47 protein-coding genes (2 of these 47 cut by a window edge) are annotated in these 56,757 nt (G+C 71.6%); 28 read left to right on the top strand and 19 right to left on the bottom strand.

Annotation, left to right across the window (positions count from 1 at the left end):
* From ABFY20_RS11870 to ABFY20_RS11845, 6 genes are all read left to right on the top strand, one after another.
* Window positions 1-14, top strand: the final stretch of a protein-coding gene (locus ABFY20_RS11870) for an ABC transporter substrate-binding protein (RefSeq protein ID WP_368496455.1). The gene continues 1,330 nt to the left of window position 1, outside the view; the window shows 14 of its 1,344 coding nt (coding positions 1,331-1,344); the start codon falls outside the window, past its left edge; it ends in the stop codon at window positions 12-14.
* Between the two features lie 51 nt (window positions 15-65).
* Window positions 66-1,019, top strand: a complete 954-nt coding sequence (locus tag ABFY20_RS11865) for a carbohydrate ABC transporter permease (protein ID WP_368496454.1) — start codon at window positions 66-68, stop codon at window positions 1,017-1,019.
* A complete protein-coding gene (locus ABFY20_RS11860) occupies window positions 1,019-1,918 on the top strand; it encodes a carbohydrate ABC transporter permease (protein WP_368496453.1) in 900 nt (299 codons plus the stop codon). Before ABFY20_RS11865 ends, ABFY20_RS11860 begins: the two co-directional genes overlap by 1 nt.
* A gap of 15 nt (window positions 1,919-1,933) precedes the next feature.
* The gene (locus ABFY20_RS11855) at window positions 1,934-3,160 is read left to right on the top strand and encodes a family 1 glycosylhydrolase (RefSeq protein WP_368496452.1); all 1,227 of its coding nucleotides are present in this window, start codon (window positions 1,934-1,936) and stop codon (window positions 3,158-3,160) included.
* A 114-nt stretch (window positions 3,161-3,274) separates the two neighbouring features.
* The gene (locus ABFY20_RS11850; protein WP_368496451.1) at window positions 3,275-3,553 is read left to right on the top strand and encodes a hypothetical protein; all 279 of its coding nucleotides are present in this window, start codon (window positions 3,275-3,277) and stop codon (window positions 3,551-3,553) included.
* A 13-nt stretch (window positions 3,554-3,566) separates the two neighbouring features.
* A complete protein-coding gene (locus ABFY20_RS11845) occupies window positions 3,567-4,475 on the top strand; it encodes an FHA domain-containing protein (RefSeq protein WP_368496450.1) in 909 nt (302 codons plus the stop codon).
* On the opposite strand, the gene ABFY20_RS11840 is transcribed toward ABFY20_RS11845, so the two are convergent.
* From ABFY20_RS11840 to ABFY20_RS11815, 6 genes are all read right to left on the bottom strand, one after another.
* Window positions 4,472-4,801 carry a hypothetical protein gene (locus tag ABFY20_RS11840; protein WP_368496449.1) on the bottom strand — a complete coding sequence of 110 codons (330 nt, stop codon included), beginning with the start codon at window positions 4,799-4,801 and terminating at the stop codon, window positions 4,472-4,474. The genes ABFY20_RS11845 and ABFY20_RS11840 overlap by 4 nt on opposite strands.
* 1,957 nt (window positions 4,802-6,758) lie before the next feature.
* Window positions 6,759-7,796, bottom strand: a complete 1,038-nt coding sequence (locus ABFY20_RS11835; RefSeq protein WP_368496448.1) for a zinc-binding alcohol dehydrogenase family protein — start codon at window positions 7,794-7,796, stop codon at window positions 6,759-6,761.
* A complete protein-coding gene (locus ABFY20_RS11830; RefSeq protein WP_368496447.1) occupies window positions 7,793-8,230 on the bottom strand; it encodes a YdeI/OmpD-associated family protein in 438 nt (145 codons plus the stop codon). Before ABFY20_RS11830 ends, ABFY20_RS11835 begins: the two co-directional genes overlap by 4 nt.
* A 43-nt stretch (window positions 8,231-8,273) precedes the next feature.
* Entirely contained in the window at window positions 8,274-9,068 is a 795-nt protein-coding gene (locus ABFY20_RS11825) for a ferritin-like domain-containing protein (protein ID WP_368496446.1), read from the bottom strand.
* 14 nt (window positions 9,069-9,082) lie between these two features.
* The gene (locus ABFY20_RS11820; RefSeq protein ID WP_368496445.1) at window positions 9,083-11,452 is read right to left on the bottom strand and encodes an SDR family oxidoreductase; all 2,370 of its coding nucleotides are present in this window, start codon (window positions 11,450-11,452) and stop codon (window positions 9,083-9,085) included.
* Window positions 11,449-12,393 (bottom strand): hypothetical protein, encoded by a 945-nt coding sequence (locus ABFY20_RS11815; RefSeq protein WP_368496444.1) that lies wholly within the window; start codon window positions 12,391-12,393, stop codon window positions 11,449-11,451. Before ABFY20_RS11815 ends, ABFY20_RS11820 begins: the two co-directional genes overlap by 4 nt.
* A gap of 107 nt (window positions 12,394-12,500) precedes the next feature.
* Here ABFY20_RS11815 and ABFY20_RS11810 point away from each other — a divergent pair, with 107 nt between their 5' ends.
* The 3 genes from ABFY20_RS11810 to ABFY20_RS11800 are packed head-to-tail and all read left to right on the top strand — an operon-like array spanning window position 12,501 to window position 15,876.
* Window positions 12,501-13,343 carry an SDR family NAD(P)-dependent oxidoreductase gene (locus ABFY20_RS11810; protein WP_368496443.1) on the top strand — a complete coding sequence of 281 codons (843 nt, stop codon included), beginning with the start codon at window positions 12,501-12,503 and terminating at the stop codon, window positions 13,341-13,343.
* Window positions 13,340-14,134: a lysophospholipid acyltransferase family protein gene (locus ABFY20_RS11805; protein ID WP_368496442.1), complete on the top strand. Its 795-nt coding sequence runs from the start codon at window positions 13,340-13,342 to the stop codon at window positions 14,132-14,134. The genes ABFY20_RS11810 and ABFY20_RS11805 overlap by 4 nt, the downstream gene beginning before the upstream one ends.
* Window positions 14,131-15,876, top strand: coding sequence for an FAD-binding oxidoreductase (locus ABFY20_RS11800; RefSeq protein WP_368496441.1), 1,746 nt, complete (start codon window positions 14,131-14,133; stop codon window positions 15,874-15,876). Before ABFY20_RS11805 ends, ABFY20_RS11800 begins: the two co-directional genes overlap by 4 nt.
* Window positions 15,877-15,975: 99 nt before the next feature.
* Here the strand turns inward: ABFY20_RS11800 and ABFY20_RS11795 are convergent, their stop codons facing one another.
* The 4 genes from ABFY20_RS11795 to ABFY20_RS11780 form a co-directional block, all read right to left on the bottom strand.
* Window positions 15,976-16,584, bottom strand: a complete 609-nt coding sequence (locus ABFY20_RS11795; RefSeq protein WP_368496440.1) for a TetR/AcrR family transcriptional regulator — start codon at window positions 16,582-16,584, stop codon at window positions 15,976-15,978.
* A gap of 26 nt (window positions 16,585-16,610) precedes the next feature.
* On the bottom strand, window positions 16,611-17,252 hold the full coding sequence (locus tag ABFY20_RS11790; protein ID WP_368496439.1) for a TetR/AcrR family transcriptional regulator: 642 nt from the start codon (window positions 17,250-17,252) through the stop codon (window positions 16,611-16,613).
* Between the two features lie 168 nt (window positions 17,253-17,420).
* Complete coding sequence (locus ABFY20_RS11785) at window positions 17,421-19,595, bottom strand: hypothetical protein (protein ID WP_368496438.1); 2,175 nt, start codon at window positions 19,593-19,595, stop codon at window positions 17,421-17,423.
* A 123-nt stretch (window positions 19,596-19,718) separates the two neighbouring features.
* Entirely contained in the window at window positions 19,719-20,138 is a 420-nt protein-coding gene (locus ABFY20_RS11780) for an RNA-binding S4 domain-containing protein (RefSeq protein WP_368496437.1), read from the bottom strand.
* A gap of 99 nt (window positions 20,139-20,237) precedes the next feature.
* Between ABFY20_RS11780 and ABFY20_RS11775 the strand changes: the two genes are divergently transcribed.
* Window positions 20,238-22,742: a DEAD/DEAH box helicase gene (locus tag ABFY20_RS11775; RefSeq protein WP_368499776.1), complete on the top strand. Its 2,505-nt coding sequence runs from the start codon at window positions 20,238-20,240 to the stop codon at window positions 22,740-22,742.
* A 67-nt stretch (window positions 22,743-22,809) separates the two neighbouring features.
* Here ABFY20_RS11775 and ABFY20_RS11770 read toward each other — a convergent pair whose 3' ends face one another.
* The 3 genes from ABFY20_RS11770 to folP are packed head-to-tail and all read right to left on the bottom strand — an operon-like array spanning window position 22,810 to window position 25,279.
* Window positions 22,810-23,472, bottom strand: coding sequence for a trimeric intracellular cation channel family protein (locus ABFY20_RS11770; protein ID WP_368496436.1), 663 nt, complete (start codon window positions 23,470-23,472; stop codon window positions 22,810-22,812).
* Window positions 23,469-24,398, bottom strand: coding sequence for a pyrimidine reductase family protein (locus ABFY20_RS11765; RefSeq protein WP_368496435.1), 930 nt, complete (start codon window positions 24,396-24,398; stop codon window positions 23,469-23,471). The genes ABFY20_RS11770 and ABFY20_RS11765 overlap by 4 nt, the downstream gene beginning before the upstream one ends.
* A complete protein-coding gene (gene folP / locus ABFY20_RS11760) occupies window positions 24,395-25,279 on the bottom strand; it encodes a dihydropteroate synthase (protein WP_368496434.1) in 885 nt (294 codons plus the stop codon). The genes ABFY20_RS11765 and folP overlap by 4 nt, the downstream gene beginning before the upstream one ends.
* Window positions 25,280-25,337: 58 nt before the next feature.
* Between folP and ABFY20_RS11755 the strand changes: the two genes are divergently transcribed.
* On the top strand, window positions 25,338-26,309 hold the full coding sequence (locus tag ABFY20_RS11755; protein ID WP_368496433.1) for an NUDIX domain-containing protein: 972 nt from the start codon (window positions 25,338-25,340) through the stop codon (window positions 26,307-26,309).
* A complete protein-coding gene (locus ABFY20_RS11750) occupies window positions 26,306-27,256 on the top strand; it encodes a DNA-3-methyladenine glycosylase (RefSeq protein WP_368496432.1) in 951 nt (316 codons plus the stop codon). The genes ABFY20_RS11755 and ABFY20_RS11750 overlap by 4 nt, the downstream gene beginning before the upstream one ends.
* Before the next feature lie 49 nt (window positions 27,257-27,305).
* Here the strand turns inward: ABFY20_RS11750 and ABFY20_RS11745 are convergent, their stop codons facing one another.
* Entirely contained in the window at window positions 27,306-28,469 is a 1,164-nt protein-coding gene (locus ABFY20_RS11745; protein WP_368496431.1) for a coiled-coil domain-containing protein, read from the bottom strand.
* Between the two features lie 90 nt (window positions 28,470-28,559).
* On the opposite strand from ABFY20_RS11745, the gene ABFY20_RS11740 reads away from it, so the two are divergent.
* The 3 genes from ABFY20_RS11740 (at window position 28,560) to ABFY20_RS11730 (ending at window position 30,992) form a co-directional block, all read left to right on the top strand.
* Entirely contained in the window at window positions 28,560-29,057 is a 498-nt protein-coding gene (locus ABFY20_RS11740) for a hypothetical protein (protein ID WP_368496430.1), read from the top strand.
* 108 nt (window positions 29,058-29,165) lie between these two features.
* Window positions 29,166-29,720 carry a YceI family protein gene (locus tag ABFY20_RS11735; protein ID WP_368496429.1) on the top strand — a complete coding sequence of 185 codons (555 nt, stop codon included), beginning with the start codon at window positions 29,166-29,168 and terminating at the stop codon, window positions 29,718-29,720.
* 174 nt (window positions 29,721-29,894) lie between these two features.
* Window positions 29,895-30,992 carry a DUF4192 family protein gene (locus tag ABFY20_RS11730; protein ID WP_368496428.1) on the top strand — a complete coding sequence of 366 codons (1,098 nt, stop codon included), beginning with the start codon at window positions 29,895-29,897 and terminating at the stop codon, window positions 30,990-30,992.
* A 53-nt stretch (window positions 30,993-31,045) separates the two neighbouring features.
* Here the strand turns inward: ABFY20_RS11730 and ABFY20_RS11725 are convergent, their stop codons facing one another.
* The 3 genes from ABFY20_RS11725 to ABFY20_RS11715 all read right to left on the bottom strand — a co-directional run bounded on the left by ABFY20_RS11725 (window position 31,046) and on the right by ABFY20_RS11715 (window position 34,349).
* The gene (locus ABFY20_RS11725; protein ID WP_368496427.1) at window positions 31,046-32,347 is read right to left on the bottom strand and encodes an NAD(P)/FAD-dependent oxidoreductase; all 1,302 of its coding nucleotides are present in this window, start codon (window positions 32,345-32,347) and stop codon (window positions 31,046-31,048) included.
* Window positions 32,348-32,463: 116 nt separating this feature from the next.
* Complete coding sequence (locus tag ABFY20_RS11720; RefSeq protein WP_368496426.1) at window positions 32,464-33,885, bottom strand: aspartate aminotransferase family protein; 1,422 nt, start codon at window positions 33,883-33,885, stop codon at window positions 32,464-32,466.
* The gene (locus ABFY20_RS11715; RefSeq protein WP_368496425.1) at window positions 33,882-34,349 is read right to left on the bottom strand and encodes an Lrp/AsnC family transcriptional regulator; all 468 of its coding nucleotides are present in this window, start codon (window positions 34,347-34,349) and stop codon (window positions 33,882-33,884) included. The genes ABFY20_RS11720 and ABFY20_RS11715 overlap by 4 nt, the downstream gene beginning before the upstream one ends.
* Window positions 34,350-34,478: 129 nt before the next feature.
* Between ABFY20_RS11715 and ABFY20_RS11710 the strand changes: the two genes are divergently transcribed.
* From ABFY20_RS11710 to ABFY20_RS11650, 13 genes are all read left to right on the top strand, one after another.
* Window positions 34,479-35,522, top strand: a complete 1,044-nt coding sequence (locus tag ABFY20_RS11710; RefSeq protein ID WP_368496424.1) for an FHA domain-containing protein — start codon at window positions 34,479-34,481, stop codon at window positions 35,520-35,522.
* A gap of 28 nt (window positions 35,523-35,550) precedes the next feature.
* Complete coding sequence (locus tag ABFY20_RS11705; RefSeq protein ID WP_368496423.1) at window positions 35,551-36,378, top strand: PP2C family serine/threonine-protein phosphatase; 828 nt, start codon at window positions 35,551-35,553, stop codon at window positions 36,376-36,378.
* Window positions 36,379-36,385: 7 nt separating this feature from the next.
* Entirely contained in the window at window positions 36,386-37,909 is a 1,524-nt protein-coding gene (locus ABFY20_RS11700) for a serine/threonine-protein kinase (protein WP_368496422.1), read from the top strand.
* A complete protein-coding gene (locus ABFY20_RS11695; RefSeq protein WP_368496421.1) occupies window positions 37,906-43,950 on the top strand; it encodes an Ig-like domain-containing protein in 6,045 nt (2,014 codons plus the stop codon). Before ABFY20_RS11700 ends, ABFY20_RS11695 begins: the two co-directional genes overlap by 4 nt.
* A gap of 36 nt (window positions 43,951-43,986) precedes the next feature.
* On the top strand, window positions 43,987-44,958 hold the full coding sequence (locus ABFY20_RS11690) for an AAA family ATPase (protein WP_368496420.1): 972 nt from the start codon (window positions 43,987-43,989) through the stop codon (window positions 44,956-44,958).
* Window positions 44,955-46,340, top strand: a complete 1,386-nt coding sequence (locus ABFY20_RS11685; RefSeq protein ID WP_368496419.1) for a DUF58 domain-containing protein — start codon at window positions 44,955-44,957, stop codon at window positions 46,338-46,340. Before ABFY20_RS11690 ends, ABFY20_RS11685 begins: the two co-directional genes overlap by 4 nt.
* Entirely contained in the window at window positions 46,340-48,757 is a 2,418-nt protein-coding gene (locus ABFY20_RS11680; RefSeq protein WP_368496418.1) for a transglutaminaseTgpA domain-containing protein, read from the top strand. Before ABFY20_RS11685 ends, ABFY20_RS11680 begins: the two co-directional genes overlap by 1 nt.
* On the top strand, window positions 48,754-49,386 hold the full coding sequence (locus ABFY20_RS11675) for an FHA domain-containing protein (protein ID WP_368496417.1): 633 nt from the start codon (window positions 48,754-48,756) through the stop codon (window positions 49,384-49,386). Before ABFY20_RS11680 ends, ABFY20_RS11675 begins: the two co-directional genes overlap by 4 nt.
* 202 nt (window positions 49,387-49,588) lie before the next feature.
* Window positions 49,589-50,815 carry a PotD/PotF family extracellular solute-binding protein gene (locus ABFY20_RS11670; RefSeq protein ID WP_368496416.1) on the top strand — a complete coding sequence of 409 codons (1,227 nt, stop codon included), beginning with the start codon at window positions 49,589-49,591 and terminating at the stop codon, window positions 50,813-50,815.
* A complete protein-coding gene (locus tag ABFY20_RS11665) occupies window positions 50,815-52,014 on the top strand; it encodes an ABC transporter ATP-binding protein (RefSeq protein WP_368496415.1) in 1,200 nt (399 codons plus the stop codon). The genes ABFY20_RS11670 and ABFY20_RS11665 overlap by 1 nt, the downstream gene beginning before the upstream one ends.
* A 9-nt stretch (window positions 52,015-52,023) precedes the next feature.
* Window positions 52,024-52,935, top strand: coding sequence for an ABC transporter permease (locus tag ABFY20_RS11660; RefSeq protein ID WP_368496414.1), 912 nt, complete (start codon window positions 52,024-52,026; stop codon window positions 52,933-52,935).
* Window positions 52,932-53,732, top strand: coding sequence for an ABC transporter permease (locus ABFY20_RS11655; protein WP_368496413.1), 801 nt, complete (start codon window positions 52,932-52,934; stop codon window positions 53,730-53,732). The genes ABFY20_RS11660 and ABFY20_RS11655 overlap by 4 nt, the downstream gene beginning before the upstream one ends.
* Before the next feature lie 93 nt (window positions 53,733-53,825).
* Window positions 53,826-54,785 (top strand): NAD-dependent epimerase/dehydratase family protein, encoded by a 960-nt coding sequence (locus ABFY20_RS11650; protein ID WP_368496412.1) that lies wholly within the window; start codon window positions 53,826-53,828, stop codon window positions 54,783-54,785.
* 42 nt (window positions 54,786-54,827) lie between these two features.
* On the opposite strand, the gene ABFY20_RS11645 is transcribed toward ABFY20_RS11650, so the two are convergent.
* Window positions 54,828-55,808, bottom strand: a complete 981-nt coding sequence (locus ABFY20_RS11645) for an asparaginase (RefSeq protein ID WP_368496411.1) — start codon at window positions 55,806-55,808, stop codon at window positions 54,828-54,830.
* A gap of 2 nt (window positions 55,809-55,810) precedes the next feature.
* Window positions 55,811-56,757, bottom strand: the 3' portion of a protein-coding gene (gene gabT / locus ABFY20_RS11640; RefSeq protein WP_368496410.1) for a 4-aminobutyrate--2-oxoglutarate transaminase. It continues 415 nt past the right edge of the window; the window shows 947 of its 1,362 coding nt (coding positions 416-1,362); its start codon lies beyond the right edge, outside the window; the stop codon is at window positions 55,811-55,813.

Raw genomic sequence — 56,757 nt, 5'->3', positions numbered from 1 at the left:
AACTCGACAAGTGATCCTCGGAGGGCGGGTGCCGACCGCATCCGCCCTCCGGAAAGGCTTCTCCCATGACGACGACGTCGACAGCAGAACCCCGCGTGCGCGCCGAGCGCCCCGACACCTCCCCGCCACGACGGCGACGGATGAGCGTCACGGGCCGGCGCTCCCTCACGGCGTGGCTGTTCCTCACCCCGACCCTGCTCATCCTCATCGCCTTCACCGTCTACCCGATGGTGCAGGCGGCGTACCTGTCGTTCACCGACTACAACCTCATTCGTGCGGCCCAATGGGTGGGGCTCGACAACTACGTCGAGCTGCTCTCCGACGACGCGTTCTGGAACGCCTTCGGCAACACGGTGCTCTACGCCGTCGTGGTCACCCCCGTCACCGTCGTGCTGGCGCTGGCCTTCGCACTCATGCTCAACCAGGCCTTCCTCGGCCGGGCCTTCGCGCGCACCGCGATCTTCCTGCCGTTCATCGTCTCGCTCGGCATCATCGCCATCGCCTGGGCGTTCCTGCTCGACCCGAACATCGGCCTGCTCTCGCACTGGCTGAGCCTCGTCGGCATCGTGCCCGAGCAGGGCTGGCTGAGCGACCCGCGCTACGCCATGGCGGCCGTGATGGTGGTGGGGGTGTGGAAGAACGTCGGCTTCTACATGGTCATCTACCTCGCCGGGCTGCAGTCGATCCCGGTCGACATGTACGAGGCCGCCCGTCTCGACGGCGCAGGTGTGTGGCAGCGCTTCCGCAACGTCACTCTGCCGCTGCTGTCGAACCAGACCCTGCTGGTGTCGGTGCTGGCGCTCATCGCCACCTTGCAGGCCTTCGACCAGATCTACGTCATGACCCGGGGCGGGCCCTTCTTCCGCACCGAGACGCTCGTGATGCTGGTCTACCGCCAGGGCTTCCAGGAGCTCCGCTTCGGCTACGCCTCCGCGATCTCGTTCGTGCTGGTGCTGTTCGTGTTCGTGCTGTCGATGGTGCAGTTCGGCTACCTCCGACGGAAGCAGGTGACCTACTGATGGCCACGACGATGCTCGACCCCGCTCCGCCGAGGCGCCCGAACCCCTCACGCCCCGCACCGGCCAGGAGCCGCGCCGCCACCTCCCGTCGCGCGGCGAGCTGGCTGCTCGCGATCACCTCGATCGCCATCGGCCTGCTCATGCTGCTCCCGATCATCTGGATGCTCTTCACGGCGTTCAAACCGGAGAGCGACATCGTGAGCGCCCCGCCCACGCTCTGGCCGCGCGAGCTCACGCTCGAGCACTTCTCCGAGGTGTGGGAGCGCATCCCGTTCGCCCGCCTCTACGTCAACACCATCGTCTTCGCCGGCAGCGTCACGATCATCTCGCTGCTGTTCGACTCGATGGCCGCCTATGCGCTCGCGCGCCTGCCGTTCAAGGGGCGTGCGGTGGTGATGGTGCTCATCCTGCTGCTGCTCATGCTGCCGTTCCAGGTGACGCTCATCCCGCTCTACGACATGCTGAACGGGCTCGGGCTCACGAACACGCTGCCGGGTCTCATCGTGCCGCGCATGACGAACGCGTTCGGAATCTTCTTCCTCACGCAGTTCTTCCTCTCGCTGCCGAAAGATCTCGAGGAGGCAGCGCGCGTCGACGGGGCGAGCGAGTGGCGCATCTACTGGGGCATCATCCTGCCGCTGTCGCGCCCAGCGCTCCTCACGCTCGGGCTCTTCCACTTCCAGTACAACTGGAACGATCTGCTCTGGCCGCTCGTCATGTCGTCGTCGGTCGAGACCTCGACGCTTCCCGCCGGCCTCGCCCTGTTCATGGGTCAGCACGTGGTGGAGTACGGCCTGCTCATGGCCGGTTCGCTCCTCGCGATGCTGCCCGTCATCCTGTTCTTCCTCCTCATCCAGCGCAGCTTCGTGGCGGGCATCGCCACCACGGGGCTCAAGTAGACGAAAGGATGCCGCGTGAGCGACACCCCCTGGTTCCGAGACGGCCGCCTGCACTACGGCGTCGGCATCGAAGACACCTTCATCCCGCAGGAGGCCCTCGGGCACCGCAAGCTCGACGAGTACGAGCTCACGCAGCACTACGCGCGCTGGGAGGGCGACCTCGAGCTCGTCGCCGAGAGCGGCGCCGAGTTCCTGCGCTGGGGGATCCCCTGGTACCTCGTCGAGCCGCGGCCGGGCGAGTTCGACTGGTCGTGGATCGACCAGGTCGCCCGGCGCATGCGCGAGCTCGGTCTGCGCTGCATCGTCGACCTCATGCACTACGGCACCCCGCTGTGGCTCGAGAACTCGTTCCTCAACTCCTCCTACCCCGAGCGGGTCGCCGCCTATGGTCGGGCGGTGGCGGAGCGCTACAGCGACGTGTTCACCGACTTCACCCCGCTCAACGAGCCGCTCGTCAACGCGGAGTGGTGCGGTGAGAACGCGAAGTGGCCGCCGTACCTCTCCGGGCACGACGGATTCGTCACGGTGACGATGCAGCTCGCTCGCGGCATGGTGCGCACCCAGCAGGAGATCGCCGCCGTGCATCCCGCCGCCGCCTTCGTCCACGTCGACGCCGGGTTCCTCTACCGCGGTGAGGGCGAGTCGCCGCTGATGTCGCGCGAGCTGCTGGAGGAGCGGCGCTTCGTTGCCCTCGACCTCATCACCGGGCGGTTCGACGAGAACTCGGCCCTGCATCCGTGGCTGACCTCCCACGGGGTCACCGAGGCCGAGCTGCAGTGGTTCCGCGACAACCCCGTCGTTCCCGACGTGATCGGCGTCAACTACTACCCCCACTTCACCACCGGCGAGTTCGTCGACGGGGTGCTGAAGCCGGTGCACAACGACGGCGGGGGACTGCGCACCCTCATCGAGCTGTACTCCGAGCGCTACGGCCTGCCGATCGCGGTCACCGAGACCTCGCTCGTCGGCAGCCCCGCCGAGAAGATCGCCTGGATGCGCGAATCGGCCGAGGTACTCGCCGAGCTGCGTCGAGACGGTCACGACATCGTCGGGTTCACCTGGTTCCCGTTCTTCTCCATGGTCGACTGGCTGTACCGATTCGACCAGCTGAAGCCCGACGACTGGATGCTGCACTTCGGCATCGTCGACCTCGTGCGCGGAGCCGACCTCGGCCTCGAGCGCGTGCGCAACGAGGCCTTCGAGGTGTACCGGGGGCTCGCGGAGCAGGCTCGCCGAGGGTGACGCGCGAGCGGCCGGCCACTGCGCTCCACGGATAGTCGGAGGTGTATCGCCCACTGTCGCTGGACTGGTGGTAGGTACAGAGGTACGATCCCGACACGAGAAAGGACGCACCCCATGTCCGACACCACGAACACCGGCTCAGACCCCTTTGCGAACGCCTCGGGGCCCGAGAGCCACTCCATCACCGACTGGACCGATCTCGGCCGCGAGATGTGGTCGTATCTCACCGGTCGCGGCGCCGCGGTCAACTACAGCTTCATCGACATGACGGTCGAGGTTCCGCGAGACATCGGTCCGGATGCGCCGCGAGCGACCTGGAAGCTGAACGGCACCCTGCGGGTCACCACGAGCGACGACCAGGCCGCCGGCTCCGACCCGCACCGCGGCAGCTGAGGGCGGTGCCGTCATGGTCCGGCTCGACATCGACCTGACGTTCTCCGAGACCGAGCGGGGCTCCGGCGACGACGCCGACCCCACGCCGTTCGAGGGCACCATCACCGCCTCGGGCACCGAGGTGCGCATCGTGGTCAGCGACCCCTCGAGGCTTCCCGGCAACGGCAGGCGCTCGCTCGCCGAGCTCACCGTCGTGGCGGAGGCGCTCGCAGCACGCGGCATCTCGGTGCGGCTCGACGGGCCCGACGGGCCCATCCTGCAGCTCGGTGAGGTGCGGAAGAGCCGCCTGCAACGGCTCGTCACGGGCTCGCCCCACATCAGGCTGGGCTCCCTCGCCGCCGTCGCACCGCTGCTCGTGCGGCGCAACACCGGTCGCGCGCTCACCTTCCCGGTGCCGCCCTCCACGCCGCTCCCGCTGGTGCCGACGGTGAACCGCTTCGTGCGCCGCAGGGTCACCACGACGCACTACCTGCCGGGCTCCGGGCGCCCGCGGCTCATCTTCGTGATCGGCTCGGAGAACTGGGACGGGCGGCCTCCGCGTGAGTTCGACCTCCTTCCCGACCGCACCGTGATCGGGTCGGCTGCCGACGCCGATCTGCGGCTCGACGGCCTCGCTCCGTACCACGCCGAGGTGCGCCACGAAGACGACGACGAGTACGTGCTCTACGACATCGAGCCGACGGGCGGCGGGCACGCGCGCGAAGACGGCCCGGTCGGCGGCAGGCCGCCGCGGGGACGCATCCTGCGCACGGGAGCGCGGATCGATCTGGGCGAGTGGAAGCTCGCCTACTTCCGCGAGGAGTTCGCCGACCACGGCCGGCCGTACGGCGGTCGTCTCGGCGGCGAGCTCTCCCGCCAGCGCAAGCAGCCGCCGCGTGGTGGCCCGTCGCCCCTCGGCGGCCGGGTCACCGACCCCGACTAGAACAGAGGCCGGCTCGCCCGCCCGACGCGATTGCCCACCGCAAGTGCGGTGCCGATCGCGCCGAGCGTGGCGAGCGTGAGCCCCGCCACCATCGGCGTCGTCGCGATGTACAGCACCCCGCCGATGGCGGGGGTGCCGAGCGGCACGAACGGCGGCTGCGACGAGACGAACGACCCTGACGAGTCAGCCGGCTGGTACGCCCCGCCCACCGTCGTGTAGCTGAAGGAGAAGCCCGACGACACGGCTGCCCACCAGGTGACGATGCCGGCCACCAGGAGCACCACCGAGACGATGCCCATCACGTCGAGCTTCGAGATGCGAGTCATGCGCTCATCCTAGACACCTGTCGAGCATGCGGTGATCAGGATGCGCGGCCCGGGCATTGCACCGAGGTTGCGTCGCGCAATCCACCCACCCCGAGGCGCCCCGCTTCGGCACACTGGAGTCGTGAGCGAGCATCCCACCCCAGCGGCGACACCGTCGGTGAGTGCGCGTCGCGTGCCCGGCTGGCTGATCGAGGTCGCGCGACGGCCGCTCCGCGTGCGCCCCGACCGCATCCCGAGGCCGCTCGGCGCGGTCGTCGTGGTGCTGTGGGCGGCCTGGATCGCGATCGCCCTCGCCCTCCTCGTCCCCGGCCTCATCGAGCCGTTCGGCGACGACCCCTTCGGCGCCGACTCCTTCCGTGCCGCCACGGCCGGGGTGGGGGAGAACGGTCGCTTCCTCGTGGTGTGGAGCGTGCTGCTCGGCACGAGCGCACTCGTCGGAGCCGCCGCGGTGGTGCTGCTGCTCCTGCGCGCGCGGCCGCGGGCCACGGTGGGCGCGGCGTTCGTGGCCTTCGTGTCGTCGCTCGCGCCCGTGTTCTTCCTCGTGACCGCCGGTGCGTTCGCGGGCCTCGCGGTCACCCTGCTGCTCGCGGTGGCGGCAACCGTCCTGGCGGCCGTCGCGGGCGGGCGCGCCACCGCGGCGATCGCGACCGAGCGCGCTGAGCACGCCGAGCGCGCTGAACTCGCCGAGCGCCCTGAACGAGCCGAGCGCGCTGAACTCTCCGAGCGCCCCGAACGAGCCGGGCGCCCCGAGCGCCCCGACGGCCACCCGAGCCCCCGCCCCCGCACCCTCTTCGTCGCCCTCGCCGGCCTCGCGACCGCGTCGACCTGGGTGCCGCTCGCTCTCGACGGCTACACCAGCGAGATCCCCCTCTCCCTCGTCTCCTCCTACACCGTGCTCGGGGTGACCGCGGTCGCCGTCACCGGCTTCGTCACCCTCTCCGGTGTCGCCGCCGCGGCGGAGTCGGCGAACTCGACGGCGGGCAGCCTCGACCGGCGTGCCCTCCCGCCGGTACTCACGGCGGCGGTGCTCGCCGCTGTCGCGGTGCTGCTTGTGCTGCGCTTCGGGCCGCTCAACGAGGTGTTCGGCGAGCTCGAGTCTGAGCTGTGGAGTCTCCGCACCTGGAGCTCCTGGCCCCACGCCCTGCTGCTCGCCCTGCTCATCGTCGGCTTCGCCCTGCGCTCGACCCGTCGCCCCTTCGCCGCGCGGGGCCAGCGCGCCGTCACGGTGATCGTCACCCTCGCCGCGGGTCTGTCGAACCTGGTGCTGGTCGGCGCCGCCGTCGTGCTCTTCGTCGTGCTGTTCGTCACCGGGTCGATCACCGACCCCTCGTCGCAGCTCGGCTGGATCCACCTCGCCGGCCTCGTCGTCGTGCTCGTGCTCCTGCCGCTCGCCGTGCTGTCGCGCTATCGCGGCACCACGGGGCGGGTCGGTGCCGTCGTCGGCCTGGTGTATCTCGTGCCGATGACCCTCAGCCTCACCCTCCAGCTGCGCGACACCGAGGTGCCGGCGTTCTGGGCGTCGCCCACCCAGGTGGTCGTGCTGCTCGTCGCCCTCGTCGTCGTCGCGTTCGTGGCGGGGGAGGTGCGCCGTGCGCGCGGCCTCCCGCCCCTCCTCGACCGCGGCATGCTCCTGCGCCTCGCTGTCATCCCGGTGGTGGCCATCCACGCCGGCGAGCTGCTGCCCGCCGTCTGGTCGGACGCGCTCGACCGACCGCTGGTCGTCGTGCTGTCGCTCGTCGCGTTCCTCTTCCTCAGCCCGGCCCCGGTGGCGGATGCGCGCACCACCGCCCGCAGGCTCGTCGCGGCCAGCGCGCTCCAGCTGGCTATCCTCGGCACCTTCGCCACGACGATCGTGCTCGACTACGACGCCGAGATGTTCACCGTGGTCGCCGTGATCTGGCTCGCCGTGCCGGTGAGCGCCGTGCTGGTCTGCCGGGTCGTGCCGACGGCTCCGCCCTCAGCTCCTGGAGAGCACGACCTTGCCGATGCTCCGCCCCGACTCGACGATGCCATGGGCCTCGGCGAGCCCCGCGGCGTCGATCGGCGTGATGACGCGGGTGACGGTGCTGCGCACGGCCCCGGAGTCGACGAGCTCGGCCACCGAGTCGAGTAGGCGGTGCTGTTCGATCCGATCGGCGGTGCCGAAGGTCGACCGGGCGAACATGTACTCCCACGAGAACGAGAGCGCCTTGGGCTTCAGCGCCCCGACGTCGAGCCCCGTGGGGTCGTCGATCGCCACGATGCGGCCGAAGGGCTTCAGCACCTCGACGAACAGCTCGAGGTTCTCGCGGGTGCGCTGCGTGCTGAACACCCAGTCGACCCCCTCGGGCGCCACCTCGGCCAGCTCCGCGGCGAGGTCGCCGCTGTGGTCGACGACGTGGTCGGCGCCGAGCCCGCGCACCCACGACACCGTCTCGGGGCGCGACGCGGTGGCGACGACTCTCGCCCCGGTGATCGTCTTCGCCAGCTGCACGACCATCGACCCGACACCGCCCGCTGCGCCCAGCACGAGCAGGGTGCCGCGGGAGTCGCGCCCCAACCCGAGCTGGTCGACGAGTCCCTCCCAGGCCGTGATGCTCGTGAGCGGCAGGGCGGCGGCCTCGGCGAACGACAGCGTGCGGGGCTTCCGCCCCACGATGCGCTCGTCCACGGCGTGGTACTCCGCGTCTGTGCCCTGGCGCACGACGCTGCCGGCGTAGAACACCTCGTCGCCCACCGCGAACAGCTCCACCGCCTCGCCCACGGCCACGACCGTCCCGGCCGCGTCGTACCCGAGCACCCCGCCGCCCTCGGGCGGGGTCGCGCTCGCCCGTCGCTTGACGTCGACCGGGTTCACCGACACGGCCTCGACCCTCACCAGCAGGTCGTGCGGGCCCGGCTCGGGCACCGCGAGCTGCGCGTCGACGAAGGCGTCGGATGCGCTGAGCGGCCCCGCCGCCGGGTACACCACAGCGCGCATGGTCGCCGGCACCCCGGGCGCCACCGTGCCCGTCATGCCACCAACTCCGCAAGCGCCTTCTCGATGCGGCGCTGGCGCGTCGCCGCGGCCTTCGCCCCCTCCACCGAGAGCACGATGCGCCGCTTGTTGCTGTACGACAGCGCGGCGAACGCGGCTGCAGCATCCGCATCGCCCGCCAGCGCAGCGGCCAGATCGGCCGGCACCTCCACCTCGCGCGGCTGTTCGTCGACCTCGACGTCCACCTCGACGGTGTCGCCCGCACCGACTCCCGCCCCTTCCCGGTTCTCGGCGCTCAGCGCGATGAGGAACCGGCCCGTGTAGAACACGATCGAGCTGCGGTAGCTGTAGTCGCCGATGGTCACCACCACCGGGATGCGTCTGCCCCGGTCGAGCGCCTCGACCACGCTCTCCGGCACCGGGATGCCCGTGTTGTTCTTACCGCTCGCGAGAATCGTCGCCGTGAACCTCATACGCCCAGTATGGACGAGACTCCCGACGAGCCGAAGGGCGGGGTCAGGCGGCGATGCCGCGCGCGTCGAGGGAGTCCTGCACGATGGTGAGGCCTGACAGGCCGGGCATCTTGGCGATGTGGGCGTCGATCTTCGCCGCCTCCTTGCGGCCGTCCGGCCCGCCCATGATGTGGCCCATCACGTGCTTGACCTCCTCGTCGCTCATGATGGTCGAGCCGACCGGGCCCCAGAAGTTCTTGAGCGCGAAGCGGGCGAAGACCTGGGCCTTCTTGCTCTTCTCGAGGCGCTCCCTGGCCTGGGTGGCGTAGAAGGCGACGTGGCGCGACTCCTGCTTGGCGATGCGCTTCAGCAGTTCGGCGAGCACCGGGTGGTTCTCCAGCGCGGCGAGCCGGTTGTAGGCGGCGACCGCCGACCACTCGTTCGCGGCGCCCCAGATCATGTGCACGGCGATGAAGCCCGAGCCCACGATGTTGCCGAGCAGCGACTGCTTCACCGGGTCGAGGCGATCCTTCCAGCCGAGCTTCAGACGGGTGGCCTTCAGCTCGTCGAAGTCGACGATCACGTCGTGCTCGGCGAGCACCGCCGCGAGGGCCTCGCCGTGCCAGAACTCCTCGCGGTTCCACATGGTCATGAAGGCGGTGACGTCTTCGTCTTTGTGCGAGGGGGTGACCAGCATGTCCCGCAGGTAGCACACCGTGTGGTACTCGACGTCGCACATGTAGCGGAGGCTGCGCAGCGTCGACTCGGGGAGCGGTTCGTCGCGGAAGACCGAGAAGTCGAGGTCTTGCCAGGCGACCTTGGTGGAGGTCTCGGTGTACTTGTCGATGTCGAATGCCATGAGAGTCTCGGTCGTCAGCGCTGGTCGCTGCCGTTCGACCGTTCTCCTTCCTCGGATGCCTCGGGTTCGGCGGTCTTCTGCTTGTCGCTCAGCACCGCCAGGTTAGCGGGGAGCACCTGACGATCGGATGAGCGCCTGGTCCAGTCCTCGACGGTCCATTTCGTGCGCTGGGCGTGCCGGTAGAGCTCGGTGTCGGGGTTCACCACGGTGGCGTTGCCGACCAGCTGCAGCCAGGCGACATCGGCGAGCGAGTCGCCGTAGCCGTACGACTGGGTGAGGTTCGCGCCGTGCTGGGCAGCGTACTCGCGGAGCCACGCGGCGCGCGCCTCGTCGACCAGCGGGGGAGTGGCGAGGTAGCCGGTCATCACGCCCTTCGAGGCGTGCATCTCACCCGCGACGATCTCGTCGAAGTAGGGGGCGAACGGCTCCGCCGCCGAGCGGGTGGCGCCGGTCACGAGAACCGTTCGATGGCCTGCCGCGCGGTGCTGCGCGACCCGGTCGAGCGCATCCGGGATCGCCCGCGAGAGCATCGCCGCACCGAACTGCCCCTTCACGAGGCGCTGCAGCTCGTCGACGCGGATGCCGCGGTAGCGCCGCACCAGGGTGCGGATGAACTCGCCGCGGTCGCGGTGGTCGACCCGCAGATACTTCGGCACGTTGAGCATGAGCGAGGCGAACTCCTGCGGCCACTGCGCCTTCGGGATGAGCGCGAGGCGCACCCAGAGGTACTGCTCGACCAGGTTCGACTCGACGACGGTGCCCTCGAAGTCGAACACGGCGAGCACGTCGCTGCGCACGGGGAGTGCGCGCTTGGCCCTGGCGCGGCCGGCCGGCCGGTTGGCGTAGGCCTTCGTGAGCCCCGTGATCGAGGGGAAGTGGGTGTTCTGGAAGTAGTCGTGCCAGTCGATGTCGACCACGTCGAAGCCGCGGTCGGCCTTGAGCTCGGCCGGGATCGAGTTGTGCAGCGCCAGCGCGTTGCGGTCGTCGAAGATGAGCTCGGTCTGCACGTAGGCGCGGTAGAGCTCGGCGAAGTAGCGCAGCTGCTGGAGGCCGCGTTGGCGCTGGTGGAGGGTCTGCGTCCAGGCCCGGGTGCGGGTGGTGGAGGGCATCCGCGCCACCGCGCTGTCGGCGGCGTCGGCGAGCCGCTCCTGCAGGCGCAGGGTGCGCTCGACCGAGCGGCCGCCCGGGAAACGCCAGGAGGGAACCTGGATGGGCCCGTCGTCGTGCGGCATGGGGTTCTTGGTGAAGAACTCCTTGACGTTCTCGTACATCGAGTGGAAAGGCAGCGGGTTCCGCGCCCCCGAGACCACCTGGTAGTAGTTCGGCTCGTCGACCGGCGCCGGGGTGACCGCCGCAGCGAGGATGGCGTTCACCACGAAGTCGACCGGGATGACGTCGAGGATCGAGTCGGGAACGCCGGGGAACTCGGGCAGCTGGCCGCGGCCGTAGGCCATGATGAGCGGGTCGGCGACCTTGAAGCCGTCGAGCCAGCCGGGAACCGGGTGCCGCAGCGCGCTCTCGATGATCGACGGGCGCACGATCGACAGGCGGTGGCCCGCGGTGCCCCACAGCTCCTCGGCGGCTCGCTCGGCGAAGGCCTTGGTGAGGGTGTACACGTCTGTCCAGCCGAGCGACTCGGCGCGGATGCGGCCGTGCTCGACCAGTCGCTTGGTGACCCATTCGATACGGGCGGCCTCCGCATCCTGAGCGACCGCCTGGGGGCCGACCTTGCCGAGCTTCGAGCGCGACTCGGCGAGCAGCCTCTTCAGCACCTCGGGCTGGCGCGAGGCCATCTCGACCCGGCGGCGGGCCGACTTCGCCGCCGTGTTCTCGGCACGCCAGTCGATCTCGTGCGCGAGCGGGGCCTCGAGCGAGACGCCCTTGCGCATGCCTGCGACGTAGGCGGTGGAGACGTGCACCACGTGCGGGTCGCTGCCCGAGGCGAGGAGGGCGCCGTAGATGCCGGTCGCTCCGTCGACGTTGGTCTGGAACGCCTCGTCGATGGGCGGGTCGAAGGAGACCGTCGAGGCGGAGTGGATGACCACGTCGATGTCACCGGGCAGCTCGCCGGGATTCGCGAGGTCGCCCTGGATGACGGTGAGCCGCTCCCGCACCGCACGATCGACCTCGCTCTCACCGACCTTCTCCCGCCAGCTCTTGAACACCGGCTTCTTCAGCAGGGTCTGCAGGCGCGCCTCGCCCGTGGTGCGCGACTTCGGCCTGATGAGCAGCGACACGCGGGTGTCGGGGTGGGTGGAGAGCAGGCGCTCCAGCACGGCCTGGCCCACGAAGCCGGTGCCGCCGGTGAGCAGCACGTGCGAGGAGCCGAGGGTGAAATCGGGGTTCGCGGGCTGCGTCTCGGTGCTCGGGGTGGTCTCGGTCATCCGTGCGTTCTGCCTTCTGTGGTGGTCGTGGTCGTGGAGTTCGGGGTGGGCTTCGCCGCACCGCGTCGCAGGGTGTGCACGACGCCTGCCGCGCGCCGCCCGAGCCGTCTGGCCAGGGCACCTGCCCGGCCGGCCGGGTCGAGTGCGGTCGACCTGGCGTCGCGCACGAGGTGCAGGGAGTCGAGCCCGGGGAGCTCGCGCACCCGGGTGTCGACCTCCTCGGCGAGGGCGGCGTCGAAGAGGTGTTCGTAGAAGAAGCGGGTCTCGGATGCCGGGAGGCTCGACGCGCCGATCGGCCACTGGATGCGCGGCAGCCCGCGTCGCGCGAGGGAGCGCGCCCCCTTCGACTCGGCGAGCCGGCGCAGCGAGTCGGCCTCCACGAACTCGCGGTGCCTCGCCTTCACCGTCTGAACGCGGTCGAGCAGGGCGACGAGGGCCGGATGCGGGTCGAACGCGGCGAGGCGGCGGTACGCCGACTCGGTGATCCACTCGTCGACCCCCACCGAGGTGAGGTGGAGGGCGATGACGTCGGTGCCGATGGAGTTCGCGCGGAACGACTCGATGATGGGGGTGGCCCGCTCGGCGACCTCGAGCATGAAGGAACGCACGCGGGGGAGCTGCTGGGCGGCGAGGGGGTCGCGGCCGTGGGCGGCGACGACCTGCTCGAAGGCGTCGGCGATCCAGTACTTCTCGAACGCCCAGGTGGTGAGGAAGGCGGTGACCCGCGCATCCTTGTGCGTGGGCGTCACGAGCACGTTCCGCAGGTAGGTCATGGTCGAGCGCTCGAGCTCGCGGGAGTAGGCGAGCAGGCGCACCGTCTCGGGCCGGAGCGGGGTCTCGGCGAAGGCGTCGAAGTCGATCTCGGAGCGGTGGGTGCCCACGGCCGTGCGAGCGAATTCGCGCACGTCGAAGCGGGCCCCTGCAGGCTCGTCGACGTTCATCGTGTGCTCTCCGGACAAACGCAGGTCCCTTCGCGGCGCGGCGTACAAGGTGGGTGTGTGGGTGCGCTCGTCTGACGCTACGCACTCCGTAGCGTATCCTAAGCATCATGGTGACGGCTCTGGTGACCGGTGGCACGTCCGGGATCGGCGCCTCGTTCGCCCGTGCCCTGGCGTTGCGCGGATACGACCTCGTTCTCGTGGCACGCGACGAGAAGCGACTCGGCGAGATGGCCGAGGAATTGCGGGCGGAGGGGGTCTCGAGCGTCGAGACGATCTCGGCCGACCTCTCGGTGCGGGCCGACATCGACCGGGTCGCCGAGCGGCTCGAGAGCACCGACAGTCCGATCGACTTCCTGGTGAACAATGCAGGCTTCGGCATCCACGGCTCGCTGCTCGAGCGCGACGTGAGCATCCACGAACGTGCCCTCGACGTGATGTGCCTCGCCGTGCTCGTGCTGGGCGGCGCCGCGGGCCGATCGATGAAGGCGCGGCACCGTGGCACCATCCTCAACGTCTCGAGCGTGGCGGGCACCATCGCCACCGGCAACTACTCTGCGGTGAAGGCCTGGACAACGGCCTACACCGAGGGTCTCGCCGTCGAGCTGAAGGGCACCGGGGTGCAGGTGTCGGCGGTGCTGCCCGGCTGGGTGCGCACCGAGTTCCACGAACGCGCCGGCATCCGCACCCGTTCCATCCCGAACGTGCTCTGGCTCGACGCCGACGATCTCGTCGCCGAGACCCTCCGCGACGTCGCGCGGGGTGCCGTGCTCTCGGTTCCCAGCAAGCGCTTCAAGGTGCTCTTCTTCTTCACCCGGCATCTGCCTCGCCGGGTCATCCGGTACATCTCGGGGCGCATCTCCTCGAGCCGCAACAAACCGGCCGAGTCGTCGGCCGCGAACACAGGATCGGGGTCGGGTGTGCAGCAGTCGTCAGCGGAGGTGAAGCGGTGAGCGAGAAGCACCAGGGCGAGGAGTCGCCGGGCGAGAAGCACCACGGCCTGATCGCCCCGCCGAAAGACCGATTCACCTCGGGCACGATGGCCGCGATGCGCTTCGTGGCGCAGCGGATGCTGCTGAAGCCTGTGGTCTGGTCGATCACGCGGGTGTCGGTGCGCGGGCACGAGGCGGTCAAGGGTGTGAAGGGCGCGTTCATCGTGGTGGCGAACCACTCCAGCCACCTCGACGCTCCCCTCATCATGTGCGGCCTGCCGCGCCGGCTCGGCCGCTACCTCGCCGCCGGTGCCGCCGCCGACTACTTCTTCGACATCTGGTGGCGGCGCATCCTCACCGCCCTGTTCTTCAACGCCTTCCCCATCGACCGCACCGGCACCGCCGCCCGTCAGGGCGTGTCGAAGAAGCTGCTCGGGCGGGGAGTGCCGCTCCTGGTGTTCCCCGAGGGCACGCGGTCGAAGACCGGTGAGATGGCGCCGTTCAAGGCCGGCGCGGCTGCACTGTCGATCTCGTGCGACGTTCCGTGCGTGCCGGTCGCGCTGGTCGGTGCGAGCCTCGCCATGCCCCGCGGCCGCAATTGGCCCATTCCCGGCCGCCCGCCCGTGGCCGTCATCTTCGGCGAGCCCATGCTGGGGCTGCCGGGCGAGACCCCCGACCAGTTCTCCGCCCGCATCCAGCGTGAGGTGCGGCGCCTCCATTCCACCGCAGCGGCCAGCGACGAGATCCCGGCGCTGCCGGTGATCGGCCAGAAGTCGTCACAGAGCAGAACCATCTCGAAGGGAGCCGCATGACCGACGTCAAGCACATGAAGTGGTGGGGCTGGGGCCTCGAGGGCGTCGGCTTCCACCACGAGGACAAGCCGGCCTTCGCGCCGTTCGTGAAGAAGGCCGTGGCGCTCGACCTCTCCCTCCCGCCGGTGGCGCCCATCTCCTTCGACCAGCTCACCGTCGCGCCTCCGCGCCTGTCGCCGGCCTTTGAGGCCGAGCTCGTCGCCATCGTGGGCGAGGACAACGCGCACACCGGCGACGAGTCGCGGGTGGTGCACGCCTACGGCAAGTCGATTCGCGACCTGCTGCGCATCCGTCGCAACGAGATCGCGCGGGTTCCCGACATCGTGGTGTACCCGGGCGACGAATGGGACGTGCAGCAGATCGTCGACGCCGCCGTCGCCGCGAACGCCGTCATCATCCCGTTCGGCGGGGGCTCGAACATCGCCGGCAGCCTCGAGCCGCTCGCCGACGAGACGCGCACCGTGGTGTCGCTCGACCTCGGGCGTCTCAACCGCGTGCTCGACATCGACGAGGGCTCGGGGCTCGCGCGCATCCAGGCGGGCACGCAGGGCCCCGACATGGAGGAGCAGCTGAACGCCAAGGGGTGGACCATGGGGCACTTCCCCGACTCCTTCACCCACTCGACGCTCGGTGGCTGGGTGGCGACCCGGTCATCCGGCATGCAGAGCGACAAGTACGGCGACATCGCCGACATCACGCGGGGCCTCCGCATGGTGCGCCCCGGCGAGATCGTCGAGCTCCGGCCCCTGCCGTCGACCTCCACCGGCCCGTCGGTGCGCGAGATGATCATCGGCTCGGAGGGGCGTCTCGGCGTCATCACCGAGGTCACCGTGCAGGTTCACCGCCAGCCCGCGGTGCGCGAGGTGCAGGCCTACTTCTTCCCGAACTGGGACGCCGGGCTCGCCGCCATGCACGAGATCTCGGAGTCGGATGCGTCGCCGTCGATCACGCGCGTCTCCGACTCCCGCGAGAGCGGCTTCTCACTGGCGACGCGCAAGGCGTCGAAGGGCATCTCGGGTGCGGCGCAGAACGTGCTCATGTCGGTGCTGAAGCGCCGAGGCTGGGTGCTCGAAGACATGTGCCTGTCGTTCATCGGCTTCGAGGGCAGCGAGTCGCACGTCGCCTACGAGAAGAAGCTCGTCGGCGCCATCGTCAAGAAGCACGGTGGGCTCGGCGTCGGCAAGGGCCCTGGTGCGCTCTACGACCAGAAGAAGTTCGACACACCGTACCTCCGTGACTTCCTCCTCGACCGGGGGGCAGCCGCCGACGTGTCGGAGACGGCTGCGCCGTGGTCGCGCCTGCACGAGGTGTACGACACCACGGTCGCTGCGGCGAACGCCGCCTACGACGCGCTGGGCGTGCACGGGTGGATCATGTGCCATCTCTCGCACTCCTACCACTCGGGGGCGTGCCTCTACTTCACCTTCGCGTTCGTCCACGGCGACGACCCCATCGCTCAGTACGAGGTCGTGAAGAAGTCGATCCAGCAGGCGTTCCAGGATGCCGGCGGCACGCTCTCGCACCACCACGGCGTGGGCGTCGAGCACTCGCCGTGGATGGAGCAGGACATCTCGGCCGGTGGCGTCGCCCTCATGCAGGGCCTGTTCGACTCCGCCGATCCTCAGGGCCTGTTCAACCCGGGCAAGGTGCTCGGCACGGTGCAGCTCACCGCCGACGACGTCGCCGAGCTCGTCGCTGAGGCCCCGCGCGCGGGCGCTCCCGCCGCCGCGGCAGCGGAGTAGCGCGGGGCGCTCCAGGCGCGCGTCGGTCGCGCGAAGTGCTCGCACAACTCGCTGAGGGAGCAGTTCGCGCGACCCACGCCCCGACGCTGCGGGTGCGGGCTACTCGGGAGGCGGGGTGAGGGCGGGCCAGAGCAGGGTGAGCAGGCGGTCGGCCCACTCCTCGTCGGGCTCCCCACCGCGGATGACGTGGCCGACGGCCGCACCGAGCAGCACGCTCACGGTGAGCTTCACGTCGAGGCCCTGACGCAGGTCGCCGCGGGCCACCGCCTCGTCGAGGAACGCGACCAGCTGATGACTGCGATGCCTGATCATCACCCGCAACTGCTCGGCGAACTGTCCGCCGTCGTCGATCAGGATGGCGGCGACGGTACCGCGGCCCACGATGTCCTGAACGCGCACCCGCGCCGCGCCGAGCAGCCAGTGCAGGGTGTCGTAGGTCGACATGCCCTCGGGCAGCGTCACCTCGGTGGTGGCGGCGTCGATCGCGGCGACGATGAGGGCGTCGCGGTCGTCGTAGCGGCGGTAGATCGTGGTCTTCGCGACTCCGGATGCTGCGGCCACCGCCTCGACGTTCACCCCGGCCGGCCCGCGGTCGCGCAGCAGCTGCAGGGTGGCGGCGACGATGCGTGCGTCCGCGCCGGGCCGCTCCTCCGCCTCCGGCCGTTCCACCGCCTCCGTGGCGGGGCTATCGGCATCGTGCACGGACATGATGCCCATTATGCCGGGCCGCCCGGTCAGAGTCCTCGGTCGACCATGTCGAGCAGCCGTTCGGTGGCGAAGTCGACCATGCGGTCGTCGAGACCGCGCAACGGTCCGTCGATGACGAGCATCCCGAGCCCGTGAACGGTCGCCCAGGCCAGGAACTCCGCGTTCTGCCGCCGCTCGGGCGGCAGAACGCCCGCCGCCACGAGCCGGTCGAGCGCGAGGCCCACCTGCTGGAACGGGGTGAGCCCCGCGCGACCCGCCTTCTCGGGCATCGTCGCTCGGCGCAGGTCGTCGGGAACGGTGTATGCGGTGCGGAAGAGTCCCGGCTCCTCCCTCGCGAACGCGATGTAGCCGAGGCCCACCGCTCGGAGCGTCATGCGCGCATCCTGTTCGGCGTCGCCGGTGGCCGGATGCGCGTCGAACTCGGCCTGGATGCGGTCGGCCGAGAGGCCGAGGCAGACGTCGGAGACGGCCTTCAGCAGGGCGTCGCGATCGGCGAAATGGCGGTAGGCGGCGTTGGGGGAGACTCCCGCCCGCCGGGTGGCCTCCCGCAGCACGACGGCGGCCGGCCCGCCCTCCCGCGCCATCTCGACGGCGACCTCGATGAGCGCCTCGCGCAGGTCGCCGTGGCGGTACGTGCTGCGTGGGCCCGGCGTGCGGTCATCGCTCATGGGCGCCTCGGGTTCTGACGGTCTGACGGGTGGGGCTCGCCCGCCGGGTCAGGGAGGGGAGACGTGTGGACAGTGTACACATCTCCCCGAGCCGGACTGCACCGGCGCGGCCGCGGAGCTGAAGCGCCCGTGCCGCCACGCACGGCTCGCCCGCGCGGGCCTCGCGGCTCACTGGGCGTCGGCGATGGCGTTCAGCACGAGCACGGCGGAGTCGTTCGCGCCGATGGCGTACTCGTTCGTCTCGTCCTCGGCGCAGAGCTGACCGGTCGCGATCTCCTCGATCTCGTCGACCAGCGACCGCACCGAGCGAAGCTCGCCCTGCAGCGCTGCAGCCGAGACGTTGCGGGATGCCTGCAGCTCGGTGAGCGAATCGCTCAGCTGCTCGCGGTCGGCGAGGGCGATGGCGGCGTCGGAGAGGGCGCGATCGCGCTCGTCGGCGAGCACGCCGATCTCGCTGCGCGCGTCGGCGAGCTCGCGCTCGAGCGCCGCGATCTCGGGGGTGGCGCCCGAGGCCACGGCCCCGCCCCCCGCGCCCGCGGCGTCGCGGGCCTCGGCGAGCTCGTGCTCGAGTTCGGCCAGGCGGGCTCGCGCCTCGAGGAGCTCGAGGTCGCCGCCGAACGCGTCGGGGTCTGCGGCGGAGGGCGCCGACTGCTCGCGCTGCTCCAGCTGCTGCTCGAGCTCGGCGACCCGCGCCCGAGCGGCGTCGAGCTCGGTCGTGGCACCGGCTGCGGCCGCGGCTGCGGCAAGAGCCTCGGCGAGCTCCGACTCGAGCTGCGCCACGCGCGCCTCGGCCGCGTCGAGGGCCGTGGTGTCGGCAGCGGCGCGGTGCGCCTGGGCGAGCTCGGCCTCCAGCTCGGCGACGCGGGCGGCGGCCGCGGTCTCCGCGGCCTCGCCCTCGCCGAGCGACTCGCCGGCCCCGAGCCTCGCGTCCGCGAGCTCGGCCTCGAGTGCCGACACCCGTTCCTCGGCGTCGTCGAGAGCCGCGGTGTCGGTCGCCGCAGCCCTGGCCTCGGCCAGCTCGGTCTCCAGCTCGGCGACCTTGGCTTCGGCAGCGGCCTCGGCCTGGTGAGCCGCGCCGAGCTCGCTCTCGAGCTCGGCGACGCGGGTACGGGCGGCGGTGAGCGCGTCGTCACCGTCGGCGGCCTCTGCGGTGATGGCTGCGAGTGCTGCCGCGTGCTCGGCCCTCAGCTGCTCGGTGCGGGCGTCGCTGTCGGCGAGCGCCGTCCGGTGCTCGGTGCTGAGCTGCTCGGCCAGCTGCTCGCGCTCGGCGAGGGCGGCGAGGTGGTCGGCTTCGAGCTGGGCGCGCTCTGCCGAGAGCCGGTCGATCTCGGTCTGCGACGCCTGACGCTGCTCCTCGGCCGCGGCAGCCGCTGCACTCCGCAGCTGGTCGGTCTCGGCGGTGTGGGCGGCCTGCAGCTGCTCGATCTCGGCGGCGTGGGCGGAGCGCAGCTGCTCCAGCTCGGCCGCGTGCGAGGCCCGCAGCTGCTCGTCGTGGGCGCGCAGCGCATCCGATTCGCTGGCGTGACCGGCCCGCAGTTGATCGGACTCGGTCTGATGGGCGAGCCGCAACTCCTCGAGCTGCGTCTGGTGGGCCGTCGACATCTGCTCGAGCTGGGCTGCGTGCGAGCCGGAGAGCTGCTCGAGCTGCGCCGCGTGCGAGCCGGAGAGCTGCTCGAGCTGAGCCGCGTGAGCGGCGTGAAGCCCGGCGATCTGGTTCTCGTAGCCGGCCACCGTCGCCTGCTGCTCCTGGGTGAGCCGGGTCGTGGTGTCGGCGAGCTGGGTCTGGAGCGCGCCGGTCTCGGCGGCGAGCTGTGCGGTGAGTGCGCCGGTCTGGGCGGCGAGCTCCGCCTGCATCCGTGCCGTCTCGTCGGCGAGCTGGGTGCGCAGGGCGGTGGTCTCGCCGATCAGCCGCTCGTGCAGCGCCGCGAGCTCGGCCTCGCGCTCCGCGAGGGTCGCGGCCGTCGCGTCGAGGCGGGCCTGGGTGTCTTCGTAGCGGGCGGTCATCTCGGCGAGCCGTTCGCGGGTGGCGGCGAGCTCGCGCTCGGCATCGAGCCTGGCGGTGTCGCGAAGGCGCCGGTCGTCGATGACGAGACCGAGCTGCGAACGGATAATCTCGAGCGGGTCGTCGTCGCCCTCGACCTCTTCGGCGGGAACGATCTCCGGCGCCTCGTAGGCGGGGTGAGCAGTGGGGTCGATGAAGTGGTGGCGGTAGAGCTCGTCGACGATCGCCTCGTAGCGCTCCCGGAACTCGGGTGTGCCGATCTTGAGCGAGGCACCCACGAAGGCGAGCGCGGTGCGGTCGCGCCTGCTCAGGGTGTACTCGGTCGTGGTGGCGTCGGACATGATGCTCCTACTGGCCTCGCGGGTGGGGGGCTGCCGCAGTCGACGCGGCTCGTCGGATCAAGGTTAGTCGCCCCGCGGGCGTGAACGGTCAGGGTTCTCGCAAGCTCGGTCGACAGTCGTCGTTCAAGGTTCGCGGGTGCCGCGCAGCCGCTCGATCTCGCGGCGGTCGCGCTTGGTGGGCCGTCCGGCACCGCGGTCGCGCACCGGGACGAAGGCCACCGCCTCCCGGGGCGGCGGCGGGGGAGTGAGGTCGACGAAGCACTCCGCGGCGGCGATGGCGGAACCCCGCTTGGTGGCCAGGCCTCGCACGGTCAGGATGCGGTCGAACCCCGAGATGCGAGCCCGCACCTCGTCGCCGACGCGCACGGTCTGCGCGGCCTTCGCGGTCGTGCCGTTCACCTTCACGTGCCCGGCGCGGCAGGCCGTCGTGGCCGCCGACCTGGTCTTGTAGACGCGCACGGCCCACAGCCAGCTGTCGAGGCGCACGCCGCCGGGCGCGGTCGGGCCTGCGCTCACCGTCGACTTGTTCACACCCGGGGCCATCTCGAAAGTCTTCCACAGCCCGGGCCGTCCGATCGGGAGAGACGGATGCGCGCCTAGGCTGATGAGGTGCCTCTCACCACCCTCTCCTCCCGGCCCGCGATGCCGTCGCCCTTCGACCCCGACGCGGCGTACGAGGCGTTCGCGTCCTGGGCCGAGGAGCGAGGCACGCCGCTCTACCCGGCGCAAGACGAGTCGCTCGTGGCGATCGTCTCGGGCGAGAACGTCATCCTCTCCACGCCCACGGGCACGGGCAAGTCGCTGGTGGCGGTGGGGGCGCACGCCGTCGCCCTCGCGAAGGGCGAGCGGAGCTACTACACGGCGCCCATCAAGGCCCTGGTGTCGGAGAAGTTCTTCGACCTCGTCGAGATCTTCGGCGCCGAGAACGTGGGAATGGTCACCGGCGACTCGTCGGTGAACCCCGACGCCCCGATCGTCTGCGCGACCGCCGAGATCCTCGCCAATCTGGCGCTCAGGCACGGCCCGGAGACCCCGGTAGGGCAGGTCGTCATGGACGAGTTCCACTTCTACGCCGAGGCCGACCGCGGGTGGGCCTGGCAGACGCCCCTGCTCACGCTGCCACGCGCGCAGTTCGTGCTCATGTCGGCGACCCTCGGCGACGTCGACTGGCTCGCCACCGATCTCTCGCGCCGCACCGGGCGCGAGACCACGGTCATCACGGGGGTCACCCGCCCGGTGCCGCTCAGCTACAGCTACGCCACCACCCCCATTCAGGAGACGGTCGAGGAGCTGCTGCAGACGCACCGCGCTCCGGTGTACATCGTGCACTTCAGCCAGCTCGCCGCAGTGGAACGGGCGCAGGCCCTGTCGAGCATCCAGGTCGCCAGCCGGGCGCAGCGCGACGAGATCGCCGAGCTGATCGGTCCGTTCCGGTTCACCACGGCGTTCGGCAAGACGCTCGCGCGTTTCATCAGGATGGGCATCGGCGTGCACCACGCGGGCATGCTGCCGAAGTACCGCCGGCTCGTCGAGCGGCTCGCACAGCGTGGTCTGCTGCGGGTCATCTGCGGCACCGACACGCTCGGTGTGGGCATCAACGTGCCCATCCGCACCGTGCTCCTCTCGGCCCTCACCAAGTTCGACGGCACCCGCATGCGGCAGCTCACGGCGCGGGAGTTCCACCAGATCGCCGGGCGCGCGGGCCGGGCCGGCTTCGACACGGCGGGCACCGTGGTGGTGCAGGCGCCCGAGCACGAGACCGAGAACCTCAAGGCCCTCGCCAAGCTCGGCGACGACCCGAAGAAGCGGCGCAAGTTCGTGCGCAAGAAGGCGCCCGAGGGGTTCGTGTCGTGGGGTGAGCCGAGCTTCGAGAAGCTCATCGCCGCCCAGCCCGAGAAGCTCACCTCGCAGTTCCGGGTGACGCACGCGATGGTGCTCAACACCATCGCCCGGGGCGGCGACGTGGTCGCGAACATGCGTGCGCTGCTCGAAGACAATCACGAGCCCCGTGCCCGTCAGCGCGAGCTGCTGCGCCAGGCGCTCGCCATCTACCGCACGCTCCGTACCGCAGGTGTCGTCGAGCAGGTCACCGACGCCACCACGGGGCAGACGCTCATCAGGCTCACCGTCGACCTGCAGCCGAACTTCGCGCTCAACCAGCCGCTGTCGCCGTTCGCGCTCGCGGTCTACGAGCTCCTCGACGAGGAGTCGCCCGTCTTCGCGCTCGACGTGGTGTCGGTCACGGAGGCCATCCTCGACGACCCTCGGCCGGTGCTCTCGGCCCAGCAGTTCGTGGCCAGGGGCGAGGCGGTCGCCGCGATGAAGGCCGAGGGGCTCGACTACGACCAGCGCATGGAACTTCTCGACGAGGTCACCCACCCGAAGCCCCTCGAGGGGCTGCTCGGCGAGGCCTTCGCCACCTACCGGGCGTCGCAGCCCTGGATCGGCGACTTCGACATCTCGCCCAAGTCGGTCGTGCGCGACATGTACGAGCGGGCGATGTCGTTCGGCGAGTACATCGCGTTCTACCGGCTGGCGAGGTCGGAGGGTCTCGTGCTGCGGTACCTCTCCGACGCCTATCGCACCCTGCGCTCTACGGTGCCAGACGAGCTGAAGAGCGACGATCTGGTCGACCTCATCGAGTGGCTCGGCGAACTGGTGCGCCAGACCGACTCCAGCGTGCTCGACGAGTGGGAGGCGCTGGTCGACCCCGACGCCGTGACCGCGGCAGCGGAGCGCGAGGAGGAGGCGCCGATCGTCCCGCCCGCTCCCAAGCTGCTCACCTCGAACCCGCGGGCGTTCCGCATCCTGGTGCGCAACGAGCTGTTCCGCCGGGTGACGCTCGCCGCCCGCGAAGCGTGGGAGGAGCTGGGCGAGCTCGACGCCGCCTCGGGGTTCGGCGCCGACCGCTGGGCGACGGCGATGGACGCGTACTACGACGAACACGACTCCCTCGGTATCGGCCCGCACGCGCGCAGCGGCGCCCTGCTCATCCTGGAGGAGGAGCCTGCGGTCTGGCGGGCGAGGCAGATCTTCGACGACCCCGCGGGCGACCACGACTGGGGCATCACCGCCGAGATCGACCTCGCCGCCTCGAACGAGGCGGGCGCCGCCGTCGTCCGCATCCTCGCCGTCGATCAGCTCTAGCCCTGCCCGTCGCGGCGACCATCGGGGCCGGGTGCGCAGGTGAGGGCCGCGTGAGCGGAGTCCGCTGTCAGCGCGCGACGAGTGAGGGCAGGTGCCAGTCGAAGGAGATGGCGAGGATGCGCAGGGTGGCGCACACCACGAAGCCGATGGCCATCGCCGCGGCGGGGGTGAATCGCAGACGTGCCGCAAGGAGCACGGCGAGCGATCCGGCGGCCGCGGCCGAGGCGTAGACGCTCGAGGTCAGCACCGAGGGGATGCCGCCGAGCAAGGTGTCTCGGGCCATTCCGCCGCCGACGGCGGTGAGCGTGCCGAGGATCACGACGACCCACCCGTTCGCCCGGTGGTCGAGAGCCTTCTCGGCGCCGGTGACGGCGAAAAGCGCGAGTCCGAGGGCGTCGAGCACGGCGAACGCGTCGTCGGGGGTGTCGGCCGAGATCGCCACCACCGCGAAGGCGAGCACCGAGCCTATGAGGGCGACGAGGATGCGTGAGGGCGAGCGGAACGCGAACGGAGGCACGTCGCCGAGCAGCAGGTCGCGCAGGATGCCGCCGACCGTCGCCGAGACGCAGCCCACCACCAGCACCCCGAAGACGTCGAGCCCGGCGTCGGCCGCGAGCCTCGCTCCCTCGAAGGCGAACAGGCCGGTGGCGACGATGTCGGCGATCGTGAACAGTCGCGAGGCTTGGCGGCTGTGCCGCGACCAGGCGGCGGCGGTCGCCCGGTCGCTCATCCGGGCCGCCGCTCGCTGCCCGCTTCGCCCGGGACGCCTGCGTCGCCCGAACCGCCCGTGTCGCCCGAGACGCCTGCTGCCCGCGTGTCGCCCGAGTCGCGTGCGCCGAGCCCACCACGTCCCCCGCGCGTCCAGCGTGTCAGCAGCACGCTGCCCGAGCGCAGCACGTGGCCGAGGTCGAGCCCGCGCGGCGGGGCGGCGAGCTGCGACGGCGCGGTGATGACGCGCGGCCCGCGGCCGCCCTCGAGCAGAGGGCTCAGGGTGAGGCAGAACTCGTCGACGAGGTCGGCGGCGACGAAGTCGCCGAACAGCGACGGTCCGCCCTCGCAGAGCACCTGGGTGAGTCCGCGCGCGGTCAGCTCGGCGACGATGCGAGCCGGGTCGACCCGGTCGGCGCCGACGTCGACGAGGTCGGCGACCCTCGACAGCTCGGCCCGTGCGTCCGCCGGCGCCGTCTCGACGGTGAAGACGAGCGGGCGCCGCGGAGCCAGGGCGAACAGGTCGGAACCCGGGTCGAGACCGAGCCTGCCGCTCACCACCGCCATCGCCGGATGCTCGGGCAGCCCGGCGGAGACCCTCCGTGCCGAGCGCTCGGCGTCGAGCCGCAGCGCCCCGTACCCCTCCTCGCGTGCCGTGCCTGCCCCCACCAGCACCACATCGGCCAGCGAGCGCAGCGTGTCGAAGACGCGCTTGTCTGCGGGCCCGCCGAGGCCTCCGGAGAGCCCGTCGACCGTGGCCGAGCCGTCGAGACTCTGCACGAAGTTCACTCGCAGTACGGATGTCGCGCGGTCGGAGTCCCCGTACAGCCGCCAGAGCGCGTCATCGTCGAGGGCGGCGCCGGCGAACTCCGGCCGCCCTCCCGTCAGCAGCCGGATGGGTTCGTCATCGCCCAGCCCGGCCGATGCGTCGCTTGCTTCGACCTTCATACGTTGTGCACCTCCTGCACCGGTTCACGGAACCCCAGAACCGCCTCGAGCATCCGCATCGCCTTCACCGACGCCGCCACGTCGTGCATGCGCACCACCCGGGCGCCGAGCATGGCGCACACGGTCGCGGCCACGATCGAGCCCTCCGTGCGCTCGCTCTTGACCACGCCGAGGCTCTCGCCCACGAAGTCCTTATTCGACACCGCCGCGAGCGAGGGGAGACCGAGGGCGGCGATCTCGTCGAAGCGGCGGGTGAGCTCGAGACTGTGCCGCGTGTTCTTATTGAGATCGTGCCCGGGGTCGATGAACAGCTGTGCCTCGTCGACGCCGGCCGACGTCGCTCGTTCGAGGCGCTCCTCGAGGAAGGCGCGCACCTCGCTCACCACGTCGTCGTACCGCGGACGGGGATGCGGGCGGCGGGGGGCGGCGAGGCTGTGCGTGACGACGAGCGAGGCACCGGTCTCGGCGACGACGGCGGCCATCTCGGGGTCGCTGAGCCCCGTCGTGTCGTTCACCACGTGGGCGCCCGCGGCGATGCAGGCAGCGGCGACGGAGGCGCGGAAGGTGTCGACCGAGATCACGACGTCGCTCTGCTCGGCCACCGCCGCGACCACGGGGAGCACGCGGTCGAGCTCCTCCTCGGCGGGGATCTCGGGCCCCGGCGCGAACTTCGCTCCGCCCACGTCGACCCAATCGGCGCCGAGCTCCGCCGCACGCAGTGCCGCGTCGACCGCGCGGTCGAGCGCGAAGGTCGCGCCCTGGTCGAAGAACGAGTCGGGTGTGCGGTTCACGATCGCCATCACCGCGATGCGGCGGTCGAAGTCGAAGGTGCGCGATCCGAGGCGCCGCACGGGGTGCCGCAGCGCGGGTGTGACGATCATGTTTCCATCATGGTCGCTGCGACGGCCCGGGTGGGGCAGCTCGTGAGAAGGTGGAAGCATGACGGTCCTCCCGCCCCGGCTCCCTCCGCGCGACAGCGGTGACGCCTGGGTCGAGGCTCCCGACGGCAAGCGCTACTGGGGCCGCTACGGCGCAGCCGGTCTGCTGGTTCACGGCGAGGCGGGCGTGCTCTTGCAGCACCGCGCCGAGTGGAGCCACTTCGGCGGCACCTGGGGTCTCCCGGGCGGAGCGCGGCACGAGGGCGAGACCGCGGTCGAGGGCGCCGTACGCGAGGCGGGCGAGGAGGCGGGAGTGCCCGCAGAGCTGCTGCAGCTCGCCTTCACCTCCACCTTCGACCTCGGTTTCTGGTCGTACGTCACCGTCGTGGTGCGCGCCACCGAGGCGTTCACGCCCACGATCGGCGACGCCGAGAGCCTCGAGCTGCGCTGGGTGCCGGTCGACGAGGTGGACTCGCTGCGACTCCACCCCGGCTTCGGCGCCAGCTGGCCTGCCCTCCGCGCGCGACTCGGTGAGCATTCGCGCATCGTGGTCGACGCGGCGAACGTGATCGGCTCGCGTCCCGACGGCTGGTGGCGCGACCGGCTCGGCGCCAACGAGCGGCTCATCGCCCGGCTGGCGCGGCTCAGCGCGGTCGGTGTCGCCGCCGACGGCGACGGTGCCGATCGTCACTGGCCCCGCTTCGACGTCGTGCTGGAGGGCAGGGCGAGGGATGCGCGGGGCACCGACACGGCAGGGGCGCCCGGTCTGACCGGCGGCCTGGTGCGCCTCGTGCGCGCCGACGGTTCGGGCGACGACGCGATCGTCGCCACCGTCGCCGACCCGTTTCCGGGGGAGACGACGGTGATCACCGCAGATCGGGAGCTGACGAGCCGCGTCGAGGAGCTCGGCGCCCGCGTGCGCGGGCCTAGGTGGGTGCTCGACCAGCTCGATGCCCTCGATCGGGTGGAAGCGCCTGCACAGTCCGCCGCGCCAGCACCGTCCGACGCGCCCGAAGGGCCGCCTCGCGGATGACCCTCGCCGCGAGCGACCGCGGGGTCGTCGAGCCGTCAGGCCTCATGGCCCACTACGAACCGCGTCGGCCGGTCGACCTGGGGGCGACCCTCGGTCACCACCGGCGTGGGGCGGGAGACCCCTGTTTCGCCGTCGAGGGCGGGTCGTTCTGGCTCACCCTCCGCACTGTGGCGGGCACCGCGACCCTGCGCCTGTCTCCGACGCCGTCGGGCGTGCGCGCCGAGGCCTGGGGTGACGGTGCGGGCGAGGCGCTGCACTCCGTGCCGGAGCTCCTCGGCGAGGGCGACGATTGGAGCGAGCTCGACGTCTCCGCGCATCCGCTGCTCTCCGACTCGGCCCACCGCAACCCGGGGCTGCGTCTCAGCCGTACCGGCAGGGTGCTCGACGCCCTCGCGCCCGCCGTGATCGAGCAGCGCATCACCTCGGTCGAGGCCTTCCGTGCCTGGCGCGTGCTCGTCGCCCGCCACGGCGAGGAGGCCCCGGGGCCCGGGCCGGCCCGCCTCAGGGTGTCGCCGACCGCCGCCGCCTGGAAGCGCATCCCGTCGTGGGAATGGCACCGCGCCGGGGTCGACCCTGGGAGGGCCGCGACCGTCATCAGGGCGGCCGGTGTCGCCGCGGGTCTCGAGCGAACCGCCGTCGCGAGTCGTGGGGGCACGGACGTCTGGCGGCGCTTGCGCTCCGTGGTGGGCGTGGGGGAGTGGACCGCGGCCGAGACCGCGCAGCGTGCTCACGGCGACCCGGATGCGGTGAGCTTCGGCGACTACCATCTCGCCTCGACGGTGGGCTGGGCGCTCTGCGGTGAGCCGGTCGACGACGACGCGCTCGCCGAGCTGCTCGAGCCGTGGCGTGGACAGCGGCAGCGCGTGGTGCGGCTGGTGCTGGCGAGCGGGTTCAGGCCGCCGCGGCGCGGGCCCCGGATGACCATCCAGGACCATCGGACGTACTGAGTCGCCCGCCGTGCCGTGCCGACCGGAGCCGGACCGGCTGTTCAGCGGGTCAGTACCAGTGCGGCGAGCGGGCCTGCCACGCCGACAGCGCACCGCACGGTGTGCCGTAGCGGTCGGAGATGTAGTTCATGCCCCAGATGATCTGGGTGGCGGCGTTGGTGACGTAGTCGGCGCCCACCGAGGCCATCTTGCTGGCCGGGAGCGACTGAGGGATGCCGTAGGCGCCGCTCGAGGGGTTGTAGGCGTTGGCGCGCCATCCGGATTCCCCGATCCAGAGCTGCACGAGGCAGTCGAACTGCCCGCCGCCCCAGCCGTAGTTGCCCATCTGGCTCGCGGCGAAGGCCTGGGCCTCGGCGGGGGAGGCGACTTCGCCGCTGCCGGGAACCCAGGCGCTGCCCGGCTGCTCCTCCTCGGCGGCCTTGGCACGCTCGGCCGCCTTGGCGGCCTCCTCGGCGGCGCGTTGGGCCGCCTTGTAGGCCTCGCTCGCGAGGTAGGCGCGTTCGACCTCGACGCTGCGGTCGTTGAGAGTGGCCAGCTGCGCGGTGAGGGTCTGCTTGCGGGTCTGGTTGTCGGCGACCTTCGCGTCGGCGACGGCCTGAGCGTCCTCGGCGGCGGCGAGACGCTCGTTGGCCTCGGTGGCGAGCCGGTCGCGCTCTGCCCTCGCCCGGTCGGCCTGAGCGGTGAGGGCATCGGCGGTGTTCTGCGCGGCCACCGCGCGGTCGCGGATGCCGGCAGTCTGCTCGGTGAGCTTCGACATCGTGCCGAGCCGGTAGAGAAGCTGGTCGGACTGCTTCTGCTCGAGGATGAGGTTGAGGGTCGAGTCGCCGCCCGCCCGGTAGAGCTGGGCGACCAGCTGCCCGATCTGCGCCTTGGCCGTGTCGGCTTTGGTCTGCGCGTCGGCGGCCTGTGCGGTCAGCGTGTCGGCGTATCCGCTCGCCGCCTGGAGGTCGTAGCTCGCCTTGAGGTACTCCTGGCCGCGCGCGAACGCCTCGTCGGCCCGGGCTGCGGCCTCGTCTTCGAGGGTGGCGATGATGGAGGTGATGTTCTCGACCTCCTGCTGCTTCGCCTGGGCGTTCTGCTTGGCCGCCTGCACGTCGTCCCAGGTGGGGTCGTCGCGGACGAGGGGTGCGGCGGATGCGGGCAGGCCGACGCCCAGCACCAGGGCCGCGGTGACCGTGACGACTGTCCAACTGCGCGCGGAGGGCTTCCACATGGCCTCCAGACTATGTGACGAATGTGAAAATTGTGCAGAAAGGTGTCGCGCGCCGCGGGAGCTGCACGACGCTGCCGCTACGATGCGGGCATGGAAGCGGTGATCCCCGAGGGCTGGACCGACTTCGCCGTGGCCAGCGCGGGCGCGGCGGGGGCGCTGGCGGGTCTGATCATGGTCGTCATCTCGGTGAACGTGAAGGAGATCATCCAGGGCGAGAGCCTCCCGTCGCGTGCTGTGGCGACCATCGCCTCGGTCGTGGTCATCCTGGTCGGCTCCGTCGCGATGCTCATCCCGGGGCAGCCGCTTCTCGTGCTGGGCGTCGAGATGGTGGTCTTCGCGGCGATCGCCGTGGCGTTGCAGATCGACGCCGTGCGGCGCATGTACGCCTCGCACGGCAGCTCGGGCGCGTGGGGAAGGCTCGCGCAGGTGTTGCTGGGGGTGGGATCGCCGCTCTGGGTCGCCGCGGGAGGAGTCGCCCTCGTCGCCTCGGCGCCGTGGGGTCTGTACCTCGTCGCCGTCGGCTTCATCTCGATCTTCATGGCGGCCGTGCTGAACGCCTGGGTGCTCATGATCGAGATCCTGCGTTAGAAATCCCGTCTCGGATTCGGAATAAACTCCCATCTCGATGCATTTGTATCGAGGTGGCCGGTCTCCGCGCCCCAATCCGACTCGTACCGACTCACGAAGAGAGAAACCATGACTGACACCCTCTCCATCCCCGGCTTCAAGGCAGGCACCTGGACCGTCGACCCCTCCCACTCGGAGGTCGGCTTCAGCGTGCGTCACATGCTCATCAGCAAGGTGAAGGGCACCTTCGACAGCTTCGACGCGACCTTCGTCACGACCGACAACCCGCTCGAGACCAAGGTCACCGCCGAGGCCGACGTCGCCTCGGTGAACACCAACGACAAGAACCGCGACGGCCACCTCGCGACCAACGACTTCTTCAACGCCCCCGAGTTCCCGAAGATCACCTTCGTCTCCACCGGCGTGCGCCAGGAGGGCGGCGACTTCAAGGTCGACGGCGACCTCACCATCAAGGGTGTCACGAAGCCCGTCACCTTCGACGTCGAGTTCGGCGGCTTCGGCACCGACGCCTACGGCAACTACAAGGCCGGGTTCGAGGCCAAGACCGAGATCGACCGCAACGACTTCGGCGTGAACTGGAACGCCGCGCTCGAGACCGGCGGCGTGCTGGTGGGCGACAAGGTCACCATCACGCTCGACATCCAGGCGGCGCTGCAGGCCTGATCGGCGGCCACAGGGCACCACGACACGACGCCGGCGGACAGTGTTCCGCCGGCGTCGTGCTGTGTCGGTGGCAGGTATCGCGGTGGGTCGTCCACAGGGCGTTCTCGGCGCTCCGCTCTCCACAGATCGCCCGGCCCGCCGTCCGAACGGGCGTCGTCTGCCGATCCTGACTGCATGACCGTTCTCGCTTCGCCACAACCCCGCCCACCCGCTCCTGCTCACGAACCGCCCTCCCTCCTGCCGAGTCCTCCCCGTCGCCGGGAAGCGATGGCCGACGTCGCCGCAGTGCTGGGCTACCTGCCCGAGAACTCCCTCGTGCTCAGGCTGCGGAGAGGCCCCCGGCCGGTGGCGATCATCAGGGTCGATCTACCCGGGGCCGGGCAGGCCGAGGGCTTCGCACGCACGATCGTCGCCCTTGCCGATCGCGTGCGGAAGGTCGTCGTCGTCGACATCCTCGTGTTCGGTCGAGCCCCGCTCGTCGCCGCCGCTGTCGCGAGGGCGCTCATCGACTCGGGCTACCCGATCGGATTGAGCCTGTGCCTCGCGGACGACGAGGGGGGCGGTCCGTCGCAGCGCGAGTCGGTGGGTGATCCGCACCACGGGAAGTTCGTGCCTCTCGAGAGGCTCACCGACGCCAGAAGGGCCGGCGCGTCGACCGTCGTCCGTCGAGTCGATGAGCTCCGGGAGATCGCGCGGCACTCGTCCGGCGGGTCTGACGCGGCGGCATCAGACCCGCTCGTCGCGCTCAGGGCGTGGCGAGGGGCGTTCCGTGGGTCACGGTGTGCTCCCTCCGAGGCGCGACGCGTCGTGCTGGCCTGCACTCTCCGCAGCGCCTCGGTGCGTGACTGCGTGCTTGTGCAGAGCGCCTGGGGCTTCGACGCTGCACGCGCGGTGCTGGCCGAGTCGCTCCGCGAGCCGGCGGTCGGCGTGCACGACGAGCCGGGCGGCCACCTCGCGCGCTACCTCGGGATGCGGCGGCTCGCCGGCGCGGCCGGTGCGACCGGTGCGGGCACGGGAGGGGAACTCGAAGCGCCGCCGCCGTGGCGGGTGCGCAGGGCGGTCGAGGTACTGCGGTCGGTGGCGGAGGTGAGCCCGGGGGAGCTCGCTGCTGCTCCGCTCGGCATTCTCGCCTGGCTCGAGTGGGGGCGTGGCCGCGGCACGGCCGCGGGCGCCTATCTCGACCTCGCACGGGCCGCAGACCCCGGGAACCGGCTCGCCCTCGGGCTGATCGCCCTGGTCGACCACGGCATCATGCCCGAGTGGCTGCACTGATGCCAGACTTCGCCGCCCGGTCAGGGGTGGGTGCCGCTGCGACGACCGCGCGGTCAGTGGCCGGTGAGGGGGCTGAGGAGGCGGGCCGCCAGGGAGCGTCGGCCGGTGACCGATTCCTCGAGGTCGGCGGCGCCGGTGCCCACGAGTCCGAGGTTGGCGCCGACGAATCGCAGGGGTTCCGGCTCCCACTTGGGCGAGAGGTGATTCACCCAAGGCAGGCGGGTGAGCTTCGACTCGCCGCCGCCCACGAGGTCTGCCAGGGTGCGGCCGGCCAGATTCGTGGTGCTCAGCCCGTCGCCCACGTAGCCGCCCGCGAAGCCCACACCCGTGCGGGGGTTGTAGCTCGCGGTGGGGTGCCAGTCGCGGGGCACCCCGAGTGGGCCGCCCCAGCGGTGCGTCACCTCGACGCCGCGCGCGGCCGGGAACAGCTCCCCGAGGGTGCGCTCGAGGTGCGCGAACACCCGGTCGACGCGGTCGTGGTCGGGCTTGATCGAGCTGCCCCAGTGGTAGCGCGCTCCGCGGCCGCCGAAAGCGAAGCGGTCGTCGGCCGTGCGCTGCCCGTAGATGAGCAGGTGCCGGTAGTCGGAGAAGGTCGTGCCGTGAGTGATGCCGAGTTCGTCCCACAGCTCCGCGGGCAGCGGCTCGGTGGCGATCATCAGCGAGTAGAGCGGCAGGATGCGCCGGCCGACTCCCGGCAGCTGCGCACCGTAGCCCTCGGTCGCGATGATGAGCGACCCGCAGCTGATGAGTCCCTCGCCCCCCGCCCCCGAGAACAACGCACGGCCGGGAGCCCACTCGACGATCTCGGTCTTCTCGGCGATCACCACCCCCATCGCCTCCACGACGCGGGCGAGGCCGCGCACGAGCTTGGCGGGGTGCAGTCGCGCGCACGCGGGGTCGAAGCTCGCGGCGAGCGACGAGGTGGCGGCGAGTGCCCGGGCGTGGGGGTCGTCGTGTCCGCCGGGGGTGACCAGCTCGAGGCGGTCGACGCCGAAGGCGCGTGCCTCGTCGACCTCGCTCTGGGCCGCGGCCCGCTGCACGGTGTCGCGGGCGAACACGAGGGTTCCACCTCGCTCGAAGTCGCAGTCGATGCCCTCGGCCGCGGTCACCCTGCCGACCTCGTCGACCGTGTCGATCATCGCCTCCCGCATGTCGCGCGCGGCGTCGTCGCCGTAGAGGCGCCGGAGCGCCGACGTCGACTTCGGGAACAGTGCCGAGCACCACCCGCCGTTGCGGCCCGAGGCGCCGAAGCCGGCGAACTCCCTCTCCACCACGGTCACCCGCACAGTGGGGTCGGCCTTCTTCAGGTAGTACGCGGTCCAGAGACCGGTGAGGCCGCCACCCACGATGCACACGTCGGTGTCGAGGTCGCCCGAGAGCGGGGGTCTCGGGCGCAGTTCGTCGGCACCCGACTCCGCCAGGGAGTCGAGCCAGAAGGAGAGTTCGCGCTGCCCGCGCGGGGCGCCGCCGCTCAGAGCCTGGTCCAGGCTTCGGAGAGCACTCCCCGCAGGATCTGCTCGATCTCGTCGAACTCGGGTTGACCGATGGTGAGCGGGGGAGCGAGCTGGATGACGGGGTCTCCGCGGTCGTCGGCGCGGCAGTACAGGCCGGCGTCGAACAGCGCCTTCGACAGGAAGCCGCGGAGCAGTCGCTCCGACTCGTCGTCGTCGAACGTCTCCTTCGTCGCCTTGTCCTTCACGAGCTCGATGCCGAAGAAGTATCCGTCGCCGCGCACGTCGCCGACGATGGGAAGGTCGTACAGCTTCTCGAGGGTGGCGCGGAACGCGGGCGAGTTCTCGCGCACGTTCTGATTGAGGCCCTCTTCTTCGAAGATGTCGAGGTTCTCGAGGGCCACCGCCGCCGAGACGGGGTGACCCGCGAAGGTGTAGCCGTGATAGAACGCGGTCTGCCCGTGCTTGAACGGCTCGTACACGCGCTCGTTCACGATGGTGGCGCCGATGGGGGAGTACCCACTCGTCATCGCCTTCGCGCAGGTGATCATGTCGGGCACGAAACCATAGCTGTCGCAGGCGAAGTAATTGCCGATGCGGCCGAAGGCGCAGATGACCTCGTCGCTCACGAGCAGCACGTCGTACTTGTCGCAGATCTCCCGAACACGCTGGAAGTAACCGGGAGGGGGCGGGAAGCACCCGCCGGAGTTCTGCACCGGCTCGAGGAAGACCGCGGCGACCGTCTCGGGGCCCTCGAACAAGATCATCTCCTCGATGCGGTTCGCCGCCCACAGCCCGAACTCCGCCTCCGTTCCGGTGAAGCCCATCTCACCGGCACGGTAGAAGTTGGTGTTGGGCACGCGGAAGCCGCCCGGCGTGACGGGCTCGAACATCTCCTTCATTGCGGGGATGCCGGTGATGGCGAGCGCGCCCTGCGGGGTGCCGTGATACGCGATCGAGCGCGAGATGACCTTGTGCTTCGTGGGCCGGCCCTGGAGCTTCCAGTAGTACTTCGCGAGCTTGAACGCCGTCTCGACCGCCTCGCCGCCTCCGGTGGAGAAGAACACGCGGTTGAGGTCGCCGGGCGCCAGGTCGGCGAGCCTGTCGGCGAGCTCGATGGCGGAGGGGTGGGCGTACGACCAGATGGGGAAGAACGCGAGCTCCTCCGCCTGCTTGGCGGCGACCTCGGCGAGCCGCCTACGGCCGTGGCCGGCGTTCACCACGAACAGGCCCGACAGGCCGTCGATGTACTTCTTGCCGGTGGAGTCCCAGATGTGATGGCCCTCGCCGCGGGTGATGATGGGCACTCCCGCGCCCGACTCCATCACCGATTGCCGGGCGAAGTGCATCCACAGGTGGTCGCGGGCCATCTCCTGCAGTTCGGCGTCGGAACGGTTCCCTCGCGTGGAGGCGGCGGAGACTGTCTGTTCGGTGCTTGTCATCGTGTTCCCCAGTTGTAGAGCTGCTTGTGCAGCTTCAGATAGACGAAGGTCTCGGTGGTGTGCACGCCCTCGATCTTGCGGATCTCGGCGTTCAGCAGGGCGATCAGGTCGTCGTCGTCCTCGCAGACCACCTCGGCCAGGATGTCGAAGGTGCCCGCGGTGAGCACCACGTAGTCGACGGCGGGCATGGCGGCGAGGGCCTCCGCGACGACACGGGTGTCGCCCGAGACCTTCAGGCCGATCATCGCCTGGCGGTAGAAGCCGAGCTGCAGCGGGTCGGTCACCGCGACGATCTGCATCACGCCGGAGTCGGTGAGTCGCTGCACGCGCTGCCGCACCGCGGCCTCGCTCAACCCGACGGCCTTGCCGATCTCGGCGTAGGACTTGCGCCCGTCGACCTGCAACTGCTCGATGATCGCCTTGGAGGTGTCGTCGAGCTGAGGAGATCGCTGTCTCGTTGCCATGTCTCGATCTTGTCAGCCCGAGACGCCCGCAGCAAGCGAATCCGTCGTTCAGCGTGCTGAGTAATGCCGAAAACATCTGTCGACGCGCGTCGCTGGCGGTGCCGTCGCTCCGACGGCTAGCGTTGCCGGATGGGCAGCCTCCGATTCGTCCCCGCCCGCGCTGCCGACCCCGCGAGCTGGGCCCTCCTGGCCTCCTGGCCCGCGCTGGTGCTCCTTCCCTCGACCACGGCTCCGGGCGTCGTCGATGCCGTCTGGCACGCGGTCGCCGACGAGGCGGGCGGCGCGCCGAGCCTCGAGACCATCGTCTCCGCCATCCCCCTGCGCGGCGACCATGCGGTGGAGTCGTTCGCCGTCGTGCTCCTCGCGCCGGACGGCGTCGGCACCGCCACCGCGGTGGTACGGGGGAGCGCCTCCGTCGACCTCCACTCGGTGGGCGGAGCGCGCCGCTTCGGGTCGGCCGGCGTGCAACCGTGGGCGCTCGCCGAATTCCCCGCCGTCACCGCCGTCGCGCTGGGGCGCCTGGCGCCCGTTCCCGAGTCGGTGCTGCGCCCGCCGCCCGGCGGCCGACGCTTCGAGCGCGGTGTCGTCGAGGTGTCGAGCGTCGTCTGGGCCGCCGATCCCGAGCCCTGGGAGAGCTGCACCGGCGCGGCCGACGTCTCCGACACCGTGGTCGGCGCGCCCCGCGCGACCCGCACCGACGACGACGCGACAGACGAGACCGCACACGCCGCACAGACCGCACAGGCCGTCGAGGCCGCCGACGACACCCCCGAACCGGCGCCCCCTCCGCTCTTCGTCCTCAGCGTGAACGGCGGCCCCGCGCATCCGCTCGACGGTGCCGTGGTGATCGGCCGGCGGCCGGCGCAGCGCCCCTCCGAGGCCCTCCGCGACAGCCCGTCGGATGCGCGCCCTCCCACCGTCGTCACCGTCCCCTCGCCGTCGGGCGAGGTGTCGGCGCGGCACGTCGAGATCGCCAGGAGCGGTCGCACGGTCGTCATCACGGACCTGCGCTCGACCAACGGGACGAGGGTCACCCTCCCCGACGGGACGACGCTGCGACTGCGTCAAGGGGATTCGGCCGTCGCAACCCGGTCGGCTATCGTCGAGATCGGGGATGGAAACGTTATCCACATCTCGTCGCCGGTGCCGTCCAGCCCCGGGACGAGCGTCTAGTATCCCGGGATAGTCGTCAGGAGATGTCGTGACCCAGATCGGTCGTTCGAGCGCGCGCGTGAGCGTCACACGCGACGGGGTGCCCGCGCGCCAGGTGACGCTGGCCTGGGCGGCTCTCACCGACAAGGGCACCAAGCGCGCCATGAACGAAGACAGCGCGCTGTCCGAGATGCCGCTCTTCGTGGTCGCCGACGGCATGGGCGGGCACTCCGCGGGCGACATCGCGAGCAGAGCGGTGGTCACCCGCCTCTCGGGCATCACCGATGCCGTCACCGACGCCGCGACCATCGAGAAGGCGCTCGCCGAGGCACTCGACGACATCGACAAGGTGGGCGACGAGTCGGTGCTCGGCACCGGCACCACCGTCACGGGGGTCGCCCTCGCCGAGATCGACGACGACCTCGCCTGGCTGGTGTTCAACATCGGCGACTCCCGCGTCTACCTCTTCGACGGCGACGAGCTGCGGCAGCTCACCACCGACCACTCGGTGGTGCAGGAGCTGCTCGACGCGGGTCTCATCACCCGCGAGCAGGCGGAGCACCACCCCGACAGCAACGTCATCACGCGCGCCGTGGGCTTCCACGAGAGGCCGGTCCCCGACTACGAGACGCTTCCCGTCGCGGCCGGCCAGCGCATCCTGGTCTGCTCCGACGGCCTCACCAAAGAGCTCACCGACTACGGCATCAAGCACTACCTCGCCACCACCTCCACTCCCGAGCGCGCTGTCGACGAACTCGTCGCCGCCGCCCTGGCGAACGGGGGGCGCGACAACGTGACCGTGGTGGTGCTCGACGTGGAATCCGACCAGGCGGTCGACGACCAGGCAGGCGGGGGCCGCCGCAGCAATCGCAGCTGAGGCGGCGATGGCTCGGCGACTCCCCTCCGCTCCACCCACCCTCCCCGGGTTCTCACCCGTGCGTGTGCTCGGGTCGGGCGGCTTCGCCGACGTGTTCCTGTTCGAGCAGAACCTGCCGCGCCGGCAGGTCGCCGTGAAGGTGATGCTGCCCGAGGTGGTGAACGAGCACGTCAGGCGCATGTTCCGGGTCGAGGCCGACCTCATGGCAGGGCTGAGCGCCCACCCGGCGATCCTCACCGTGTATCAGGCCGGCGTCTCCTCCGACGGGCGGCCCTACCTGGTCATGGAACTGTGCAGCTCCTCCCTCGGCCAGCGCTACCGCAGCGAGCCGCTACCCGTCGCCGAAGTCCTCCGCATCGGGGTGAAGATCGCGGGCGCTCTGCAGACGGCTCACGAGCAGGGCATCCTGCACCGCGACGTGAAGCCCTCGAACATCCTGCTCACGGCCTACGACGCCCCGGTGCTCTCTGACTTCGGCATCTCGTCGGGGGCGAAGGGGATCGCCCCGGCGGATGCGGTGGGCCTGTCCATCCCCTGGTCGGCACCCGAGGTGGTCACCGAGGCCACGAGCGGCACCGTCGCCTCCGAGGTGTGGGCGCTCGGGGCCACGCTGTACTCGCTGCTCGCCGGCCGCTCGCCGTTCGAGGTGCCCGGCGCGACGACCGCCCCCGTTGAGCTCGCGCGCCGCATCGTGAAGTCGCGCCTGCCCGCCCTGGGCCGCGCCGACGTGCCCGCCTCGCTCGAGGAGGTGCTCGCCAGGGCGCTCTCGAAAGACCCGGAGCGACGCCAGCAGACGGTGCTCGAGCTGCTGCGCGAGCTGCAGGCCGTCGAGATCGAGCTGGGTCTCTCGCCCACGCCCGCCGAGGTGACCGCGGCCGAGTGGGCGACGGGCGACATCGGTCGCGACCCCGCCGACCGCACGGTGCTCGCGCCGCAGAGCGGATCGACGGGGGCGGAGGTAGCCGGAGCGCACGGTGCGGGGGTCTCGGCTGCCGGAACCACGGGCCACGACCCGGTCGGCAGAGCGCGAGGGGGAGGCCCGCGCCGCGCCCGCCGGGGCACGGCCACCCACGCGACCGGCTCGCCGGCCGGCGCCCCCACCGTGGGAGGGGCGACCTCCGCCCAGGGCCCCACTCGTGCCACGCCCGTGACGTCGGGCGCCGGCCGGCGACACCGACGGCGTCGCACGATCACCCTCGTCGTCGCGGGCGCCCTCGCCGTCGTCGCGGCGCTCGCCGTGATGCTGGGTCTCGTGGTCGTGCAGGCGCCGGGTGGCGCGGCGATCCCGCGCGTCGGCGAGATCTCGGTCGAGGCGCAGGCGGGCAGCATCCGCTTCAGCTGGGCCGACCCCGGCCTCAAGCCTGGCGACAGCTACCGCGTCACCACCGGCGACGGGCGCACCTCGTTGCAGCGTCAGCCCGAGTTCGTCGCCACCCCCGATGGCGGCGACCGTGTCTGCATCACGGTGGCGGTGGTGCGCGCCGGCAAGGCCGGCGAGAGCGGCTCCGAGAGATGCGCCGACACGCCGTGAGCACCCCCGCCCCGCCCCGCCGCGACCGCCCCCGCCGCTCGACCGTGCTGACCGCGGCCGCGACGGTGACGCTGGTGGCCCTCGTCGCCGTGGCCGCCGTGGTCTCGGGCGGCTACACGGCCGAGCGAATGGATCTCGACGACGACACCGTCTGGGTCACCAGCGAGGTGCATCAGGCGGTAGCCCGCGCCAACCCGCGCGTCGGCGAACTGAACTCGGCGGTGCGCCTCGACTCCAGCTCGCTCACCGTGAGTCAGTTCGGGCAGACGGTCGTGGTGTCGGAGCTCGGCGGGGGCGAGGCGAGGCTCCTCGACACCGCGCGGGCCGATGTCGACGACAGCTTCGCCCTCCCCGTCGGCGATGTCGCGGTGACGGTGGGGGAGCGTGTGTCGTCGGTCTTCTCGCGCACCACCGGCGACCTCTGGGTGACCGCCACCTCGGCACTCGCGGCCTTCGACCCGTCCGCCCCGCCCGACCTCACTCTCGGCGCCGGCGGCGACGCCGTGCTGGCGCCCGACGGTTCGGTCTACGCCGTCTCGCCGGCCGGTTCGACCGTCTTCACCGTCCCGCCCACCGTCGCGCTCGGAGACACCACCGCCGCCCCCAGGTCGGCGCCGATCGAGCTGCGGGCCGGCGCCGACGTGTCGATCTCGGCGGTCGGCGACGAGTGGGTGGTGCTCGACCGCGATGGGGGCGGCCTCGTCACGGCGGCCGGCGAGCTCTCCGTCGACCTCGGCACGGCGATCCCGGCCGAGCAGGTCCAGGATGCACGTGCTCCGGTTCTCCAAGCGCCCACCGCCGCGGAGGAGGCGACACCGGGTGCAGTTCTGGTCGCCACCGCCGACTCCCTGCTCGAGGTCCCCCTCGACGGCACCGCGCCCCGCACCGTGTCGGCCGGCCACGACGGCACGGCAGCTCCCCCCGTGCGGGTCGGCCCCTGCTGGTACGCCGCCTGGACCGACGGCTCCACGTGGAGCCGCTGCGGCGACGCCGACCCCCGCGTCGGCGCGCTCGAGGGCATGACCGGTCGAGCGAAGCCGGTGTTCCGCACCAACGGCACCGGGGCCGTGGTGCTGAGCGACGCGGTCACGGGGCGCTCGTGGGACGTCGCTCGACGGGGCGGCGTGATCGACGACTGGTCGGCCCTGCTCCCCGACCCCGCCGCGGGTGCCGACTCCGAGACTCCCGTCACCGACGAGACGCCGGAGCTCGACCCGGTGCAACGGCCGCCCGTCGCCGTCGACGACGAGCTCGGGGCGCGGCCGGGCCGGTCGACGCTGCTCCCGGTGCTGCTCAACGACTACGACCCCAACGACGACGTGATCGTCATCGACTCCGTCGACGTGCCGGAGGGCGTCGACGGGAGCATCGACATCGTCTCCGACGGTCAGCAGCTGCAGCTCACGCTCCCCGCCCAGGCGGTGGGCGCGCTCGCCTTCGGCTACACCGTCTCCGACGGTCGTGGTGGCACCTCCTCCGCCGTCGTGCGAGTGACGGTTCGTGCACCGGGCGAGAACTCCCCGCCGGTGCAGAGCGCGAGGCCTCCGCTCGACGTCGGCCTGGGCGGGCGGGCCGAGATCGACGTGCGGAGCGATTGGTTCGACCCCGACGGCGACGCCTTCTACCTGCTCTCGGCAGGCACCGCCGAGCCCGACACCGTGTCGTTCACCCCCGAGGGCCGCATCGCCTTCGCCGACTCGGGCCAGAGCACCGGCGACAAGGAGATCGTGCTCACGGTGAGCGACGGCCAGGCCTCGACCACCGGAACCCTCGCCGTGCGGAGCGCGCCGCCGGAGGAGGTGCCCCTCGCCGTCGACGGGTGGGTGGCGCAGGTGCGCGTCGGCGAGGAGGTCGTGCTCGCACCGCTCGACTACGTCACCGGCGGCGGGCCGCAGCTCCGGCTCGCCAATGTTCCGGCCCAGGACGGCCTCTCGCTCGACACCGACTACTCGGGCGGCACCGTGAGGCTCACGGCGCTCGCCGCGGGCTCGCAGCTGGTCGAGGTGGCGGTGGGAGACGGCGCACGCACCGCATCCGGCGTCGTCAGGGTGATCGCGAGCGTGCCGCCCGACGCGAGCACCCGCCCGGTGACCGTGCCGCACGCGGCATTCGCCCGGCAGGCCGAGAGCGTGCTGGTCGACGTGCTCTCGCGCGACTTCGACCCGGCGGGCGGGGTGCTCATCGTCACCGCCGCCGGCGGCGGAGATGACGAAGGCGTGCGCGTGGAGGTGCTCGAACAGCGGATGCTGCGGGTCACGCTCACCCGCCCCTCGGAGTCTCCCGCGACCACGCTGACGTACACCGTGACGAACGGCCTCGCCGAGGCCGACGGCACCGTCACGGTGATCGAGATCCCCGACCCCGGGGTGCGCCAGCCGCCGGTGGCCGAACCCGACACGGTTTCGGTGCGAGTGGGCGATGTCGTCGACATCCCGGTGCTCGAGAACGACGTCCATCCTGACGGCGAGGCGCTGACGCTCGCGCCGCAGCTCGTGCGGGCGCCGCCGGAGTCGGCGGGGCTGCTGTTCACCTCGGGCGACAGGCTGCGCTACCTCGCACCCGCCACCCCGGGCGAGTTCTCCGCCGTCTACCGGGTCGAGGCGCCCGACGGGCAGTGGGCCACCGCATCCGTCTCCATCAGCGTGCGCGAATCCGACCCCACGGCGAACGTCGCTCCGGTTCCCCGGCCACTGACGGCGCGGGTGATGGCGGGCGAGACGGTGCGCATCCCCATCCCCCTGGGCGGGATCGACCCCGACGGCGATTCGGTGCAGTTGCTCGGAGTCGACCGGGCACCCGGGAAGGGCGCCGTCACCGCCACCGGCCCCGACTGGATCGATTACACGGCAGGCGACTACTCCAGCGCAACCGACGAGCTCGGGTACACCGTCGTCGACCGCCTCGGCGCCCGCGCGACGGGCACGGTGCGGGTGGGGATCGCTCCGCGTGTCGAGGGAGCGCGGAACCCGGTCGCCACGGCCGACGAGGTGACGGTGAGGCCAGGTCGCACCGTGCTGGTGAGGGTGCTCGACAACGACTCCGACCCCGATGGCGGTGCGCTCAGCATCACCGGGGTCACGCCGCAGCGGCCCGGAGGCCCCGACGGTGGAGCCGACAGCGTCCGCGCTGGAGGCACCGAAGCCGACACCGACGACGCCGACACCGACGACGCCGGCGAGGAGGCGAGGGTGGTCGACGACCTGGTGTCGATCGTGGCTCCCGAGCAGCCCGGCCGGTACGGCTACGTCTACGACATCGCGAACGAGCGCGGGGGAACCGCGTCGGGCTTCGTCACCCTCGACGTCAGCGACGACGCCCCGCTGCCGCGCCCCGTCGTGGGAGACACGGTGGTGCCGCTCGCCGCCATCCTCGACAGCGACACGGTCGACGTCGACGTGCTCTCGCACGTGTTCTTCGCCGAGGGGTCGGCCCACCGGCTGTGGCTGTCGGTGCAGCCCTCGTTCTCGAGCGTGGCCCGGGTCGTCGACGGCGGGGTGCGGGTGCGGGTGCTGCAGGCGCAGCAGATCATCCCGTTCACGGTCGCCCACCCCGACGACCCGAACCTGCGGTCGTCGGGGTTCATCTGGGTTCCCGGCCTCGCCGACGCGCTGCCGCAGCTGCGGGCGGGCGCCCCGAAGCTCACCGTGCGCTCGGGAGCGGAGCTGCGTATCGACCTCGACGAGCAGGTGGTGGTCGTGGGCGGAGGGCGGCCGGTCGTCGCCGACCCCAGCACCGTGCGCGCGACCCATGGCGACGGCGCGCCGCTGGTCGTCGACGACGACACCCTCGCCTTCCGCAGCGAGGAGGGGTATTTCGGGCCTGCCTCGGTGTCGTTCGAGGTCGCCGACGGCTCCGGCCCCGGTGCCCGGCGAGCGACCCTCGTGCTGCCCGTCACCGTCACGCCCCGCGCCGACCAGCCCCCGGTGCTGAACGGGGCGGCCATCGAGATGGAACCCGGCCAGCGACGCACCCTCGATCTCGCCAGACTCACCACGGTGCCGGGTGGCCGCGCGGCGCCGCTGACGTTCGAGCTGCTCGACCCGCGGCCGACCGCGTTCAGCGCGGTGCTCGTCGGCTCCTCGCTCACGCTCGAGCTGCCCGATTCCGCCGTGCGCGGGAGCGCAGGCGCGATCACGGTGGGTGTCTCGAGCGACGGCACGGCGGGGCGGGCGGGGCGCATCGACGTCACCGTCGTCTCGTCGACCCGGCCGCTCGCCGCTCCTGCCACAGACACGGTCGATGCCCGGCGTGGCACCACGACCTCCGTCGACGTGCTCGCCAACGACCAGGCGACGAACCCCTTCCCCGAGACCCCCCTCCGCGTCATCGCCGTGCGGGGCGCCGACGCGGCGAGGCTGTCGGCGGGGCTCGGCATCCAGCCGAGCGCCGACCGATCGCGGCTTCAGGTCACCGCCGCCGCCGACGCGGCTCCGGGCGACGTCACGGTGCAGTACCAGGTCGCCGACGCCACCGGTGCTCCCGAACGGGCCACCTGGGGGAGCGTCCGCATCCGGTTGCTCGACCGCCCAGACCCCGTGCGGCAGCTCGCCGTGACCGGCTTCGGAGACCGCACCATCGCGCTCTCGTTCTCCCCGGGCCCCGCCAACAACTCGCCCATCACAGGCTTCGACGTCACCGCGCAGAGCACGTCGGGTGCCTCGGTCACCACGAGGTGCGGTGGCACCTCCTGCGTCGTCGGCACTCCGGCGAACGGGCCCGAGAACCCGGTGAGCCTCAGCGTCGTCGCCCGCAACGGCGTGGGGGCCTCCGAGGCCGCGGTCTACGCGGCACCGGTCTGGTCCGACGTCTTGCCCAACGCTCCGGCAGACCTCGTCGCGCGCCCGCTCGACGGAGCGCTCGAGCTCAGCTGGGGGGCGTCGTCGGTGCAGGGGGGTGGCTCGGCGGTGCGGCAGTACGACGTGACCGTCGACGGCCGTCTCGTGCAGACTCTCGACGCCTCGGGGGCAGATTGCGACGCCGCCGGGTGCACGACGCGGGTCTCCGGGCTCGCCAACGGATCCTCCGCCTCGGTGAGCGTCACCGCCCGCAACGGAGCGTTGCCCGCGCTCGCGGTCTGGGCGTCGTCGACCACCGCTGCCACCCCGTACGGCCCTCCGCTCGCCGCCGCCGTGAACGCTGCGGTCGACCCCGCCGCCGCCCTCGGCAGGGTGACGCTGAGCTGGGCGGAGTTCCCCTCGAACGGCGACCCCGTCGGCGGCTACTACGCCCAGCTCCTCGCTCCGGGCAGCACCACGGCGCCCACCGGAGCGCAGGCGTGCACGGTGTCGACACCCGCCCCTGGCACGGTCGTCGCACCGCAGACCGGGGGAGCCGTGCTCGCCCAGCAGAGCCTCGACCCTTCGGCCCGCAGCGCCGACTTCAGCGGGCTCGGCGAGGTCGACGCGGGCTACTCGTTCGTGGTCTGGGGCTACAACGCCGCAGGATGCACGGCGTCGGCGATCGCCACGGCCGTCGCGACCCCGAGCCCCGGCAGGGTCGACGCGGCGGCGGTGTCGATGGAGATGGCAGACTCGGGCGACACCGTCGACGTGCGGGTGCTGAGCGCGCCCGTGCCCGGTCCGCTCTCCGACCCGCGCTACCGTGTGCAGCGCGTCGACGCCGGTGGAGCGACCGTCGGGCCTGCGGCGACCTTCACGCTCGGCGGGTTCCCCCGCCAGCTCACCGGGGGAGCGTTCGGCGAGAACTACCGCTTCGTCATCACCGCGTGCAGCACCTGGGGCGGCACCGAGGTGTGCGGCCCGGCCTCCGACCCCGTCACGGCGCCCGAGCCCTCCCTCTCCTTCGACTTCGGTGTCGCGCCGGTCTACTCGGGCGGTGTCTGGAGCTGGCCGAACGGGCCGGCGAACGGCGCGCTCGCACCCCGCTACTTCTGCGGCGGGCCCGGTGCGCCGCCCACGCAGAGCGATCAGGCGGGAACCGCGACCGCCACCTCGTGCACGCCCGCAGCCCCCGCGCCCGCGGCGGGCGAAGCATGGCTGCTGGTGGCGATCGGCGGCCACGAGCGTGTGCTCGTCGGGTAGAGACGTGAAAGCACTTCGGCTACAGAGAGGCCCATCATGACCATGACCGCCGACCAGGCGACCCGCTTCGCCGACGTCTTCGACCGGCTCGTCGCGAACGTCGAGCGCGCCCTGCAGGGCAAATCACCCGTGGTGCGGCTCGCTCTGGTCGCGATGCTGAGCGAGGGGCACCTGCTGCTCGAAGACGCCCCCGGCACGGGCAAGACCTCGCTGGCGAGGGCGCTGGCCGAGAGCGTGCGGGGCACGAGCAGTCGCATCCAGTTCACACCCGACCTGCTGCCCGGAGACATCACCGGGGTGAGCGTCTTCGACCAGCCCTCGGGGCGGTTCGTGTTCCATCCCGGCGCGGTGTTCGCGAACGTGGTGCTCGCCGACGAGATCAACCGCGCGAGTCCCAAGACCCAGGCGGCGCTGCTCGAGGTGATGGAGGAGGGCCGGGTGACAGTCGACGGCTCCTCCCACGATGCGGGCGAACCGTTCATGGTGATCGCGACGCAGAACCCCATCGAGCAGGCGGGCACCTATCGTCTGCCCGAGGCGCAGCTCGACCGGTTCCTCATCAAGACCTCGATCGGGTACCCCGACCACGCGACGACGCTGCGCATCCTCGAAGGCGCGACGGAGCGGCCGCACGGAGAGCGGCTGCCCGCGATCATCACGGCGGAAGGGGTGACCGTGCTGGCGGCCGAGGCCCGCTCGGTGCACGTCGACGCAGTGGTGAACGACTACGTCGCTCGGCTCGTGCAGGCGACTCGCGATGTGGAGGAGACGCGCCTCGGGGCGAGCGTGCGCGCAGCACTCGGACTCGTGAGGGCCTCGAAGACCCGAGCGGCGTCGCTCGGCCGGCACTTCGTGGTCCCCGACGACGTCAAGGCGCTCGCCGGGCCCGTGCTGGCGCACCGCCTCGTGCTCGACCCCGAGGCCGAGTTCGACGGGGTCACCGCTGAAGCAGTGGTCTCGCAGCTCCTGCTCGAAGTGCCCCCACCCGGCGACAGCGTGGCACGATGACGACGTCATCGGCACGCGCCAGGGGCCCGGGAGCGGATGCGGCCGGAGCAGATGGGGCGGGGGCGGTCGCGGCGGAGGCCGAGCCCAGGGAAGGCGTGCAGCGCCCTGGACGGTCGACCTCGATCGACGCCGCGGGGATCGCCGTGCTCGCGATGGCGGTGGGCGGCCTCGCCGCCGGCCTTCTGCTCGGGTGGACCGAGCTTCTCACCGTCGGCATCGTCTCCGGGCTCGTCGCCGTCGGTGCGGCGGGGTTCCTGCTCGGCCGCTCCGAGCTCGAGGTCTCGGTCACCGTGCTCGACGGGCACGTGGTCGCCGGCACGCCGGGCACCGCCGTGGTGCGTGTGCGCAACGTCTCACGGCGCCCGCGGCGACCGGGCGTGGCCGAGGTCGCCCTAGGCGGACGGGTGCAGAGCATCGCGATTCCGCGGCTCGAGGCAGGCGCGGAGACCGAGCTGCCGGTCACCCTTCCCGCCGTCGGGCGAGGTGTGCTCACGGTCGGCCCCGCGACGGTCGTGCGACGCGACCCGCTCGGGCTCGCCCGGCGCGAGATCGTGCGGTCGGAGACCAGCCGCCTCTACGTGCACCCCGTCACCGTCGACCTGCCGGTCGAGGCTCCCGGGCTCCTGCGCGACCTGGAGGGAGTGGCCACGGGCGACCCGGCCGCCAGCGACATGTCGTTCCAGGCGCTGCGCGCCTACCTGCCCGGCGACGACCGGCGGCACATCCACTGGAAGAGCACCGCGAAGACGGGAACCTTCCTGGTGCGGCAGTTCGAGCAGACCCGGCGGAGCCACGTCATCGTGCTGCAGTCGACGAGCCCCGACGACTACGACTCCCCGGAGGAGTTCGAGCTCGGCGTGAGCGTCGCCGCCTCGATCGCCCTGCGTCTGCTGCGCGACCGCACCGCCGTGTCGGTGTACGCGGGCCTTCCCGAGCGCAGGAGCAGGCCGGGCGCCGACGACCCCGCCGCCGCCCGTGGCCACGCCGGTCGGCGGCCCTCCGACGGCCGCCGGGGCACCGGGATGCGCGGTGCGACCGAGCGCACCGCCGGCCTCCTGCGCTCCCACAGCCGCCTCCCCCTGCTCGACGACTTGAGCGGAGTCCAGCCGCAGCCGGGCTCCGCGGGGGTGGCGACGGCGGCCCGGCGAGTGGCGGAGACTGTCGCCGACGTCTCGTCGCTCTTCCTCGTCGCAGGCAGCACGGTGTCGGCCCGCCAGTGGCGCGCCGCGGCCTCTCATCTGCCGCGCGGGGTCGAGGTGGTCGCGGTGGTCGCCCGGCCCGAGGCCACTCCCACGCTGGTGCGCATCGACTCGGTGCGCATCACCCGGGTGGGCTATCTCGACGACCTCGGCCGCGCTCTCACCCGGACGGCGGCCCTCTGATGCGCCGAAGGGATGGCCCGCGGCCGAGCCTGCGCCGCATCGTCGCCGCGGCGCTCGCCTTCGAGGCGATGCTCCTCGTCGCCGCCTCGCTCTGGTGGCCCGTCTACGCCTCCCCGTCGTTCACCGTCATGGTCGCGCTCACCGTCACCTCGGGCATCGCGCTCGCCGCCGTGGGGGCCATTCGACCGTGGTCCGCGCCGGTCGTGCTCGCGGCGGGGATGCTGCTCTGGCTGGTGCTCGGCGTGCCGCTCGCGGTTCCGTCGCAGGCCGTCGGCGGGGTGCTGCCCTCGGGGCCCGGCCTCCTCGACCTCATGGCGACCACCGCATCCGGATGGCGGCAGCTGCTCACCATCGAGCCGCCGGTGGGGGACTACCAGGCGCTGCTCGTTCCCGCGTACTCGCTGCTGATGCTGGCGTCGGTGCTCTCCGTGAGCATCGCAACCCGCGCCTCACACCCGGTGCTCGCACTGCTCTGCCCGGCGGCCGTCGCGGTGGCCGCCTTGGTGTTCGGCGGTCCGGAGGGGCCGGTGCCCGCTCTGAGCGGCGCGCTCCTCGTGGTCGTCGCGCTCGCCTGGCTCGCCCTCGGGCTGCCGGAGCGCGCGGCGGCGCCGGGGGTCTCGAAGCCCGTTCGATCGCGGCCTCCGGCGAGGGCAGCGATCGGCGCCCTCGCCGGCGTCGCCGTGGTGGCGGGGGCGGTGGCGGGCGGCGTGTCGGCGCTGCCGGCGGCGGAGCGGGCGACCGCGAGGGATGCGGTGACGCAGCAGTTCGATGCGTCCCGGCAGAGCAGTCCTCTCGCCGCGTACCGCGCCTACCTCAAGGCGCCTCTCGCCGACTCCGTCGTGCTCGACGTCACGGGCGCGCGGCCGGGCGACCGGGTGGTGGTGGCACGGCTCGACGACTACGACGGCGTGGTGTTCGGCATCGGGCCCGACGAGCGCTTCGACCGGGTGGCCGGCCGATTGCCGGGCGGCGGGCTCGCCGCGTCGGGCGGAACCGGCGGGTCCGGCGGAGCAGACGGGCCGGGCGGAGCCGGCGGGCCGGGCGGGTCAGCGGCCGAACCGGTCGAGATGGTGGTCGAGGTCGGCGAGTACGGCGCGGTCTGGGTGCCGACGGTCGGCGAGCCTCGTTCGATCTCGTTCGGCGACGACGACCGACGTCAGGCCGCGCTCTTCTACGACAGCGCCCTCGGCATGCCTGCGGTGCCTGACGGCCTGCAGGCCGGCGACTCCTACACCTTCGAGGCCGTGCGAACCCCGGCGACCGCGGCCGGAGACGCCCCGGCGCTCGAGCAGCTCGGCGCCCTCACACCCGCAGGGCCGGCCGCCGCACTCCCCACCGAGACCCCCGACGCGGTCGCGACGCGGATCGCCGAGTGGGCGCCCGCCGACCGCACCGCCGGCGTGCGGCTCGCCGGTGTCGTCGCGGCGCTGCGCTCCGGCTACCGCTCGGGCCTCGCCGACGGGGCCGGCGCCTCTGCAGGCGCCGACGGTTTCGCCCGCTCGGGCCACGGAACCGACCGCCTCGAGGAACTGCTCACCGCCAGCCCGATGCTGGGCGACGACGAGCAGTACGCCGCTGCGGGGGCACTGCTCGCACAGGCGGCGGGTTTCCCCTCCCGCGTCGTGTTCGGCTTCGTGGTGCCCGAGCGGAGCGCGGCGGAGTCCTCGGCCGCCGACCCGGCCGACACGCGCGACCCGGCCGACACCGACGTCGTGGCCGAGGTGCGGGGCCGCGACGTCGCGGCCTGGATCGAGGTCGACACCGCGCAGGCCGGATGGGTGCCCATCGACGTCACCCCCGAACCGCGCCCGGTTCCCGACAGCGCCGTCGATGACAGCGCTCTCGCCGTGCGGCCGCCTGTCGTCGTGCCCCCAGGGTCCGCGGAGCTGACCGATCCCCCCGACCAGGCCGCCTCCCAGAGCGACGACGACGCGGCCGAGACGGATGCGGCGATCCCGCTCGCCCTGCGCATCCTCGTCGTCGTGGGTCTCGCCGTCATCGCCCTCGCCGTGTCGGCCGCGCCCTTCCTCGCCGTGATCGCGGTGAAGGCGCGCCGTCGTGGCCGGCGTCGGCGCGAGGGGTCGGCGCGTGCGCGCGCGACCGGAGCCTGGGCCGAGCTCACCGACACCGCCCGGGATCTCGCCGTCGAAGTTCCCCCGGCCTCGACACGGAGTCAGGCGGCAGCGGCCCTCGGAGCGTCGGAGGCGGTCGCCCTTGCCGTGCTCGTCGACACCGCGGCCTTCGCTCCCGACGACCCCACCGACGAGGAGATCGACAGGCTCTGGCTGCTCTCCGACCGGGAACGCAATCGGCTGCTCGCCGGGCGCAGCCCCGTGGCGCGGCTCCGCTCGCGGCTCTCGCTGCGTTCCGTGCGCACGTATCATGGGAGGGACAGGAAGAGGCGAGACGTCCCGTGAAGTGCAGAACCTGCGGCACGACACTCAGCGCCCACGCGCTGCTGTGCGGCGAATGCGGAACATCGGCGATCGCCCCGCGACCCACCCTCGGCGACACGGCGCATCACGACCGGGCGGCTCTGCTCGCGGCGATCCGTGGCGACCGCGGCGAAGCATCCCGCTCCCCGTCCACTACCCGCGCCCCTGCACGGGCCCGTCCCGCCGACCCACCCCTGCCTCCGCAGCCCTCCGGCGAGCAGCCCGCCCCGCAGCGGCCCGCCCTCCGCGAGCGGCCCGCCCGCGCCCACGCCGCCCCGCGTTCGGGCGCGACCTTCAGCCTCGTCTTCAGCACGGGCGAGAGCGTGCGCGTCTCGGGCAGCGGGCTGGTGGGCCGTAACCCCACACCCTCGAACGACGAGCACGTCGACTACCTTGTGCAGATCGTCGACCCGCAGCGCAGCGTCTCGAAGACCCATCTCGAGTTCGGGGTCGACGGCGACCAGCTCTGGGTGCGTGACCGCGGCTCGGCCAACGGCACCCGGCTCGGCTCGGGGGCCGGAGAGCCCGTCGAGCTCGCCGCGGGGGAGTGGACGGCGGTCGATCGCGGCACCCGCATCGGCATCGGCGACGAGCACCTCGACGTGCACTAGCGGCCGAGACCGACGGAATCGTCGGTTTTCTCCAGTGGCACGCACGGAATTCGTAAATTCTCTGTAACGGCTTGCCGAATCCGTCGTGAGGACTGTCGGTCGACCCCGCCGATGTGCCAGTCTCGTCCTACTCGCTCGCGATCGCCTGCACCGACGCGGGCGGGTCATCACAGCCCGCACGATGAGGAAGGCGCGACGAGTCATGACTCCGAGAACCCCGCACGACCCGATGATCATCCAGGCGATCAGGCACTCGCAGGCCCTGCAGAAGGCGAGGGCGCTCCAGCTCTCGCGGCGCGGCTTCCTGGGTGCGGCAGGCTTCGGTGCCACGGCGCTCGCCCTCGCCGCGTGCTCAGGAGGGGAGCGCAAGGAGCTCACCCCCGCCAAAGACCTCTCGGCCAGTGAGAAGACCCTCACCTGGGACAACTGGCCCGCCTACATGGACGAGGACGACGACGGCAATTACCCCACCCTCATCGGCTTCGAGGACGAGACCGGCATCACGGTGACCTACAACGTCGCCGTCGACGACAACAACAGCTACTACGCGAAGGTCAAAGACCAGCTCGCCCTCGGCCAGGACATCGGTGCCGACACGGTCTGCCTCACCGACTGGATGGTCGCCCGCCTCGTGCGAAACGGCTACGTGCAGGAGCTCGACCACGCGAACATCCCGAACATCGCGAATCTCTCCGAGGCGTTCGCCAACCCCGACTTCGACAAGGGCCGCAGCCGCTCCCTCCCGTGGCAGGGCGGTTTCGCCGGCATCTGCTGGAACAAGGAGAAGGTGCCGAACGGCCTCGCCAGCGTCGACGACCTGTGGGACTCGGCGCTGAAGGGCCGCGTGGGGGTGCTGAGCGAGATGCGCGACACCATGGGTCTCATCATGCTGAGCCAGGGCACCGACATCACGGGCGAGTGGGGCGACGACGAGTTCGCCAACGCGATGGATGCGTTCACCCAGCAGGTCGAAGACGGCCAGATCCGCAACATCAAGGGCAACGCCTACCTGAACGACCTGCAGTCGGAAGACACCTACGCCGCCATCTGCTGGTCGGGCGACATCACGAGCCTCAACGCCACGGCGGGCGACAAGTGGCAGTTCGCGATCCCGGATGCGGGTGGAACACTCTGGAACGACACCTTCGTCGTGCCGATGGGCTCCGCCCACAAGGCCAACGCCGAGGCCGTCATGAACTACTACTACGAGCCCGAGGTCGCCGCCGAGCTGGCCGCCTGGGTGAACTACGTGACCCCGGTCGTCGGCGCCAAGGAGGCCATGGACGCCATCGATCCCGAGCTGGCCTCGAACCAGCTCATCTTCCCCGACGAGGAGACCCTCTCGACGGTGCACGTGTTCCGCACGCTCACCCCGCAGGAGGAGAACGACTACCAGGCGCAGTTCCAGAAGGTGCTGCTGGGCAGCTGATGGCCATCGCATCCTTCGCCGAGAGCGGCGCCGACCTCGAGCTGCGCGGAATCACCAAGCGGTTCCCGGGCTTCACCGCCATCGAAGAGCTCGACCTCACCATCCCGGCCGGCTCCTTCTTCGCCCTGCTGGGCCCCTCGGGGTGCGGCAAGACCACGACGCTGCGCCTGGTGGCGGGGCTCGAGGAGCCGACCGCGGGCAGCATCCTCATCGGCGGCTCCGACGTCACCGCCACGAAGCCGTTCCAGCGGCCCGTGAACACGGTGTTCCAGTCGTATGCGCTGTTCCCGCACATGTCGATCCTCGAGAACGTCGCGTTCGGGCTGAAGCGGCGCAAGATCGCGGATGCGACGGCCAAGGCCCACGAAGCGCTCAAGCTGGTCGAGCTCGACCACCTCGCCGCGCGTCGCCCGGCGCAGCTCTCGGGCGGTCAGCAGCAGCGCGTGGCACTCGCCCGTGCGGTGGTGAACCGCCCGGCCCTGCTGCTGCTCGACGAGCCGCTCGGCGCCCTCGACCTGAAGCTCCGCCGTCAGATGCAGCTCGAGCTGAAGACCATCCAGACCGAGGTGGGCCTCACTTTCCTCCACGTCACCCACGACCAGGAGGAGGCCATGACGATGGCCGACACCGTCGCCGTGATGAACAAGGGCCGCATCGAGCAGATGGGCGCCCCCGAGGAGCTCTACGAGCTGCCGCGCACGGCGTTCGTGGCGAACTTCCTCGGCCAGTCGAACCTGTTCACGGGCACGGTCGTGGGCTCCACCTCCGACCACGTCACCGTCGACGTGGGCGGTGTTCCGATCGTGGTGCCGCGTTCGCGCGCCGCCCGGCAGAGCGGTGACATCGCCATCGGCGTGCGGCCCGAGAAGGTCAGCCTGCTCACCGAGGCGCCGCCCCGCGAGGCCGGGCGCAACGTGCTCGGCCCTGGCCGGGTGACGGATGTGTCGTTCTCGGGCGTGAGCACCCAGTACCTCGTCGAGGTGCCGGGCATCGGCGAGCTCGTCGTGTTCGCCCAGAACATGGTGTTCGGGCCGGTCGTCTCGACCGGCGCCGAGGTGTGGCTGTCGTGGAACGCCGAGCACGGCTTCGGTCTCGACGACGACCCCGAGGCCGTTCCGCGCTTCGTCGCCGACGCCTCCACCGAGTCGATCGCCCTCCAGCGCCGCATAGCGCTCGAGGAAGAACTCGAGCAGGCGTAGGCGGCGAGCATGGCCTTCACCGCGTTCTCGGCCGCGCCCGCGGTCGAGCAAGCGCCGCGCAAACGCGGCGCCATCGCCCTGGTGCTGCTCCTGCCCGGCATCGCCTACCTGATGCTGTTCTTCCTGGCACCGCTCATCTCGCTGGTCATCACCTCGTTCCAGCAACCCGATCTCTACGGTGACATCGGCGACTACGTCCCCGGCTTCCAGTGGCAGAACTACGTCGACGCGGTGGGGGAGTACCTGCCCCTCATCCTTCGCGCCTTCGGCTTCGCGCTCGTCGCCACCGTGCTCGCCCTGGTCATCAGCTACCCCATCGCCTACCTCATCGGGGTGAAGGCCAGGCGCTTCCCGCTCGTGCAGAGCCTCCTGCTCACCCTGGTGATCGCGCCGTTCTTCATCAGCTTCCTGCTCCGCACCCTGGCCTGGAAGCAGATCATGTCCGACGAGGGCCCGATCGTGCAGTTGTTGAAGTCGGTGGCCATCCTGCCCTCCGACGGGCACCTCACCGGCACGGCGTTCTCGGTGATCTTCGGTCTCACCTACAACTTCATCCCGTTCATGACGCTGCCGCTCTACGCCACGCTCGAACGGCTCGACGTGCGCTACCTGGAGGCCGGGGCCGACCTCTACGCGAGCCCGTTCACGGTGTTCCGCAAGGTCACCATCCCGCTGTCGATGCCCGGCATCGTGTCGGGAACGCTGCTCACGTTCATCCCGGCCGCCGGCGACTACATCAATGCGAGCCGCGACTTCCTGGGCTCGTCGTCGACAGCCATGGTCGGCAACGCGATCGAGGCGAACTTCCTCGTGCTGCAGAACTACCCCATCGCCGCAGCGCTGTCGATCGTGCTGATGGCGGTCATCCTCATCATCGTCGGCGTCTACGTGCGCCGCTCCGGAACGGAGGAGCTGGTATGACGCGCGGCAAGGGCATCGGCCTCTGGGTCTACACGATCATCGCGCTCGTGTTCCTCCTCATCCCGATCCTCTACACCCTGGTGTTCTCGTTCAACGACTCGGGCAAGCTCAACATCGCCTGGCAGGGGTTCACCTTCGACAAGTGGACGACGGTCTGCAACACGCAGGGGCTCTGCGAGGCGTTCGCCAACAGCATCATCGTGGGGCTCACCGCGACGGTGCTTGCGACCGCCCTCGGCACGCTCATCGCGATCGCCCTCGTGCGCTACCGGTTCAGGGCCCGTTCGGCGATCAGCCTCCTGCTGTTCCTGCCGATGGCGACGCCCGAGGTGGTGCTGGGTGCGGGTCTCGCCGCGCAGTTCCTCACCGTCGGGGTGGAGAAGGGGCTCGGCACGATCATCCTCGCCCACACCATGTTCTGCATCAGCTTCGTGGTGGTGACCGTGAAGGCGCGCGTGGCCTCGCTCGACCCGGCGCTCGAAGAGGCGGGGCGCGACCTGTACGGATCGCCGTCGCAGGTGTTCTGGCGCATCACCTTCCCGCTGCTCGTGCCCGGCATCGCCGCAGCCGCCCTGCTGTCGTTCGCGCTCAGCTTCGACGACTTCATCATCACGAACTTCAACTCCGGTTCGGTCGACACCTTCCCGAAGTTCATCTACATCGCCGCCGCCCGCGGCATCCCCGCCCAAGTCAACGTCATCGCCTCCGCCGTCTTCCTGCTCGCGATCGTCATCGTGATCGTCGTGCAGGTCACCCGCGCCGCCCGCCAGAAGCGCCTGGCCCGCCAGAGCGGCTAGTCGCCCCGCCCACCCGCGCCGCGCCCGCCGAGCGGATGTCCGCCCTCGGCGGACACGGTGGAGGGTGAGAGCTCTCCGTGGTCGACTTGTCGCATGCGAGTGCTGGTGCTGGGCGGAACAGGATGGCTGGGGCGGGCGATCGTCGCAGAGCTGCTGACGAGAGGCGCCGAGGTCACCTGTCTGGCGCGAGGAGTGTCGGGCGCCGTGCCCGCAGGTGCGCAGCTCATCCGCTCGGACCGCCGGTCGGGCGACGCCTACGAGCAGGTACGCGGAGCGTGGGACGAGGTGATCGAGCTCTCCTCCGAGCGTGGCCTCGTCGAGCCTGCGTTGACCGCGCTGGCAGGAGGGGCGGCGCACTGGACCCTCGTGTCCTCCGTGTCGGTCTACGCCCGCAACGACGAACCCGGTGCCGACGAGTCCGCTGCGGTCGTGGAGCCCACGGATCCGGCCCGGTACGCCGATGCGAAGGTGCACGCCGAGCGCGTCACGAGTGACCGCCTCGCCAAGCGGCTCACCGTCGTCCGCCCTGGCCTCATCGTCGGAGCGGGGGACCCGAGCGACCGGTTCGGGTACTGGCCGGCGCGCCTGAGTCGGGGTGGCCGGGTCATCACACCGACGACCCGGGGTCGGTTCGTGCAGGTCATCGACGTCGTCGATCTCGCGGCATGGATCGCGCGTGCGGCTCGGACGCGTCACTCGGGTGTCGTCAACGCGGTCGGCGAGCCGATGCCGATGCGCGACTTCTTCGATGGTGTCGCCTCGACCGTCGGGAGCGATGCAGAGATGGTGGCGGTCGACGACGCCACACTGCTGGCGCACGACGTGCGGTACTGGGCGGGCCCCCGCTCGCTCCCGCTGTGGCTGCCCTCGACCGACACGGCTTTCGCGCAGCGCGGCGGCGCGGCGTTCCAGAAGTCAGGCGGCCGCACGCGGCCGTTCGCGCTCACGGTGAAGGATGTCGCCGACGATGAGCGCGCGCGGGGTGTCTCGCGCCCACGACGGTCGGGCCTCACCCGTTCCGAGGAGGAGGCGCTGCTCGTCCGGGTGAGGTGAGCGGCCTCGAGCGGCCGGTGCCGCAGGCACCCGCGGCAGGGCTCAGACGGTGGTGCGTATGGTGCCGACGACGTCGGCACCGCCGTGGACGGCGAGGTCGAGGTCGGGCACCAGCGACTCCACCTGCTGCGCGGTGAGAGCGCCGTGGCGGGCGAGAAGGGTGAGGGCGACGAGCGAGGCGGCGCGGAGGCTGCCGTCGAGCATCTTCACGGCGACCGAGGAGCCGTCGGGTGTCGCCATCACCATGACGCCCTCGGCGCCGAGCTTCGCGACCACGCCGAGGCGGTCGATCACGACGGAGTTCGCGCGGCCGGGGCCGTCGATGGCCCAGCCGTTCGCGAGGACGCTGTCGGTGAGCTGCTTCGCGGGCCCCTCCGTGGCACGCCGGATGCGCCCGATTCCCTGCGCGAGCGCCACCAGCGACATCGCGTGAACCGGCGCACCGCATCCGTCGACCCCCGAGTGCACGATCGGCTCACCGGTCTCCCGCTCGACCGTCGAGACGATGCGCTGCTGCAGCGGATGCGCGGGGTCGAGGTAGCTCGCGGTGTCCCATCCGTTCTCGACGCAGGCGAGCAGCATGGCCGCGTGCTTGCCGGAGCAGTTCATGAACACGCGCTGCTTGTGCCCGTGCGCGCGCACGAGTTCGTCGCGAGCACCCGAGTCGCCCGGCCAGTCGGGCGGGCAGCCGAGCGCGTCGGCTCCGAGGCCCGCCCGGGTGAGGATCGACTCGACGACCTCGACGTGGCGCGCGGTCGCGGCGTGGCTCGCCGTGGCCAGAACGGTCTGCACGGGGTCGAGCTCGACCCCGGCCTCGAGCACGGTGAGCGCCTGGAACGGCTTCATGCACGACCGGGGGTACACCGGCGACTCCGGGGAGCCGAGGCGCGCCGCGACCGCACCCGTGGCGTCGAGCAGCACGGCCGAGCCGATGTGCCGTGACTCCACGAAGCCGCTGCGCTCGAGCACCGCCAGCTCGACGCTCTCGCCGACGCCGGCGGTGCCGGGGGTCTCGCCCGTCACGCTCACGCTCCGAGCTGCGCGAAGGCCTCCTCGATCACCGCGAGGGCGTCGTGGAGCAGCTCGTCGCTGATGGCGAGGCTGGGCAGGAAGCGCAGCACGTTGCCGTAGGTTCCCGCGTTGAGCAGCAGCACGCCGTGCTGGGCGGCGTAGGCGACGACGGCGCTCACGGCCTCGGCGTTCGGTGCCTTCGTGGTGGCGGCGGTGCCGGGCTGCACGAGCTCGATGGCCACCATCGCGCCGATGCCGCGGATCTCGCCGACGATGTCGTAGCGGTCGGCGAGCTTCTGCAGCCCCTCGACGAGCACCCGCTCGATGCGCTGGGCCGACTCGAAGCCCTCGCCCGTCTCGAGCTGCTCGAACACGGCGATCGCCGCAGCAGCCGCCACCGGGTTGCCACCGAAGGTGCCGCCGAGGCCGCCGGGCTGCGCCGAGTCCATGATCTCGGCGCGACCCGTCACACCGGCCAGCGGCAGACCGCCCGCGATGCCCTTGGCGCTCAGCACCACGTCGGGCACCAGCCCGAAGTGCTCGCTGGCGAACCAGGCACCGGTGCGGGCCATGCCGCTCTGGATTTCGTCGGCGATGAACACGATGCCCTCGGCCGTGCACCACTCGTGCAATGCGGGCAGGTAGCCCTCGGCGGGCACGACGAAGCCGCCCTCACCCTGGATGGGTTCCACGACGAGGCAGGCGAGGTCGGATGCGCCGACCGTCTTCTCGAGGTACGCGATGGTGCGTGCGGCGGCCTCGGCGCCCGACAGGCCGTCGTGGTAGGGGTAGGAGTTCGGGGCGCGGTACACGTCGCCGGCGAAGGGGCCGAACCCGGTGGCGTAGGGCGCCGCCTTGAAGTTCATGGCCATGGTGAGGTTGGTGCGGCCGTGGTACGCGTGCTCGAGCACGGCGACCCCCGCACGGCGGGTGTGCTTGCGCGCGATCTTCACCGCGTTCT

The organism is Herbiconiux sp. A18JL235 (assembly GCF_040939305.1).
In the GTDB taxonomy this organism is placed as follows: Bacteria; Actinomycetota; Actinomycetes; order Actinomycetales; family Microbacteriaceae; genus Herbiconiux.
This window is presented reverse-complemented; position numbering and strand designations above follow the sequence as displayed.

Excerpts from the sequence above, each read along its gene's own strand:
- ABFY20_RS11865 (WP_368496454.1), top strand. The coding sequence starts at position 66 with ATGACGACGACGTCGACAGCAGAACCCCGCGTGCGCGCCGAGCGCCCC.
- ABFY20_RS11860 (WP_368496453.1), top strand. The coding sequence starts at position 1,019 with ATGGCCACGACGATGCTCGACCCCGCTCCGCCGAGGCGCCCGAACCCC.
- ABFY20_RS11850 (WP_368496451.1), top strand. The coding sequence starts at position 3,275 with ATGTCCGACACCACGAACACCGGCTCAGACCCCTTTGCGAACGCCTCG.
- ABFY20_RS11845 (WP_368496450.1), top strand. The coding sequence starts at position 3,567 with ATGGTCCGGCTCGACATCGACCTGACGTTCTCCGAGACCGAGCGGGGC.
- ABFY20_RS11840 (WP_368496449.1), bottom strand. The coding sequence starts at position 4,801 with ATGACTCGCATCTCGAAGCTCGACGTGATGGGCATCGTCTCGGTGGTG.
- ABFY20_RS11835 (WP_368496448.1), bottom strand. The coding sequence starts at position 7,796 with ATGACGGGCACGGTGGCGCCCGGGGTGCCGGCGACCATGCGCGCTGTG.
- ABFY20_RS11830 (WP_368496447.1), bottom strand. The coding sequence starts at position 8,230 with ATGAGGTTCACGGCGACGATTCTCGCGAGCGGTAAGAACAACACGGGC.
- ABFY20_RS11825 (WP_368496446.1), bottom strand. The coding sequence starts at position 9,068 with ATGGCATTCGACATCGACAAGTACACCGAGACCTCCACCAAGGTCGCC.
- ABFY20_RS11820 (WP_368496445.1), bottom strand. The coding sequence starts at position 11,452 with ATGACCGAGACCACCCCGAGCACCGAGACGCAGCCCGCGAACCCCGAT.
- ABFY20_RS11815 (WP_368496444.1), bottom strand. The coding sequence starts at position 12,393 with ATGAACGTCGACGAGCCTGCAGGGGCCCGCTTCGACGTGCGCGAATTC.
- ABFY20_RS11810 (WP_368496443.1), top strand. The coding sequence starts at position 12,501 with ATGGTGACGGCTCTGGTGACCGGTGGCACGTCCGGGATCGGCGCCTCG.
- ABFY20_RS11800 (WP_368496441.1), top strand. The coding sequence starts at position 14,131 with ATGACCGACGTCAAGCACATGAAGTGGTGGGGCTGGGGCCTCGAGGGC.
- ABFY20_RS11795 (WP_368496440.1), bottom strand. The coding sequence starts at position 16,584 with ATGTCCGTGCACGATGCCGATAGCCCCGCCACGGAGGCGGTGGAACGG.
- ABFY20_RS11790 (WP_368496439.1), bottom strand. The coding sequence starts at position 17,252 with ATGAGCGATGACCGCACGCCGGGCCCACGCAGCACGTACCGCCACGGC.
- ABFY20_RS11785 (WP_368496438.1), bottom strand. The coding sequence starts at position 19,595 with ATGTCCGACGCCACCACGACCGAGTACACCCTGAGCAGGCGCGACCGC.
- ABFY20_RS11780 (WP_368496437.1), bottom strand. The coding sequence starts at position 20,138 with ATGGCCCCGGGTGTGAACAAGTCGACGGTGAGCGCAGGCCCGACCGCG.
- ABFY20_RS11775 (WP_368499776.1), top strand. The coding sequence starts at position 20,238 with ATGCCGTCGCCCTTCGACCCCGACGCGGCGTACGAGGCGTTCGCGTCC.
- ABFY20_RS11770 (WP_368496436.1), bottom strand. The coding sequence starts at position 23,472 with ATGAGCGACCGGGCGACCGCCGCCGCCTGGTCGCGGCACAGCCGCCAA.
- ABFY20_RS11765 (WP_368496435.1), bottom strand. The coding sequence starts at position 24,398 with ATGAAGGTCGAAGCAAGCGACGCATCGGCCGGGCTGGGCGATGACGAA.
- folP (WP_368496434.1), bottom strand. The coding sequence starts at position 25,279 with ATGATCGTCACACCCGCGCTGCGGCACCCCGTGCGGCGCCTCGGATCG.
- ABFY20_RS11755 (WP_368496433.1), top strand. The coding sequence starts at position 25,338 with ATGACGGTCCTCCCGCCCCGGCTCCCTCCGCGCGACAGCGGTGACGCC.
- ABFY20_RS11750 (WP_368496432.1), top strand. The coding sequence starts at position 26,306 with ATGACCCTCGCCGCGAGCGACCGCGGGGTCGTCGAGCCGTCAGGCCTC.
- ABFY20_RS11745 (WP_368496431.1), bottom strand. The coding sequence starts at position 28,469 with ATGTGGAAGCCCTCCGCGCGCAGTTGGACAGTCGTCACGGTCACCGCG.
- ABFY20_RS11740 (WP_368496430.1), top strand. The coding sequence starts at position 28,560 with ATGGAAGCGGTGATCCCCGAGGGCTGGACCGACTTCGCCGTGGCCAGC.
- ABFY20_RS11735 (WP_368496429.1), top strand. The coding sequence starts at position 29,166 with ATGACTGACACCCTCTCCATCCCCGGCTTCAAGGCAGGCACCTGGACC.
- ABFY20_RS11730 (WP_368496428.1), top strand. The coding sequence starts at position 29,895 with ATGACCGTTCTCGCTTCGCCACAACCCCGCCCACCCGCTCCTGCTCAC.
- ABFY20_RS11720 (WP_368496426.1), bottom strand. The coding sequence starts at position 33,885 with ATGACAAGCACCGAACAGACAGTCTCCGCCGCCTCCACGCGAGGGAAC.
- ABFY20_RS11715 (WP_368496425.1), bottom strand. The coding sequence starts at position 34,349 with ATGGCAACGAGACAGCGATCTCCTCAGCTCGACGACACCTCCAAGGCG.
- ABFY20_RS11710 (WP_368496424.1), top strand. The coding sequence starts at position 34,479 with ATGGGCAGCCTCCGATTCGTCCCCGCCCGCGCTGCCGACCCCGCGAGC.
- ABFY20_RS11700 (WP_368496422.1), top strand. The coding sequence starts at position 36,386 with ATGGCTCGGCGACTCCCCTCCGCTCCACCCACCCTCCCCGGGTTCTCA.
- ABFY20_RS11690 (WP_368496420.1), top strand. The coding sequence starts at position 43,987 with ATGACCATGACCGCCGACCAGGCGACCCGCTTCGCCGACGTCTTCGAC.
- ABFY20_RS11685 (WP_368496419.1), top strand. The coding sequence starts at position 44,955 with ATGACGACGTCATCGGCACGCGCCAGGGGCCCGGGAGCGGATGCGGCC.
- ABFY20_RS11680 (WP_368496418.1), top strand. The coding sequence starts at position 46,340 with ATGCGCCGAAGGGATGGCCCGCGGCCGAGCCTGCGCCGCATCGTCGCC.
- ABFY20_RS11670 (WP_368496416.1), top strand. The coding sequence starts at position 49,589 with ATGACTCCGAGAACCCCGCACGACCCGATGATCATCCAGGCGATCAGG.
- ABFY20_RS11665 (WP_368496415.1), top strand. The coding sequence starts at position 50,815 with ATGGCCATCGCATCCTTCGCCGAGAGCGGCGCCGACCTCGAGCTGCGC.
- ABFY20_RS11660 (WP_368496414.1), top strand. The coding sequence starts at position 52,024 with ATGGCCTTCACCGCGTTCTCGGCCGCGCCCGCGGTCGAGCAAGCGCCG.
- ABFY20_RS11655 (WP_368496413.1), top strand. The coding sequence starts at position 52,932 with ATGACGCGCGGCAAGGGCATCGGCCTCTGGGTCTACACGATCATCGCG.
- ABFY20_RS11650 (WP_368496412.1), top strand. The coding sequence starts at position 53,826 with ATGCGAGTGCTGGTGCTGGGCGGAACAGGATGGCTGGGGCGGGCGATC.